The 56,097-nt window shown below is 72.9% G+C and carries 50 protein-coding genes (2 of these 50 only partly in view); 27 read left to right on the top strand and 23 right to left on the bottom strand.

Going from position 1 to position 56,097, the window contains the following annotated elements:
* The 10 genes from ABWI07_RS00715 to ABWI07_RS00670 form a co-directional block, all read left to right on the top strand.
* A protein-coding gene (locus ABWI07_RS00715) for a sensor histidine kinase (protein WP_353817252.1) crosses the window boundary here: on the top strand, positions 1–629 show its 3' portion. The gene continues 238 nt to the left of window position 1, outside the view; 629 of the gene's 867 nt are visible here — the last part of the coding sequence; its start codon lies beyond the left edge, outside the window; the stop codon is at positions 627–629.
* Complete coding sequence (locus ABWI07_RS00710; protein ID WP_149259291.1) at positions 626–1,273, top strand: response regulator transcription factor; 648 nt, start codon at positions 626–628, stop codon at positions 1,271–1,273. Before ABWI07_RS00715 ends, ABWI07_RS00710 begins: the two co-directional genes overlap by 4 nt.
* Before the next feature lie 102 nt (positions 1,274–1,375).
* Positions 1,376–2,248 (top strand): cytochrome P450, encoded by an 873-nt coding sequence (locus tag ABWI07_RS00705; RefSeq protein WP_149259290.1) that lies wholly within the window; start codon positions 1,376–1,378, stop codon positions 2,246–2,248.
* A gap of 31 nt (positions 2,249–2,279) precedes the next feature.
* Entirely contained in the window at positions 2,280–3,413 is a 1,134-nt protein-coding gene (locus tag ABWI07_RS00700; protein ID WP_149259289.1) for an alpha/beta hydrolase, read from the top strand.
* Positions 3,414–3,450: 37 nt separating this feature from the next.
* Positions 3,451–4,524 (top strand): alpha/beta hydrolase, encoded by a 1,074-nt coding sequence (locus tag ABWI07_RS00695; protein WP_149259288.1) that lies wholly within the window; start codon positions 3,451–3,453, stop codon positions 4,522–4,524.
* Positions 4,525–4,582: 58 nt separating this feature from the next.
* On the top strand, positions 4,583–5,857 hold the full coding sequence (locus ABWI07_RS00690; protein ID WP_353817251.1) for a sensor histidine kinase: 1,275 nt from the start codon (positions 4,583–4,585) through the stop codon (positions 5,855–5,857).
* Complete coding sequence (locus ABWI07_RS00685; protein ID WP_149259286.1) at positions 5,854–6,519, top strand: response regulator; 666 nt, start codon at positions 5,854–5,856, stop codon at positions 6,517–6,519. Before ABWI07_RS00690 ends, ABWI07_RS00685 begins: the two co-directional genes overlap by 4 nt.
* Positions 6,520–6,608: 89 nt before the next feature.
* Positions 6,609–7,214, top strand: coding sequence for a response regulator (locus ABWI07_RS00680; RefSeq protein ID WP_149259285.1), 606 nt, complete (start codon positions 6,609–6,611; stop codon positions 7,212–7,214).
* A 262-nt stretch (positions 7,215–7,476) separates the two neighbouring features.
* Positions 7,477–8,070 (top strand): DUF6230 family protein, encoded by a 594-nt coding sequence (locus ABWI07_RS00675; protein WP_149259284.1) that lies wholly within the window; start codon positions 7,477–7,479, stop codon positions 8,068–8,070.
* 4 nt (positions 8,071–8,074) lie between these two features.
* Entirely contained in the window at positions 8,075–9,316 is a 1,242-nt protein-coding gene (locus tag ABWI07_RS00670; protein WP_353817250.1) for a DUF6114 domain-containing protein, read from the top strand.
* Here ABWI07_RS00670 and ABWI07_RS00665 read toward each other — a convergent pair.
* From ABWI07_RS00665 to ABWI07_RS00655, 3 genes are read right to left on the bottom strand one after another with little or no spacing between them, the layout of a single operon-like run.
* On the bottom strand, positions 9,223–10,713 hold the full coding sequence (locus ABWI07_RS00665) for a serine/threonine-protein kinase (RefSeq protein ID WP_353817249.1): 1,491 nt from the start codon (positions 10,711–10,713) through the stop codon (positions 9,223–9,225). The genes ABWI07_RS00670 and ABWI07_RS00665 overlap by 94 nt on opposite strands.
* Positions 10,714–10,735: 22 nt before the next feature.
* Positions 10,736–12,454 carry a protein kinase domain-containing protein gene (locus ABWI07_RS00660; RefSeq protein ID WP_353817248.1) on the bottom strand — a complete coding sequence of 573 codons (1,719 nt, stop codon included), beginning with the start codon at positions 12,452–12,454 and terminating at the stop codon, positions 10,736–10,738.
* Positions 12,454–14,313 carry a protein kinase domain-containing protein gene (locus tag ABWI07_RS00655; RefSeq protein ID WP_353817247.1) on the bottom strand — a complete coding sequence of 620 codons (1,860 nt, stop codon included), beginning with the start codon at positions 14,311–14,313 and terminating at the stop codon, positions 12,454–12,456. Before ABWI07_RS00655 ends, ABWI07_RS00660 begins: the two co-directional genes overlap by 1 nt.
* A gap of 158 nt (positions 14,314–14,471) precedes the next feature.
* Here ABWI07_RS00655 and lysX point away from each other — a divergent pair, with 158 nt between their 5' ends.
* Complete coding sequence (gene lysX / locus ABWI07_RS00650) at positions 14,472–17,771, top strand: bifunctional lysylphosphatidylglycerol synthetase/lysine--tRNA ligase LysX (protein WP_353817246.1); 3,300 nt, start codon at positions 14,472–14,474, stop codon at positions 17,769–17,771.
* On the opposite strand, the gene ABWI07_RS00645 is transcribed toward lysX, so the two are convergent.
* Together ABWI07_RS00645 and ABWI07_RS00640 are read right to left on the bottom strand one after the other, a co-directional pair.
* The gene (locus ABWI07_RS00645; RefSeq protein WP_353817244.1) at positions 17,768–18,253 is read right to left on the bottom strand and encodes a hypothetical protein; all 486 of its coding nucleotides are present in this window, start codon (positions 18,251–18,253) and stop codon (positions 17,768–17,770) included. The genes lysX and ABWI07_RS00645 overlap by 4 nt on opposite strands.
* Positions 18,254–18,292: 39 nt before the next feature.
* The gene (locus ABWI07_RS00640; RefSeq protein WP_149259280.1) at positions 18,293–18,673 is read right to left on the bottom strand and encodes a hypothetical protein; all 381 of its coding nucleotides are present in this window, start codon (positions 18,671–18,673) and stop codon (positions 18,293–18,295) included.
* A gap of 157 nt (positions 18,674–18,830) precedes the next feature.
* Here ABWI07_RS00640 and ABWI07_RS00635 point away from each other — a divergent pair, with 157 nt between their 5' ends.
* Both ABWI07_RS00635 and ABWI07_RS00630 read left to right on the top strand, forming a co-directional pair.
* Positions 18,831–19,130: a helix-turn-helix domain-containing protein gene (locus ABWI07_RS00635; protein ID WP_353817243.1), complete on the top strand. Its 300-nt coding sequence runs from the start codon at positions 18,831–18,833 to the stop codon at positions 19,128–19,130.
* A gap of 62 nt (positions 19,131–19,192) precedes the next feature.
* Positions 19,193–20,635 (top strand): alpha/beta hydrolase, encoded by a 1,443-nt coding sequence (locus ABWI07_RS00630; RefSeq protein ID WP_353817242.1) that lies wholly within the window; start codon positions 19,193–19,195, stop codon positions 20,633–20,635.
* Here ABWI07_RS00630 and ABWI07_RS00625 read toward each other — a convergent pair.
* Both ABWI07_RS00625 and ABWI07_RS00620 read right to left on the bottom strand, forming a co-directional pair.
* A complete protein-coding gene (locus tag ABWI07_RS00625; RefSeq protein ID WP_353817241.1) occupies positions 20,628–21,746 on the bottom strand; it encodes a winged helix DNA-binding domain-containing protein in 1,119 nt (372 codons plus the stop codon). The two genes, ABWI07_RS00630 and ABWI07_RS00625, sit on opposite strands and share 8 nt — an antisense overlap.
* A 27-nt stretch (positions 21,747–21,773) precedes the next feature.
* Positions 21,774–22,442, bottom strand: a complete 669-nt coding sequence (locus tag ABWI07_RS00620; protein ID WP_353817240.1) for a hypothetical protein — start codon at positions 22,440–22,442, stop codon at positions 21,774–21,776.
* A 37-nt stretch (positions 22,443–22,479) separates the two neighbouring features.
* Here ABWI07_RS00620 and ABWI07_RS00615 point away from each other — a divergent pair, with 37 nt between their 5' ends.
* A complete protein-coding gene (locus ABWI07_RS00615) occupies positions 22,480–22,980 on the top strand; it encodes a CGNR zinc finger domain-containing protein (RefSeq protein WP_200841849.1) in 501 nt (166 codons plus the stop codon).
* A 3-nt stretch (positions 22,981–22,983) separates the two neighbouring features.
* On the opposite strand, the gene ABWI07_RS00610 is transcribed toward ABWI07_RS00615, so the two are convergent.
* From ABWI07_RS00610 to ABWI07_RS00595, 4 genes are all read right to left on the bottom strand, one after another.
* Positions 22,984–27,969 (bottom strand): hypothetical protein, encoded by a 4,986-nt coding sequence (locus ABWI07_RS00610; protein WP_353817239.1) that lies wholly within the window; start codon positions 27,967–27,969, stop codon positions 22,984–22,986.
* A gap of 89 nt (positions 27,970–28,058) precedes the next feature.
* Positions 28,059–28,262 carry a PspC domain-containing protein gene (locus ABWI07_RS00605; protein WP_149259274.1) on the bottom strand — a complete coding sequence of 68 codons (204 nt, stop codon included), beginning with the start codon at positions 28,260–28,262 and terminating at the stop codon, positions 28,059–28,061.
* A gap of 126 nt (positions 28,263–28,388) precedes the next feature.
* On the bottom strand, positions 28,389–29,195 hold the full coding sequence (locus tag ABWI07_RS00600; RefSeq protein ID WP_353817238.1) for an HAD family hydrolase: 807 nt from the start codon (positions 29,193–29,195) through the stop codon (positions 28,389–28,391).
* The gene (locus ABWI07_RS00595; protein WP_353817237.1) at positions 29,192–29,842 is read right to left on the bottom strand and encodes an MBL fold metallo-hydrolase; all 651 of its coding nucleotides are present in this window, start codon (positions 29,840–29,842) and stop codon (positions 29,192–29,194) included. The genes ABWI07_RS00600 and ABWI07_RS00595 overlap by 4 nt, the downstream gene beginning before the upstream one ends.
* Positions 29,843–29,969: 127 nt before the next feature.
* Here ABWI07_RS00595 and ABWI07_RS00590 point away from each other — a divergent pair, with 127 nt between their 5' ends.
* The 3 genes from ABWI07_RS00590 to ABWI07_RS00580 all read left to right on the top strand — a co-directional run bounded on the left by ABWI07_RS00590 (position 29,970) and on the right by ABWI07_RS00580 (position 32,467).
* Positions 29,970–31,034: a phosphotransferase family protein gene (locus ABWI07_RS00590; RefSeq protein ID WP_160160905.1), complete on the top strand. Its 1,065-nt coding sequence runs from the start codon at positions 29,970–29,972 to the stop codon at positions 31,032–31,034.
* Positions 31,031–32,137 carry an Rv3169 family protein gene (locus ABWI07_RS00585; protein WP_353817236.1) on the top strand — a complete coding sequence of 369 codons (1,107 nt, stop codon included), beginning with the start codon at positions 31,031–31,033 and terminating at the stop codon, positions 32,135–32,137. Before ABWI07_RS00590 ends, ABWI07_RS00585 begins: the two co-directional genes overlap by 4 nt.
* Before the next feature lie 114 nt (positions 32,138–32,251).
* Positions 32,252–32,467 (top strand): hypothetical protein, encoded by a 216-nt coding sequence (locus ABWI07_RS00580; protein ID WP_353817235.1) that lies wholly within the window; start codon positions 32,252–32,254, stop codon positions 32,465–32,467.
* A gap of 120 nt (positions 32,468–32,587) precedes the next feature.
* On the opposite strand, the gene ABWI07_RS00575 is transcribed toward ABWI07_RS00580, so the two are convergent.
* The 3 genes from ABWI07_RS00575 to ABWI07_RS00565 form a co-directional block, all read right to left on the bottom strand.
* Positions 32,588–32,887: a Fe-S cluster assembly protein HesB gene (locus ABWI07_RS00575; RefSeq protein WP_089310191.1), complete on the bottom strand. Its 300-nt coding sequence runs from the start codon at positions 32,885–32,887 to the stop codon at positions 32,588–32,590.
* Positions 32,888–32,976: 89 nt separating this feature from the next.
* On the bottom strand, positions 32,977–33,936 hold the full coding sequence (locus ABWI07_RS00570; protein ID WP_149259270.1) for an LLM class F420-dependent oxidoreductase: 960 nt from the start codon (positions 33,934–33,936) through the stop codon (positions 32,977–32,979).
* Between the two features lie 84 nt (positions 33,937–34,020).
* Positions 34,021–34,788 carry an SDR family oxidoreductase gene (locus ABWI07_RS00565; RefSeq protein WP_149259269.1) on the bottom strand — a complete coding sequence of 256 codons (768 nt, stop codon included), beginning with the start codon at positions 34,786–34,788 and terminating at the stop codon, positions 34,021–34,023.
* A gap of 249 nt (positions 34,789–35,037) precedes the next feature.
* On the opposite strand from ABWI07_RS00565, the gene ABWI07_RS00560 reads away from it, so the two are divergent.
* Together ABWI07_RS00560 and ABWI07_RS00555 are read left to right on the top strand one after the other, a co-directional pair.
* Complete coding sequence (locus tag ABWI07_RS00560) at positions 35,038–35,487, top strand: Zn-ribbon domain-containing OB-fold protein (RefSeq protein ID WP_353817234.1); 450 nt, start codon at positions 35,038–35,040, stop codon at positions 35,485–35,487.
* A 29-nt stretch (positions 35,488–35,516) separates the two neighbouring features.
* The gene (locus tag ABWI07_RS00555) at positions 35,517–36,674 is read left to right on the top strand and encodes a lipid-transfer protein (protein WP_502912776.1); all 1,158 of its coding nucleotides are present in this window, start codon (positions 35,517–35,519) and stop codon (positions 36,672–36,674) included.
* A gap of 3 nt (positions 36,675–36,677) precedes the next feature.
* Here ABWI07_RS00555 and ABWI07_RS00550 read toward each other — a convergent pair whose 3' ends face one another.
* Positions 36,678–38,297: a serine/threonine-protein kinase gene (locus ABWI07_RS00550; protein WP_353817232.1), complete on the bottom strand. Its 1,620-nt coding sequence runs from the start codon at positions 38,295–38,297 to the stop codon at positions 36,678–36,680.
* Between the two features lie 214 nt (positions 38,298–38,511).
* Positions 38,512–38,883, bottom strand: a complete 372-nt coding sequence (locus tag ABWI07_RS00545; RefSeq protein ID WP_353817231.1) for a DoxX family protein — start codon at positions 38,881–38,883, stop codon at positions 38,512–38,514.
* Between the two features lie 362 nt (positions 38,884–39,245).
* Here ABWI07_RS00545 and ABWI07_RS00540 point away from each other — a divergent pair, with 362 nt between their 5' ends.
* From ABWI07_RS00540 to ABWI07_RS00525, 4 genes are all read left to right on the top strand, one after another.
* On the top strand, positions 39,246–39,866 hold the full coding sequence (locus tag ABWI07_RS00540; RefSeq protein ID WP_353817230.1) for an ATP-binding cassette domain-containing protein: 621 nt from the start codon (positions 39,246–39,248) through the stop codon (positions 39,864–39,866).
* 18 nt (positions 39,867–39,884) lie between these two features.
* Positions 39,885–42,002 (top strand): YhgE/Pip family protein, encoded by a 2,118-nt coding sequence (locus tag ABWI07_RS00535; protein ID WP_353817229.1) that lies wholly within the window; start codon positions 39,885–39,887, stop codon positions 42,000–42,002.
* A 15-nt stretch (positions 42,003–42,017) separates the two neighbouring features.
* Positions 42,018–42,593: a TetR/AcrR family transcriptional regulator gene (locus ABWI07_RS00530; RefSeq protein WP_353817228.1), complete on the top strand. Its 576-nt coding sequence runs from the start codon at positions 42,018–42,020 to the stop codon at positions 42,591–42,593.
* Positions 42,594–42,730: 137 nt separating this feature from the next.
* A complete protein-coding gene (locus ABWI07_RS00525; protein WP_353817227.1) occupies positions 42,731–44,062 on the top strand; it encodes an erythromycin esterase family protein in 1,332 nt (443 codons plus the stop codon).
* Here the strand turns inward: ABWI07_RS00525 and ABWI07_RS00520 are convergent.
* Positions 44,046–44,570 (bottom strand): pyridoxamine 5'-phosphate oxidase family protein, encoded by a 525-nt coding sequence (locus ABWI07_RS00520; RefSeq protein WP_353817225.1) that lies wholly within the window; start codon positions 44,568–44,570, stop codon positions 44,046–44,048. The genes ABWI07_RS00525 and ABWI07_RS00520 overlap by 17 nt on opposite strands.
* A 347-nt stretch (positions 44,571–44,917) precedes the next feature.
* On the opposite strand from ABWI07_RS00520, the gene ABWI07_RS00515 reads away from it, so the two are divergent.
* Entirely contained in the window at positions 44,918–46,360 is a 1,443-nt protein-coding gene (locus ABWI07_RS00515) for an extracellular catalytic domain type 1 short-chain-length polyhydroxyalkanoate depolymerase (RefSeq protein WP_353817224.1), read from the top strand.
* A 149-nt stretch (positions 46,361–46,509) separates the two neighbouring features.
* On the opposite strand, the gene ABWI07_RS00510 is transcribed toward ABWI07_RS00515, so the two are convergent.
* From ABWI07_RS00510 to ABWI07_RS00500, 3 genes are all read right to left on the bottom strand, one after another.
* The gene (locus ABWI07_RS00510) at positions 46,510–47,229 is read right to left on the bottom strand and encodes a hypothetical protein (protein WP_353817223.1); all 720 of its coding nucleotides are present in this window, start codon (positions 47,227–47,229) and stop codon (positions 46,510–46,512) included.
* Between the two features lie 279 nt (positions 47,230–47,508).
* A complete protein-coding gene (locus ABWI07_RS00505; RefSeq protein ID WP_149259260.1) occupies positions 47,509–47,703 on the bottom strand; it encodes a DUF397 domain-containing protein in 195 nt (64 codons plus the stop codon).
* A complete protein-coding gene (locus tag ABWI07_RS00500; RefSeq protein ID WP_353817222.1) occupies positions 47,700–48,503 on the bottom strand; it encodes a Scr1 family TA system antitoxin-like transcriptional regulator in 804 nt (267 codons plus the stop codon). Before ABWI07_RS00500 ends, ABWI07_RS00505 begins: the two co-directional genes overlap by 4 nt.
* A 913-nt stretch (positions 48,504–49,416) precedes the next feature.
* On the opposite strand from ABWI07_RS00500, the gene ABWI07_RS00495 reads away from it, so the two are divergent.
* Positions 49,417–49,680, top strand: a complete 264-nt coding sequence (locus ABWI07_RS00495) for a hypothetical protein (RefSeq protein ID WP_160160903.1) — start codon at positions 49,417–49,419, stop codon at positions 49,678–49,680.
* 184 nt (positions 49,681–49,864) lie between these two features.
* On the opposite strand, the gene ABWI07_RS00490 is transcribed toward ABWI07_RS00495, so the two are convergent.
* Complete coding sequence (locus ABWI07_RS00490; RefSeq protein ID WP_353817221.1) at positions 49,865–51,268, bottom strand: HNH endonuclease signature motif containing protein; 1,404 nt, start codon at positions 51,266–51,268, stop codon at positions 49,865–49,867.
* 575 nt (positions 51,269–51,843) lie between these two features.
* Here ABWI07_RS00490 and ABWI07_RS00485 point away from each other — a divergent pair.
* Together ABWI07_RS00485 and ABWI07_RS00480 are read left to right on the top strand one after the other, a co-directional pair.
* Positions 51,844–54,075 (top strand): hypothetical protein, encoded by a 2,232-nt coding sequence (locus ABWI07_RS00485; protein WP_353817220.1) that lies wholly within the window; start codon positions 51,844–51,846, stop codon positions 54,073–54,075.
* A 34-nt stretch (positions 54,076–54,109) separates the two neighbouring features.
* Complete coding sequence (locus ABWI07_RS00480) at positions 54,110–54,829, top strand: hypothetical protein (protein WP_149259255.1); 720 nt, start codon at positions 54,110–54,112, stop codon at positions 54,827–54,829.
* Between the two features lie 36 nt (positions 54,830–54,865).
* Here ABWI07_RS00480 and ABWI07_RS00475 read toward each other — a convergent pair whose 3' ends face one another.
* The gene (locus tag ABWI07_RS00475; RefSeq protein ID WP_200841846.1) at positions 54,866–55,336 is read right to left on the bottom strand and encodes a MarR family winged helix-turn-helix transcriptional regulator; all 471 of its coding nucleotides are present in this window, start codon (positions 55,334–55,336) and stop codon (positions 54,866–54,868) included.
* Positions 55,337–55,595: 259 nt separating this feature from the next.
* A protein-coding gene (locus ABWI07_RS00470; protein ID WP_149259254.1) for an acyl-CoA synthetase crosses the window boundary here: on the bottom strand, positions 55,596–56,097 show its 3' portion. 1,067 nt of this gene lie beyond the right edge of the window; 502 of the gene's 1,569 nt are visible here — the last part of the coding sequence; its start codon lies off the right edge, out of view; the stop codon is at positions 55,596–55,598.

Below are 56,097 nucleotides of genomic sequence, written 5' to 3'. Positions count from 1 at the left end.
GCCGGGCCCGCATCGACCAGCTGCTCGGCGAGACGCGGTGGCTCGACCACCTGCTGCGCCGGCTCGACGAGGACGACGACGACCGCCCGGCGCCCAACCCGAAGCGGATCCGGGTGGACGACCTCACCGCCGACGTCGTCGCCGCGATGCGGCTCGTCACCCCGCACGAGGTACGCCTCACCGCCGGGGAGGCGTGGGCGCACATCGACCCGGTCGCCCTATGGCGTGCGGTCCGGAACATCATCGAGAACGCGTGCCGCGTCGCTGAGGGACGCGTGGACGTGCATGTGGAGACCGACCAGGGTTGGCTCGTCGTCCAGGTCGACGACGACGGCCCGGGGTTCGGTACGGACAAGGGGCCACATGCCGGGCGGGGCCCGGCCCGGCCCGGCCTGGCGTCGCTCGGCCTCGGCATCGTCCACGACCTCGTCTCCGGGTACGGCGGCAGGCTGGAGATCCGCACCTGCGAGATGGGCGGGGCGCGCGTCCGCATCCTGCTGCCGGCGGCGCCGCCCCCCGAGGACCGGCCGGCGGACGCCCTCGCCGACGCGCACGCCGAGACGCACGCCGACGAACTCGCCGACGCGCTCGCCGACGCGCTCGCCGACGATTGGCGGCCGCATCCATGAGAACGGTCGTCTGCGACGACCACGCGGTCTTCGCCGAGTCGCTCTCCCTGGTGCTGGCCAACGCCGGCCACAGCGTCGTGGCGGTGACCTACTCCCCCGCCGAGGCGCTGCCCGTGCTGCGGACCGCGCAGCCCGACCTCTGCCTGATCGACCTGCATTTCCCGTCCGGCACCGCGCTCGACTGGATGCCGCGGCTGCGCGGCTCGTCCCCGCGGACGAGGTTCGTCGTGCTGACCGGCTTCCTGGAGCGGCCGGTGCTGGAGGCGGGCATCGCGGCGGGCGTCCGCGGGTTCGCGCACAAGGGGCAGCAGGCCGGCGACATCCTCGCCGTGCTGCGCCGCATCGCGGACGGCGAGGTCGTCGTCGACCAGGGGATCCGCCAGGGCGACGCCCGCCGGCACGACCAGGCGCGGCGGTTCGCCCGGTTCCTCACGCCGCGGGAACGCGAGGTGCTGACGCGGCTGGCGCGGGGCGAGTCCACCCAGGCGCTCGCCAAGGCGATGGGGGTGACGCGCAGCACGGCGCGCAGCCACGTCCAGAGCGTCCTGAGCAAGCTCGGGGTGCACTCGCAGCGGGAGGCGGTGATCGAAGCCGCCCGGCACGGCCTCGTCAGCGTGGAGACCGGAGAGTGGCTCGCGGGATAGCGTGCACGCCGTTTCGGCGGGGTTTGCGGCGGGCACGGCCGAAACCGGCCCTTCAGCACGCGGCCGTAACGCGTTAGCGTCTGCCTGGTAGAGGAGGTACCCATGCCTCAACGGCGAGGCACGCTGCCCGTCTCCGACGCCGGGGTCCTCGACTGCGCGGACGCCTACGCGCGGGGTGTCCCCCACGACAGCCTCGAACGGCTCCGGACGCGGACGCCCGTGGTGTGGCTGGACGGGCGCACGGCCGGACGGCCGGGCGCCTGGGCCGTGCTGCGCCACCGCGACGTCCGGTACGCCCTCCTGCATCCCGAACTGTTCTCCCCCCAGGTGGACGGGGTCGTGCACGGCCCGCTGAGCGGGGAGGAGCCGCCGGGCGAGGCCGCGCTGATCGACATGGACCCGCCCACCACGGCGATGCTCGCGCGGATCCCGCCGCGGGAGCCGGTCGACTTCGTCCGCGAGGTCGCCCGCGACATCCCCGAGACGCTGCGCAACACCCTCGCCGGCGGCCTCCACGCGCTGCTGCGCCATCCCGCCGAGTACGTCCGGCTCCGGGAGGGGCGGCGGGACGAGCGGCTCATCGACAGCGCCGTCGAGGAGATGCTGCGCTGGTGGACGCCGGTGCTGCACGTCCGGCGCACCGTGCAGCGCGACACGGTCGTCGGCGACGTGCCACTGCTCGCGGGCGAGGAGGTCATGTTGTGGCTCGTGTCCGCGAACCACGACGACGAGGTGTTCGCCGAGCCGGGGCGCTTCGTCCCCGACCGGTTCCTGCGGGACGGCCCGTCCCATCTGTGCTTCGGGTTCGGGCACCGCGCCTGCCTGGGCGCGCGGCTCGCCCGGGTGCACCTGCGCGCGCTGCTCGTCGCGCTGCTCGAACGCCCCGGCCTGCCGCAGCCGGCGGGCGAGCCGGTGATGCTGCGGTCGAGCGCCCGGCACGGCTTCGCGCACCTGCCCGTCCGCTGGGCGCGCTGAACTTTTTCCGCCCCTCGGTCGTAGTAGATGCGTGGGACTCACGAGCGCGGGGACGCTGAGCCTGCTGTTTCTGCTGGCCGTCGGCTGCATGGCCGCGACCGTGCGCGCCTGGCCGCGCGCCGCTTCATCCGGGCCGCGGGCCGTGGGAGTCCGCACGCTGATGCTGGCGGGCTGCCAGTTAGTTCTCCTGCTCACGCTGCTCGCGGCCCTGAACGCGCACTACCTCTTCTACGGCTCCTGGACGGACCTGCTGAGCGCCGCGGGCGGAAGCGCGCAGCCGCACCGGTCGCCCGGGGGCAACGCGGCCGCCGCGACGCGGGCCGTGCGGACGGTGCAGTCGGGCCTCGACCCGGGGCCGCGCGCCGAGCACGTCCCGGCCAAGGACGGCCAGGTCGAGCGGCTCGACATCCGCGGCGTCCGGACGGGCCTCGCCTCGGAGGCGTACGTGTACCTGCCGCCGCAGTACTTCCAGCGCGCCTACGCCGCCCGCCGCTTCCCGGTCGTGCTCATGCTGGCCGGGTACCCGGCGGCGGACCGGCTCGCATGGATCCACCAGGGGCACGTCCCCGCCGACGTCGCGCGGGCACAGGCGCAGCGGCGGATCCAGCCGATGATCTACGTGATGATGCGGCCGACCGTGGTGCGCGGCTGGGACACCGAGTGCGCCGACGTGCCCGGCGGGCCGCAGGTCGAGACGTTCTTCGCGCAGGACGTCCCCGAGGCGGTCGCCGGGACCTACCGGGTGCCGCGGGACCGGAGCGGCTGGGGGCTCGCCGGCTACTCCACCGGCGGGTTCTGCGCCGCGAAGCTCGCGATGCTCCACTCCGACCGGTTCTTCGCCGCCGTCAGCATGGCCGGGCACTTCGACGCGCTGCTCGACCCCACGACCCGCGACCTGTACGGCGGGAGCCGGGCCGTCCGGCTGAGCGACGACCTGGTCTGGCGGCTGCGGCACCTGCCCGCGCCGCCGGTGTCGATCCTGGTCGCGTCGGCGGACGTCGGCGAGAAGACGTTCCCGTCGGCGCAGCGGTTCATGCGGGCCGCGCGCCCTCCGCTGGTCGTGGACAAGGTGCTGCTGCGCAGCGGCGGCCATAACTTCAAGACGTTCCGCAAGTACATCCCGCCGTCCATCAGGTGGCTGAGCGCGCGGCTGAGGGCCGAGTGACCCGGAACGGGAGCCGACATGGAACCGGTGAGCTGACATGGAACCGGTGAGCGCCGCCCTCATCGGGCCGGTGTGCCTGCTGGCGCTGGGCTGCGCGGTCGCGGCCGTCGTCCTGTGGCGGCGGCCGGCGGGGCCCGGCGTCCGGGCCGTGCTGGCGCGCTCGGGGCTCCTGCTGGCCACGCAGGCCGCGCTCACCGCGTCGGTCGTGCTGCTGGCCAACCGGTACTTCGTGTTCTACGCGACGTGGAACGATCTGCTCGGCAACGACCCCGCGAAGGTCCACGTCCAGCACGTCCAGCCGCAGCACGCGGCGGGACGCCTCGTCCAGCGCGCCGTGACCGATCTCGCGCCCAAGCGGGCGGGTCACAAGCAGGACCCCGCCGAGGACGGGCGGGTCGACCGCCTGACGATCCACGGCGTCCGGAGCGGCATCGAGGGCGAGGCGTACGTCTACCTCCCGCCGCAGTACTTCCAGAGGGCCGAGCCGCTGCCCGTCGTCGTCCTCATGGCGGAGGGCGCGCCCGCGGACTGGCTGCGGGACGCCGGCCTGCCATCGGCCGCCAGAGGGACGCAGCCGATGGTGTACGCGATGGTGCGGATCCGCGGCGCCGCCGACTGCATGGACGTGCCGGGGCGGCACGCCACGCTCGGCGGTACCTACCTCTCGCAGGACTTTCCGGAGGCCCTGGCCTCGCAGTACCGGGTGGCACGGGGCGGCGAGGGATGGGCCGTGGCCGGGACGGGGGCCGGCGGCTACTGCGCCGCCCGGCTCGCGATGCTGCGCTCCGACCGGTTCACCGCCGCCGCGAGCCTCGGCGGCCGGTTCGGCGCGCCGGACGGCGACCTCTACGGCGGAAGTGAGCGCTACCGGCTCGCCGGCGACCTTCTGTGGCGGCTCCAGAACGTCCCGCCGCCGCCGGTGTCGGTCCTGGTCGCGTCCGGCAGGGATGACGAGCAGGCCCGGCGGTTCGCCTCGCTGGCGCGCCCTCCGATGCGCGTCGGGACGTCCCTGGTGGACGGCTCCCCCGCGTCCGCGTCCCAGTGGCGCGACCACGTCCCGGGCGTCCTGGCATGGCTGGGCGCCCGGCTCCGGATACCTCCCGCGGAGTAGGGGCGCTGACTCCCCACGGCCGACGTGGCGCCGCAAGCGCATGTCTTAACGTGCAGGAATGAGCACTTCGCCGCCGCGTTGGCCGCGGCCCGCCGCGTGGCCGGTGTGGGTCGTCCCCCTCCTGCTCGCCTTCTTCCAGGTGTTCGGGTCGCTGGGCGCGCAGGACAACGGGCGTCCGGGGCGGTCGTCCGACGGCCCGCCCTGGAGGCACGGGGGCGACGACGTCGGTCAGACCGCGCTGGACCCGCTCGGCTTCGCGCTGCTCCTCGCCGGGCCCGTCCTGCTGCTGTTCCGGCGCCGGTACCCGGTGTTCACGGTGTGCTCCACCGCGGCGGTGACCGCCGTGTACTTCCTGCGCGCCTACACCTACGGCCCGGCGCCGCTGTCCCTGGTCGTCGCGATGATGGCCGCCGTCGTCGCCGGGCACCGGCTGCTGGTCTGGGCGGGGACGGGCATCGGCCTCGCGGCCTACCTCGGCCTGACCGCGCTGATCGGCGTCCCGGCCGCGGAGCGCGGGCAGGGCGGCCCGTTCCCGGTGGAGGAGCCGACGCTCGGCGGGTCGGCCTTCGTCGTCGGCTGGGCGCTGGTCGTGCTCGTCACCGCCGAGCTGATCCGGATGCGCGCGCAGCGCGCCGCCGAGACCGCCCGCACGCGCGCCGAGGAGGAGCGCCGCCAGGCCAGCGAGGAGCGGCTGCGCATGGCCCGCGAGCTGCACGACGTGCTCGCGCACAACATCTCGATGATCAACGTGCAGGCGGGCGTGGCGCTGCACCTGATGGACGAGAACCCCGAGCAGGCCCGGACGGCGCTCGCCGCCATCAAGGACGCCAGCAAGGAGGCGCTCACCGAGATGCGCGGGGTGATCGGCGCGCTACGGGCGCAGGGCGAGACCGCGCCGCGGGCCCCCACCGCCGGGCTGGAGCGGCTGGACGACCTGCTCGACCGCGCCCGGTCCGCGGGGCTGGCGGTCGAGGCCGAGACCACCGGCGAGCGCCGGCCGCTGCCCGCCGGCGCCGACCTGGCCGCGTACCGGATCGTCCAGGAGTCGCTGACGAACGTGACCCGGCACGCGGGGCCCGGCCCGGTGACGGCGCGGGTCCGCATCGCCTACGGTGATCACGAGATCGTGGTGGAGGTCGAGGACGACGGCCGGGGCGTGTCCCCGCTGGACGACCGTCCGGCCGGCAGCGGGATCCGCGGCATGCGCGAGCGGGCCGCCGCGCTCGGCGGCGCGTTCGACGCCGGTCCGCGGCCGGGCGGCGGGTTCGCCGTGCGGGCGCGGCTTCCGCTGGACGCCGAGGCGGACGCACGGGCCGGAGGGGACGCGCGATGATCAAGGTGCTGCTGGCCGACGACCAGGTGCTGGTGCGGGCCGGGTTCCGGGCGCTGCTGGACGCGCAGCCCGACATCGAGGTCGTCGGGGAGGCGAGCGACGGCGCGGAGGCGGTGGAGCGGGCCCGCCGGCTGCGCCCCGACGTCATCCTGATGGACATCCGCATGCCCGGCCTGGACGGCCTGGAGGCGACCCGGCGGATCGCCTCCGACGAGCGGATGGACGGCGTGCGGATCGTGATCCTCACCACGTTCGAGCTGGACGAGTACGTCTTCGAGGCGCTGCGCGGCGGCGCGAGCGGGTTCCTGGTGAAGGACACCGAGCCGGTGGAGCTGATCCACGCCGTCCGGGCCGTCGCGGACGGGGACGCGCTGCTGTCACCGAGCGTCACGCGGCGGCTGATCGCCGAGTTCGCCGCCCGGGCCAAGGAGCCCGCGCCCTCGCCGCGGCTGAACGCGCTGACCGAGCGGGAGCGGGAGGTGATGGCGCTGGTCGGCGAGGGGCTGTCGAACGAGGAGATCGCCGCGCGGCTGGTGGTGAGCCCCGCCACGGCGAAGACCCACGTCAGCCGCACGATGGTGAAGCTCGGGGCACGGGACCGGGCGCAGCTCGTCGTGTTCGCCTACGAGTCGGGACTGGTCAAACCGGGCTGGCTGCCCTAGAAATTTTACTCTGCGGCGATTCACTGTTGTCGCCCGCAGGACCATGACAGGGTGGACGGTACAGGCCGTCACCGACGCTAGGGAGTCCGGTGCCGCACGACGCGAGGATTCTGGCCGTCGACGACCGCGAGGAGAATCTCACCGCCCTCACGGCCGTGCTCGACGCGCTGCCGGTCGAGGTCGTGCCCGTCACCTCCGGCCAGGCCGCCTTGAAGGAACTGCTGAACGACGACTTCGCGCTGATCCTGCTCGATGTCGTGATGCCGGAGATGGACGGGTTCGAGACGGCCGAGCACATCAAGTCCCGGCCGCGCACCCGCGACGTCCCGATCATCTTCCTCACCGCGGGCGGCGGCACCGGCGAGCAGGCGTTCCGCGGTTACGCGGCGGGCGCCGTCGACTACCTCACCAAGCCGTTCGACCCGTGGCTGCTGCGCGCGAAGGTGTCGGTGTTCGTGGAACTGCACCGCCGCAACCAGCAGTTGCGGGAGCAGGCCCGGCTGCTGCGCCAGACGCTGGAGGAGGGCGAGGGCTCGGCGGCTGGGTACGACAGGCTTCTGGCGGCCCTCGACCAGCGGGTCTCCCGCATCGAGGCGGACGTCGCCCGGATGCGGTCCGGCGAGTCCGCCGACGACCTCGACGCCCATGTCGCCGATCTGCGCATGGCGCTCGACGCCCTGACCGCGGGCGCCTGAACCTCTCCTTCCCTTGCGGGGCGGCGCCTGCCGCGCCCATCAGCAGCTACTTACCGTAGCCGGTTTCCGCTTCACCTCCCTCCAGGCAGCCCGACCCGCCCGAACGTGATCTTGCAGGTCAGTCGACTCGAATCTTTTACCTTTCATATCGCTTGTCCGGTTTGTCGCAAGTAAGTACTTGGGGGTAACTTGCACTCTGCGTCACATCAGTGACCCGTGTCACCGAGGTCCGTCGAGGACCACGAACCCCCCGGGAGCCCCCATGTCCCCCTCATCCGACGCCGCGCTCGGCCGCGTCCGCTGGAAGCGGTTCGCCGCGATCGCCGCCCCCGCCGCGGTCGGCGCGGGCGCGCTCGTCTTCATGACCGCGCAGGGCGCGATCGCCTCCTCCTTCGCCGTCTCGGGCGGCAGCTTCAAGGTCAGCGCCGACTCGCTGAGCGGGCAGGGCTTCGTCCAGTACGGCGGGATCGACGCGAGCAAGGACGGCGCCAAGCACCCGGTGCAGGTCTCGGCCATCAGGTCCGCGCAGATCCGCGACATGTGCCAGTCGGTGAAGGTCGGCCCGTTCACGCTGCGGCTGACCGCGGGCACCGGCGCCAAGCCCGTCGAGGCGAGCGACCTCGTCCTGGACGTGGAGCAGCTCGACGCCGACGCCACGTTCTCCAACATCGAGATCGGCCGGGACGCGAGCACGCTGGACAAGGGCCCGGACGGCGCCCAGGGCGCGGCGGGCATGTTCGGGCAGCAGGCGTCCACGATCGAGCTGCGGAACGTCAGGCAGGTCGCGTGGGCGACCACCGCCGGGACCTTCAAGCTGAACGACCTCAGCATGAAGCTCGGCGCCGAGTGCTTCTGAGGCCATGACCTTTCCCGCCGAACCCCCTCGCCCCGCCGGATCCGCTCCCCGCACCGGGTCGGCCCACCTCACCGGGCCCGCCCGGCGCGCGCCGCGCGGGTTCCGCCGCTGGCGGCGGACACGCCCCTTCTGGGGAGGCGTGTTCGCCGTCCTCGGCGGCGTCGAGCTGATCGCCATCCCGCTGGCCCCGATGCCGCTCATCGTCCACCAGGGCATGGCCGGGGTGGCGAGCTGGCTCATCGGCGCGCTGCTCGTCACCGCGGGCGCGCTGCTGTGGTTCCAGCCCGCCCACCGCAGCTTCTACGGCGTCCTCGCCGTCCTGCTGTCGCTCGCGTCGTTCCTCACGTCCAACTTCGGCGGGTTCCTCGTGGGCCTGCTGCTGGGCGTGCTCGGCGGCGCCCTCGGCTTCGCCTGGTCGCCGTCCCCGGACGGGCCCCGGCGCCGCACCGCGTCCCGGGGCGGCGGTCCCGGGACGCACGCGGCGCCGCGCGGCGGGCGGCTGACGGCCCTCGCGGTCCCGGCCCTCCTGGGCGTCCACCTGCTGGCTCCGTCGCCCTCACCGGCGCCGTCGGACTCGTCCGCCCCAACCCCGGCCCCGGCCTTGGCCGCGGCCTCGACGACGCCGTCTCCCTCCCCCTCCACGCCGTCCTCCGCGCCGTCCTCCGCGCCGTCCTCCGCGCCGTCCTCTGCGCAGACCTCCGCGCCGATGACGCCTTCCGGGAGCCAGACGCCGTCACCGCAGCCGAGTACCAGCGGGACCCCCACGCCCACTGCCACACCCTCTGCCACGCCCACCGCGACGCCCAGCGCGACGCCCGCCCCGGCCAAGGACGCCGGGACCGGGCCGCGCCTCTACGCCGACACCGGGACGCTGCGCGCCGACTCGCTGACGATGTCGGGGCTCAGCTACGACGGCGTCGCGTCCCTCCCCTCGGCGGGCGGGACGGTGAAGGCGCTGAAGTTCAGCATGTCCAAGGCCGTCCTGAAGAACGTGGACCAGACGGCCGTGCACGGCGGCGCCACCGCGCGGACCCGGACCGGCGGCCTCACACTGAGCGGCGACGTCGTCATGTACACGACGAAGATGTCGGCCAAGCTGCTGGGCGTCCCGGTGACCTTCACCCCCGCGACGCCGCCGCCGCTGACCCCGCCCTACATGGTGCTGACGGACGTGGTCTCCGAGCAGCCCGCCGTCACCGCCGGCGGAGCGCAGATCAGCGGCCTCGCCGCCGGGGGCGCCGGCTGACCGGCGGTCCCGCCCAGCGCGCCGGTGCTCAGCTTGCCGCGCAGGATGAACGCGCCCAGCAGCACCGCGGCCACGACGAGGACGACCGCGACCGTGACGACCAGCACCGTCCTGCGGCGCTCGCCGCCGGGCCGGTCGTGGACGGGCGGCGGCGGTGGCTGCTGCCAGTTCGTGTACTGCTGCGGCTGCTCCCACGGCGGAGGCGTCTGCGGCGGAAGGCTCGGATGCGGCTGCCGCACCGCCGGGTGCTGGGACGGGGGCGGCGGCGCCCACTCCGTCTCCAGCATCGTCCGCGACTCCGGCTCCGGCCGGGGCGGGGACGGCGGCGTGGGCTGCGAGGCGTTCCGGTCGTGGAACGGGCCCGGGTCGCGGCGGTTCACCGGGCCGGGCTCGCCGCGGTCGCGGCGGGTCACCGGATCGAGGTCGGTGTCCTGCCCCGGGTCGCGGCGCGTGACCGGGTCGAGGTCCTCGGGGTCGAGGACGGTCTCCGACGCGCCCTCGGTCCGCCCGCCGGGCAGGTAGCGGGCGGAGGGCTCGTCCGCCACCGTCTCGTCCAGCCGCGTCGGCATCGGCGGCGGCGGCGCGGGCATGGCCGCCACCTGGGTGAGCAGCGGCATCGCCTGCGCCGCCGTCATCCGGTGGAACGGCTCGCGCACGAGCAGCCCCTCCAGCACCCGGGCGAGGGGCCCGGCGTTGCGCGCGGGCGGGACGGGCTCGATCAGCGCGGCCTGCAGCGACGACATGGCGTCGGACCGCTCGTAGGGGGAGCGCCCCTCCACGGCCGCGTACATGGTCGCGCCGAGCGCCCACAGGTCGGAGGCGGGCACCGCGCGCTCGCCCTGCACCCGCTCCGGCGCGATGTAGGCGGGCGACCCCATGACCAGGCCCGTCTGGGTGAGGGTCGAGTCGCCCTCCATCTGCGCGATGCCGAAGTCGGTGAGGACGGCCCGTCCGGTGTCGGTGACCAGCACGTTGCTGGGCTTGACGTCGCGGTGCAGGATGCCCTTCTGGTGGGCGTGCTGGAGCGCGCCGAGCATCTGGAGCCCGATGTCGGCGACCCTGCGGTGCTCCATGGGCCCGCGCTCGATGATGTCCTGGAGCGACGGGGCGAGGACCAGCTCCATCACGATCCAGGGCCGGTCCGCCTCCTCGACGACGTCGTGGACGGTCACCACCCCGGAGTGGTTCAGCCGCGCCGACGCGCGCGCCTCGCGGAACGTCCGCTCGTACAGGACGGCCCGCTCGGCGTCGCTCAGACCGGGCGGGAGGACGACCTCCTTCACCGCGACCTCGCGGCCCAGCATGGTGTCCAAGGCGCGCCACACGGTGCCCATGCCGCCGCGGCCGACCACCGAGTCGAGCCGGTAGCGGTTACCGAGCAGACGTGCCTGTGCCATTTCTAGAAGGTCCCCCCACTGGTCATCCCACCCCGGAGGGACGGAACGTGTCGAGCACATTGTTCACGAGTGCCTCGTTCCCGTTCCACTGGGAGGCGGGTAGCGCCACCACCACGGCGAAGGGCCGGCCGTTCACCATCACTCCGCGGTCCCTCGCGCGCGTGACGCCCGAGCGGGACCAGGTGAACTCGATGTCGGCCGCGGGCCGCCCGGCGGCGGTCGTGCGGGTGATCTCTCCGATCCGCTGGAAGTCCTTGAGCTTGCCGTCGGCGATCGCCTCCCGCTCCCAGGTCACCCAGTGCTCGTAGGGGTCGCCGGACCAGACCGTCCGGTCGACCTGCACGTAGGCGCTGGACGCGGGGTCGGTCCAGACGACGCTGTTGCCCTGCACCGAGCGCCGCCACCCGCGCGGGACCCCGATCGTGTAGCCGGGGCCGCTCGCGAGGACGAGCCCGTCCGGGAGCCGCCGCTCGCCCGAACCCTGCGTGGGCTTGGGGGTGTTCGACGGCGCGGTGGGCGTGGTCTGCCCGGTCTGCGTGCCCTGCGTGGGCTGCCCCGCGGCCTGCGGCGGCTGCGACGCGTCCGGGCCGCCGGCCGACGAGCCCCGCGGCCAGAAGGCGAACGCGGCGACCGCCAGGACCGCCGCCGCGGCGACGACGCCGGCGAGGACCGGCACGACCGGGGACCTCCTGCGCGCCTGCGCGGGCGGCTGCCCCGGCGTCCACTGCGTGCCGGTTCCCGGCGGGTAGTGCGTCGTCATCTCGGACGGCACGGGCACAGGAATGGACGCCTGCGCGGGCACGGGCGACTGCGCGGCCGGGGGCTGCGCGGCCGAGGGCGTCTGCGCGGGCGGGTACGCCGTCCAGGGGCCGCCTTCCGCCGCCGTCGCCTCGTTCGCGGCGATCTGCGCGGCGGCCATGTCCGCGGCGTGCCCGGAGGCGATCGCCTTCAGCGCCTCCTCGGCCCGGTCGCCCGGCAGCCGCCGCACGGGGTCGCGCTCCAGCAGGCCGGTGAGGACGGGCGCGAGCGGCCCCGCGTTCTTCGGCGGCGGGACGTCCTGCGTCATCACGGCGGCGAGGACGGCCATCGCGTCGCTGCGGTGGTGCGGCGCCTTGCCCTCCGTCGCCGCGTACAGGGTGGCGCCGAGCGCCCACAGGTCGGACGCGGGGATCGCCGGGTCGCCGTTCACCCGCTCCGGCGACATGTACGCGGGCGACCCCATGATCAGCCCGGTGCCGGTGAGGGTGGCGTCGCCCGCCAGCTGCGCGATGCCGAAGTCGGTGAGCACGGCCCGGTCGTCGCCGGTGACCAGCACGTTCGCCGGTTTGACGTCGCGGTGCAGGACGCCGATCGCGTGCGCCGCCCGCAGCGCGCCCGCGATCTGGGCGCCGATCGCCGCGACCCGTCCGGGCGGCAGCGGGCCGTCCTCGTCCACGATCTCCTGGAGGGAGCGGGCCCGCACCAGCTCCATGACGATCCACGGCCGGCCGTCCTCGTCCACGACGTCGTGTACGGTCACGACGCCCGGATGGTTCAGCCTGGCCGAGGCGCGGGCCTCGCGGAGCGTCCGGCGGTGCCGGTTCTCGCGCTCCTCGTCGCTGAGGCCCGAGGGCAGCACGACCTCCTTGACCGCGACCTCGCGGTCGAGGGTCTCGTCGCGGGCGCGCCACACGGTGCCCATGCCGCCGCGTCCCACGACGGATTCGAGCCGGTACCGGCCGGCCAGGAGACGCCCCTCCATCAGGCGTCCGCGGGCTTGAAGGACCGGTAGACCGGCTGGAGCTCGGAGTACACCTCGTCCCAGTCGGCGTCGGGGGCCCGGAGCAGGATCGCGTAGCCGTGGCCCTTCGTCACGAACCCGCGGTTGAGGATGTGCACCCGGCCTCCGTCGCCGTTGTAGGTGAACTCCCAGTCCGCGGACTTGTCGCCGTTGCCGGTGTCGGGCACCGGCGGGTGGTCGCCGGTCGCCGCGATCCTGAGCTTCTCGTAGCCGGGCCAGCCGGAGCCGCCCCGCTCCTGCCGCCGCCAGTCGTCGATCGCGCTGGGGCCCGGGTCGTCGGTCTGGTCGATCTGGATGTAGGTCTTGCGGCCGGGCGCGTAGAAGAAGTCGCCGCCGTTCTTGCGCTCGGGCCCCTTCCAGTCGCCGGGGACGGCGACGGAGTAGCCGCTGCGGTCCTTGTGCGTCCTGAACCCGGCGGGGACGGCCGGGCTCGGCTTCTTCGACTTGACCGGCGAGGAGGACGAGGCCTTCCCGGTGGCCGAGGGACCCGACGTGCTCTTCTTCTGCTTCTGCCCCTTGTCGTCGTCGCCGCCGTTGGCCAGCGCGATCCCCGCGATGACCAGGATCACCAGCAGCACCACCGCCGCGATGATCAGCACGTTGCGGTTGGACGCGAGCGCGGGACGTCCGGCGGACGGGTGGTGCGTGGTCGGCGGGAAGTGGGTGTCCGGTCCCGGCTCCGGCCTCTCGCTCGCCCGCGTGGCCTGCGCGGCGGGCTCGGTGCGGGGGCGGGGCCGCCACGAACTGACCCGGTCGGGGTCGGGCGCGGTCTCGGCCGGGTCGGCGGGCTCCGGGGCGCTCGGCTTGCCCTGCGCGTTCGGCACCCCCCTCGGGAGGTCGAAGCTGGTGAGCTGGTCGGGGCGGGCGCCGCCGTCCACCGGGCGGGGCGCCTCGCCGGGGGCCTCCGGGATGGTGGTCTGGGCGGCGGGCGCCTCCTCGACGGGGTACTCGACGGCCATCGTCCGCTGGGTGTCGACGGTCTCCTGCCGGACGATCTCGTCCAGCATCCGGCCGGCCTCGATCGCGTCCATCCGCCGCTCGGGGTTCTTGCGCAGCAGGCCCTCGATGACGGGGACGAGCCGGCCGCCCTTCTCCGGCGGGTCCGGCTCGTCGGAGATCACCGCGACCAGCGCGGCCATCGGCTCGGGACGCTCGAACGGCGACTTGCCGTGCAGCATCGCGTACAGCGTGACGCCCAGCGACCACAGGTCGGAGGCGGGCCCGGCGACGCGGCCGCGGGCCCGTTCGGGAGCGATGTAGGCGGGCGAGCCCATGACGAGCCCGGTCTGGGTGAGGGTCGCGTCGCCCGAGGCGGTCGCGATGCCGAAGTCGGTGAGCACGGCGCGCTCGCCCATCCGGCCCGTGCCGGTGATCAGCACGTTGCTCGGCTTGACGTCGCGGTGCAGCACCCCGGCCTCGTGCGCGGCGTGCAGCGCGGCGAGCATCTGCCGGGCGATCTCCGCGGCCCGGCGCGGCTCCAGCGGCCCCTCCTGCTTGATCACCTGGTCCAGGGAGCGGGCCTTGATCAGCTCCATGATGATCCAGGGGCGGTCGTCCTCCTCGACGACGTCGTAGACGGCGACGACGCCGGGGTGGCTGAGCCGCGCCGCGGTCCGGGCCTCACGGAACGTGCGCTTGTGGTGCACGGCGCGTTCCTCATCGGTGAGACCATGCGGGAGGATGACCTCCTTCACCGCAACGTCACGACCGAGGACCTCATCGTGCGCCTGCCAGACCGTCCCCATGCCGCCTCGGCCGACCTGGGTCACCAGGCGGTAGCGGCGGGCGAGCAACCGCTCACCGGTGGGTTCATTTGGCATATCCGCGACCATATCGACTTTTGCTGACAACCTTGGACCGAGAGTGCAAGCCACATCCCCTTACCCGTACGACGCCCGACATCACCCCGGGGTTCGCCGCCGGACGGGCGCACGGGGGCGGAGGCGTGATCGACGTGCGACCCGGTAGAAAGGGGACCATGACCGAGCAGGGCCCGCAGCGTGGCCTGCGGGGCGAGTGGAGCCGCCTGATCCAGGCCGCGCCGACGATCTTCTTCTGGTACACCCGACTCTCCGGGATCCTGTCGCTGCTCGCATGGGTCTCCTATGGTCTCATCCTTGAGATAGCCGATATCTGGGCGCTGCGATGGATCGGCTACCTCGGCTGGTTCCCCAGCGTCCCGATCGGCCTGTTGTGGATCCTGCTCTCGATGGGCGTCCGGCGGCGCAAGAAGGCCGCGTGGCGGATCCTCGTCCTGATCTTCTGCCTGCCCACCGCGCTCGGCGTCACCGCCGTCCTGACGACGCTGTTCAACCCGAACAAGCCCACCCCCGTCGGCCTCATCGTCACCGCCGCCGTGTACCTCGCGGTGCTCGGCCTGCTCATCGCCGCGCGCGGCCAGTTCACCACTCTGCCCGACCGGGCCAACCGGCGCCTCGCGACCCTCGTCTTCACCAGCCTGCTGATCGTGACCGGCGGGATCGGGACGTTCCTGGTCACGCTGACCGACCGCAACCCCCGCGGCGACTTCTGGACGCACCCCCTCTACGCGATCTCCCAGACCGTCCTCGGGCCGCGCGTCACCGGCAAGCCGATCGACGTGTCCGTGCCGTTCTGGGTGGACGTGATCCTGTGGGTGCTCGGCACCGGGCTGCTGATCGCCACGTTCTGGGCCCTGTTCAGGCCGGGGCGGCGCGACGCCGTCCTCAGCCCCCCGGAGGAGCTGGCGGCGCGCGCGCTGCTCGCCGAGTACGGCGACCAGGACTCCCTCGGCTACTTCGCGCTGCGCCGCGACAAGGACGTCATCGTCGCGCCCAACGGCAAGGCGGCCATCGCCTACCGGGTGGAGGGCGCGGTCTCGCTGGCCAGCGGCGACCCGCTCGGCGATCCCGAGTCGTGGGACCAGGCGATCGAGGCGTGGCTCGGCGAGTGCCGCGCGCACGCCTGGATCCCCGGCGCGGTCAGCGTCGGCGAGCGCGCCGCCCGCGTGTACAAGCGGCACGGCTTCGACGCGCTGGAGCTCGGCGACGAGGCCATCGTCGACCTCACCGACTTCAACCTCGACGGCCGCGAGATGCGGCAGGTCCGCCAGGCCGTCCGGCGCGTCGAGCGGGCCGGGTACACGGTGCGGATCCGCCGCCACTCGCAGATCCCCGGCTGGGAGATGGCCAAGCTCATCCGCAGCGCCGACGCCTGGCGCGGCGAGGAGACCGAGCGCGGCTTCTCGATGGCGCTCGGCCGGCTCGGCGACCCCACCGACGGGCGCTGCGTCATGGTCGAGGCGTTCGACGCGCACGGGGAGCTGCGCGGCCTGCTCAGCTTCGTCCCCTGGGGGCGGGCCGGCCTGTCGCTCGACCTGATGCGCCGCGACCGGCTCGCCGAGAACGGCCTCAACGAGTACATGGTCGCCAAGCTCGCCGAGAAGGCCGCCGCTGTCGGCGCGCAGCACCTGTCGCTGAACTTCGCGATGCTGCGCTCGGCGTTCGAGCGCGGCTCCCAGATCGGCGCGGGCCCGGTCGCCCGGCTCTACTACCGGCTCCTGTCGTTCGCGTCGAAGTTCTGGCAGCTGGAGTCGCTGTACCTGTCGAACGCCAAGTACATGCCCGACTGGCGGCCCCGCTTCATCTGCTACGAGCACGGGCGCCACATCGTCCGGCTGGGCCTCGCCTACGCCCGCGCCGAGGGCTTCCTGCCGAGCCTGAACCGCCCCAAGCTGGACCGCGCCGCCGCGATGGTCCCGTCCGGCGACCTCGTCGACAAGATCAAGCAGATCGAGGAGGCCGCGGAGGCGGCCCGCGCGCCGCAGCGCCGGCTGTCGGAGCAGGAACGGGTCCGGCACGCCAAGCTCGACCAGATCCGCGACGCCGGGATGGAGCCGTACGCGCTCGGCTGCGAGCGCACCGACGACGCCGCCGGCATCCGGGCGCGGCACCCCGGCCTCGCGCCCGACACCCGCACCGGCGACGCCGTCGCGATCGCCGGACGGGTCGTCCTCGCCCGCGAGCACGGCTGGCTGATCTTCGTCACGCTGCGGGACGAGACCGGCGACCTCCAGGTCATGCTGACCTCCGACGCGCTCGGCGAGGAGTCGCTGCGGCGCTGGAAGTCGCTCATCGACCTCGGCGACCAGGTCGGCGTGCGGGGCGAGGTCGTCACGTCGCGGCGCGGCGAGCTGTCGGTCCTCGCGTCCTCGTGGACGCTCGCCGCCAAGTGCCTGCGCCCGCTGCCGAACAAGAGCACCGGCCTGGCGGACCCGGAGGCCCGCGTCCGGCAGCGGTACGTCGACTTCATCGTCAACGACGAGTCGCGCCGGATGCTGCGGATGCGCGGCGACGCCGTCGCCGCCGTCCGGGACGGCCTGCGCGCCCGCGGGTACCTGGAGGTCGAGACGCCGATGCTCCAGCCCGTGCACGGCGGCGCCACGGCCCGCCCGTTCACGACCCGCATCAACGCCTACAACATGCAGCTCTACCTGCGGATCGCGCCCGAGCTGTACCTCAAGCGCCTCCTCGTCGGCGGCGTCGGCCGCGTCTTCGAGCTGAACCGCAGCTTCCGCAACGAGGGCGTCTCGCCGCGGCACAACCCCGAGTTCACGATGCTGGAGGCCTACGAGCCCTACGGCGACTACGACACGATGGCCGAGCTGACCCGCTCCCTCGTCGTGGACGCGGCCCGCGCCGCCCTCGGCACCACGGTCGTCGTCCGGGACGGCGTCGAGCACGACCTCGCCGAGCCGTGGCAGGAGATCACCGTCTACGAGTCGGTCTCCAAGGCCCTCGGCGAGGAGATCACCCCGGGCACCGCGCCGGACCGGGTCCGGTCGCTCGCCGAGCGGCTGGGGCTGAACGTCGACCCGCAGTGGGGGCAGGGCAAGGTCGTCCAGGAGCTCTTCGAGGCGCTCGTCGAGGAGCACCTGACGGCGCCGACGTTCGTCCGCGACTACCCGGCCGAGACGTCCCCGCTGACCCGCCCGCACCGCGACGACCCGCGCCTGGCCGAGAAGTGGGACCTCATCATCTTCGGCCTCGAACTCGGCACCGCCTACTCCGAGCTGATCGACCCGATCCTGCAGCGGCAGCGGCTGACCGAGCAGTCGCTGCAGGCCGCGGGCGGCGACCCCGAGGCCATGGAGCTGGACGAGGACTTCCTGCGCGCCCTGGAGTACGCGATGCCGCCCGCCGGGGGCATGGGCATGGGCATCGACCGGCTGCTGATCACGCTGACGGGCCGCAGCATCCGCGAGACGATCCCGTTCCCCCTGGTGCGCCCCGGCTCCTAGAGACTCCGCGGGACGGGTCGGAACCCCTGCTCCGCCAACCACGCACGAGCCGCTCCCCTCCGGGCGTCCTCCCCTTCCGGCAGGACGCCCGGCGGGACGGGCAGCCCGTCCGCCTCGCCGGCCGGGAGCACGTCCCCGCGCTCGGGATCGAGGACCTGGAACCCGTCGTCCATCGCCGCCGCCACCGCCCCGAGATCGACGGGCAGCGGAGCCAGGCCGGTCGGCGCCCCCTCCCCGAGAGCGGCGGCGAGTTCGTCCGCCAGCTCGGCGTCGCCCGGCAGACCGCGCTTGTTCAGCTCGTCGAGGCAGGCGAGGGCGAGCGACCGCACGTCACTCCCATGGGCCAGTGCCGCGACGAGCACGTCCCCGGCGTACTGGAGCACGGGACTCAGCGAACGCCCCCGGAGCAGGCCGGCATCCCCGATGCCCAGGTGCGCGGCCGCCCGCAACCGCGCCAGCCCCGCCTCGTCCCACTCCGTCACGCACACATTTGTACAGACATCCACTGACAGCCGCCCAATTCACCGGCCGCGCTTGTCCTCCACGTGCACGACCATGAGTTCGCGCCCGTCCTGATCACGCTTGGAACGGCCGAGAAGGCCCACGGCGAGATCGGTCGCGTCGTCGCAGACCTCCTCGGGAGCGACATAGGTGAGGATGTCGTTGTGGTGGCCGTACACGGCCCAGCCCGGCGCCTGGTCGAGATCGATCGTCCCGAAGTCACCGGCCGGAGTGCCCCCGTGGACGGGCCCGTACTCGCGCAGCAGCTCCACCGCCTGCGCGCTCAGGTCGTCGCCGGGCTCCATCAGAATGACGCAAGTGCCGTTCTCGAACAGCACCCACGACTTCTCGTCGCCCCGAACGACGTCCCGCCAAACCTGGACCAGTTCCTCGGTCACCATGGGCGCGATTGTGCCGGTCACCCCCGACATTCGCACTCCGATCACGCCCCGCCCCCGTCCCTGCCACCCTGGTACTCCGACCCCGGCCGGTGAACGATGACAAAACCGCAGATCGCGGCGATGGCCGGACTCTGTGGAGCACCGAGAGGAGCGGGTGATGGCCGGGCATACCAAGTGGCGGGCCTCCAGCGTGAAGCGGCTGCGGGAGGAGGCCGCGGGCGATCCCGACTACGAGCAGGCGGGTCTCGACCTGCGGCTCGGTGACATGGTGCGCGAACGCCGCCTTGAACTCGGGCTCACGCAGGCGGTCGTGGCCGAGCGCGCCGGTATCACTCAGCCCGCGCTCTCCCTGCTGGAGGGCGGTGGCGGTGTCCCCACCCTGGCGATGCTGGACCGGATCGCCAGGGCGATGCACACCACCTTCACGATCACCGTGGGAGAGGACGCCGCGGCCTGACTCCGATGCGGATCGCGGCGGTGGTGGTGGGGGTTGTCTGCGCCCTTGTCGGGGGGGTGGGGGTGCTGGGGGCGGATCGCGGGGTCGAGCGGCGGGGGGTGGTGGTCGAGGGGGTGCCGGTCGAGGTCGTGCGGGGTGCCGGGGCGGCCGGACGGATGCCGGGCGTCGTGGTGGCGCACGGGCTCGGCGCCGGCGGGCGGCTCATGCGCGGGTTCGCGGACACGCTGGCGCGGCGCGGGTACGCGGTGGCGCTGGTCGATCTCGCGGGGCACGGGGCCAGTACGCGGCGGCTGCCCGGGAACGGGGACGGGCCCGCCGCCGAGGCGCGGCTCGACCGGGATCTGGACGTCGCCGTCCGGCATCTGCGGGCCATGCCGTTTGTGGACGGCGAGCGCATCGGCCTCGTGGGGCACTCGCTGGGGGCCGCCGCGGTCATCCGGTACGGCGCGGCGCATCCGTCGGTCGGGGCGACGGTCGCGATCTCGCAGGGAGAGATGCCGGTGCCGGCCTCGGCCCGGAACGTGCTGCTGCTCGCCGGTGGCTTGGAGTTCCCCGCATACCGGGACGGCGCCGTCCGGGCGCTGCGGGCCGTCTACCCCGAGGGGCGGCCAGGCAGGACATACGGCGACCCGCGGGACGGGACGGCGCGGCGGGCCGTCATCGTCGGGGGCGTCGAGCACGCCGGGGTGCTGTTCAGCCCGCGCACCCATCGCGAGACCGGCGCCTGGCTCGACGCGGCGTTCGGGCATCGCTCGCCTCCGGTCGCGGACGTGCGCGCCGTCCAGCGGGCGGGGTCGGCGATGCTGCTGCATCTCGCGGCGGTGCTGAGCTTCGGGGCGATCGCCGCGGCGCTGCTCGGGCGGCCGTACGGCCACCGCGAGGCGCGCCGCCGCGTCTCGGTGAGGTTCGCGCTGGTGGCGGCGGCGGTCGCCGTCGCGGCGGCGGTGCCCGTGATGGGGGTGTTCCGGTTGCCGCTCGCGATGGCCTGGCCGCTCGCCGGCTTCTTCGGCGTCGCCGGCGTGGTGGCGCTCGTCTGCGCGCGGGACGCGGCTTTCCTCGGCGGGCGGCCCAAGGTGCGGACGATCGCGGCGGCGGCCGTGCTCGTCGCATTGACGGTGGTGTCGTTCGCCGTCCCGGCCCAGCTGGGGTGGGCGCACGCGGTGCCGGTGGGGCCGCGAGTATGGGCGCTCGTCCCGATCACCGTGGGGACCGGCCTGTACTGCCTCGGTGTCGAGGCGCTTTGCGCCGGGCATGAGCGGCTGACCGCGATCGGCGTGCACGCGTGGTCGGCGACGGCCGCGCTGGCCGCCCTCTGCGCAGCCGCCCTCGTCGGGGCCGTCTCACCGTTCGTGCTGCTGGTGTCGCCTTTGATCGCCGGTCTCCTGGCCTGGCAGGGCGTCCAGGCGGCGGCGCTGCGCGCGGTGCGCGCCCCTGCGTGGGTGACCGCGATCGTCGGCGGCGTGCTGCTTGCCTGGCCGCTCGCGGTCACCATGCCGATCACCTGAGGGCCGGCGGGCTCATCCCGTCCCAGGGCGCGATGCGCAGGGCGTGGTCGACGTCGGTGGCGGCGAAGGCCAGGAGGCGGGCCGCCTCGTCGCGGGCCGGTCCTTCGTCTTCGAGGGGGGCGAACAGGTCGACGGTCAGTTCGGCACGGGCCGCCTTCCGGTCGTGCTTGAGCGTCCAGACGCCGTGGACGCGTCCGTCGACCAGGAGGGTCGGCCTGGTGATGGCTCCCACGCACACGGCTTTGCGCTGCTCGTCCGTCATCATGCGGCGGCGGTCGGCGTAGGCCAGGATCAGGTTGTCGAAGGCCGGGAGGAAGCGGACGGGCGCGGGGGCGCCGACGTCCGGGAGGGACATCTCTGGAAGGTCGAACAGCTCCGCGCCCTCCTCGTCCCTGTAGGTCCGGAGGGAAGGGCGGAGCTCCTCGAAGGCGGCGTCCATGCGGCGCATCCCGGACCACATCTGGAAGTCCTTGACGGAGGCCGGGCCGAAGGCGGCCAGGTAGCGGCGGATCAGCCGGTCCGGCGACTCCTCGGCGAGCGGCCGGCCGATCCACTCCTCCGCCAGGGCGAACGGGGTCGCGCCGCCGGTGTCCCACGTCCCGCTGGGCGGCGGATGGACGACCGAGACCAGCGTCTGCGCCGACCAGCCGAGCACCTGCGGGTCGCGGCCCGGCCAGATCTCGGCCAGGGCGCGGCCGAGCTGCGGGCGGGTGAGGGTCCGCCCCTTCAGCAGCCTGCGGGCCTCGGCGGCGAGGCTCTCCAGGTCCCAGTCCCTGGAGACGCTGCCGAACGCCGCCTGGCGGCCGCGCAGGAGGCTCTCCTGGACGAGGGGACGCACCCACACGTAGTCGGCGGCCGACGCCATGTGCTGCGTCCCCCGCAGGATCGAACTGCGCACGGCGGACCGGTCGTAGAGGAGGCTCGTGAGGTCGTCGCGGCGGAAGCCCTCCAGCCTCGTCCAGAGCCCGATGTACGGCATGTTGGTCTCCTGCGCCTGGATGGCGACGAGCCTTTCGACCGCCTCCAGGGCGGGCATGGCCGAGCGTTCAAGGAGCAGCTGCCGCTCCAGCGCCGCCCGGTTCAGCGTCCGGCGGTCCAGTATCCGCGTCATGCCCCGATTTTAACAGAACGGAATGCTCTATTCCATAAGCCAGCGCAGTCCGAGCTCGCGAGCCGTCGCCCGAGAGATCTCCCGCAGGTCGCGGGCCTCCGGGCCGTCGGGGAGGCGGTCGGCGAGCGTGACCGCCGCGGCCGCCGTCTGCGGCCGGGCGCCGAGTGCGGCGCGCAGGAGGTACGACCTGCGCAGGCTGTCGAGGCCCGACGCGTCACCGCTCTCCAGGGCCTGGCCGCCCAGGTGCCTGATCGCGTAGGACTCCAGCAGCGGATCGTCGTCCGCGCCGGCGAGGGCCCGGCGGTAGTGCTCGGCGGCCGCCACGGGGTCCTTGTCCAGGAGCTCTGCGACGACGCCCAGCCAGAAGGCCGCCCACGGGGCCAGCTCCCGGTCGGACGCGGCCGTCGTGAACCCGGCGCGGGCGCGTTCGGCGTCGTCGGGGCGGGTGTCGACCCCGAAGAGCGTCCGGGTGTAGGCGAGTTGGCCGTCCAGGAACGCGGCCCGGGCGGGTTCGGACTCGCGCAGCGCCGCGACCGCGTCCTCGGCCTCCGCGGCGCCTTCGAGCCGCCACCAGAAGGCGTCGGTGAGGATCTCCGCGCGCAGGGCCGCGTCCTCGGGCTCCAGGACGTCCAGCGCGAGGTCCCAGCGGCCGGCCCGCTGGAGGGCCCGCGCGGTGTAGGTAGTGTTCTTCATCATGCCCCCTACTGTTGGGGACGGGAAGGTAGGTGGTCAAGTGCGTTACGTTGCCTACATCGGCAATCTGACCCGCCTGGCGGTCGAACTGGTCAACGGCGACGAGCCGACCGCGCTGAGGCGGGAGTTCTTCCACCAGCACCACGTGGCGGAGCCGGACGACCTGGGAGCCCTGCTGCCCGCCCTGCGGGACGCGATCGCGGCGGTCGCGGACGGCGGCCCGTCCCTCCCCGTGAACCTCCTCCTCGACCGCTACCCGCCCGCGATGCGCGTCGCCGAGCACGACGGCGACGGCCCGCACCTGCACTTCGCCCGCGACGGGGAGGACGGCGTCCAGTGGCTCGGCCGGAGCTGCGCCGCCGCCCTCGCCCACGTCCTGTGCGGGGACCCGGACGTGACCGTCGGCCGCTGCCGCGCCGACGGCTGCGCCCGCTTCTACGTGGACGAGTCCCGCAACCGCAGCCGCCGCTTCTGCTCCAACGCGTGCGCGAGCCGGACGACCGTCGCCGCCCACCGCGCCCGCCGCCGCGCGGGCCGCTGACCGCTACCGGGTGCTCTCCCGGTACACCTCCACCGCGTACCGGAGCCGCGCCCCGACGAGCAGCGCCTCGTCCTCCGGGCACCCGAGGAGGCGGGTGACCAGCTCGACGATCTGCTCGTCCGTGAGATCCGGCTCGCGCTCGGCGATATGCCCGACGATCTCGACCAGCTCGGGACGCTTGTAGGTCGCGATCGACCGCCCGCGCCGCACCTTCGCCTGCCCGCCCGAACCCGGCCGCGACGCCGCCCCGGACTGCGGGGAGGCCGCAGGCTGAGGCGGACCTTCCGCCCGCGGCGGGGCCTGCCCCGAACGCTGCGGCTGCGGAGCCTGCCCCTCCAGCCGAGGCCGCGCATGCCGCGGCGGCTGTGCCCGCTGCGGCCCCGGAGGCCGCGGCCCCTCCACCCGCGCCGGCGACTGCGCCTGCGGCGAGGGCCCCTGCTGCGACGGCGCCCCTGCCCCCGGGCCAGGCGGCCCCTGCTGCGGACGCAGTTGCCGCGACGGCTCAGTCCGCGACGGCTCCTCCGCCCCGGCCCGGGGCTGCGCCTGCCGCGATTGCTGTCCCGGCCGCTCCGTACGCGACGTCTCCTCCGCTCCCGGGCGAGGCTGCCCCTCCTGCGGACGCAGTTGCCGCGGCGGCTCAGTTCGCGAGGGCTCTTCCGCCCCAAGGGGAGGCTGCGCCCGCCGCGGACGCTGCTGCCGCGGCGGCTCCGTACGCGACTGCTCTTCCGCCCCCGGGCCGGGCTGCGCCTGCTGCGGGCGCTGGTCTTGTGGGCGCTCTCTCCGCGACGGTTCCTCCGTCCGCGGACGGGGCTGAGCCTGCTGCGGCGGCTGCCCCTGCTGCGGGGGCTGTGCTTGTTGCGGGGGCTGTGCTTGTTGCGGGGGCTGTGCTTGTTGCGGGGGCGCCGGTCGCGGACCGGGCCGGCCCCAGATCGCGGGGATCTCCGATCGGCCGGGAGGCGGTGCGGGTTCCTGCTCCGGGGCGCGCGGGCTGGGGCCCGGTGCTTCGGTGCCCGGCTCCGGAGCAACCTGGTCACGCCTCGTCGCGTCCAGCCGCCGGGGCGGAAGGCTGCCACCGCGCCCGCCCGGTCGCGACGGCGACGCGCCCTGCCCCTGCTGCTCGGCCTCTTGCGATTCGCGCCACGCCGCGTCCAACCGCCGAGGCGGAACATGCTGCCCCGGCGCCCCCGCACCAGGACGCACAGGCGGCCGACCCCGCACGTCCCGCCGTTCCTCCGCCACCGCACGCGGGTCCTGGGTACGCGCAACTTCCTCCTCGCGCGGAGGCCGGCCGGACACGGGACCCGGCGGGCGCGCAGGCGGGCGACCTCCCTGGGCCTGGCCTTCGTCCTCCAGCCGTTCCACCACTCGCGGGTCCTGGATGCGCGCGTCCTCCTCTTCGCGCGGAGGCTGGCCCGAGACGGGACCCGGCGGGCGCACTGGCGGCCTACCGTGCACGTCGCGGCGGTCCTCCGCCACTGTGCGCGGGTCCTGGGGGCGCGCGTCTTCCTCATTGCGCGGTGGCTGGCTGGAGACGGGACGCGGCGGGCGCGCGGGTGGGCGACCTCCCTTGTCCTGGCGTTCGTCCTCCAGGCGTTCCAGCGCGCGCGGGTCTTGAGGGCGTGCGTCCTCCCGGTGCGGGGGCCGGCCCGGGGGACGTCCAGGTGGGAGACCTCTCGCGTCTTGGCGTCTCTCCTCCGGCAGCGCGGGGGGCCTTCCGGGGGGAGGGGCTGGGGGACTTGCGGGCGGGCGCGGGTCCCTGTCCTGTTCCTCTGGTCGTTCCAGCGGGCGGGGGTCGCGGGGTCTCGTTTCCGCTTGCTTGCCGGAGATCGGGGCCTGAGGGGTCGTGGGTGGGGCGGCGCTGGTGGGCGGTCGGGGGCGCAGGTCTTGTTGCGTCGCGTCCGGCCGTTCCTCGCGCGCGGGCGGGCCCATGACGGGAGCCTGCGGGCGCGCTCCCACGTCCTGCGGGCCCGGGGGCTGGATCGGGATGTCCCGTTGGGTCACGTCCGGCCGCTCGGACAGCGGCCGCGCGTCCGGCGGGGGCGGGGTGCGGGGAGCGGTGAGGGCGGCGAAGAGCGGTGTCGTGGGGGTGATCGCGTCGTGGAGGTGGGACGGGAGGCGGGGGCTCGGCGGCGGGCCTTCGGGGGGCGGGAGGTCGGGGCCGGACGGGCCCACGAGGATGGTGCGGGGCGCGTGCCAGAGGACGTAGAGGGCCTCGGCGCCCGCCTCGTGTTCGCCGTCCACGATGACGACGTCGAAGGCGTCGGGGGCGGGCGGGAGGACGTCCGGTATGCGCCACAGGGGGAGGATCCAGGCGGGCACGATGTCGGGCCCCGGGCGGGCGAGGGCGGACGCGGCGGCACGGGCCGCGGTGAGGTCGGCGCGGGCCTCGCGGAGGGCGTCCTCGGCCTCGGCCAGTGCTTCGCGGAGGCGCTCCTCGGCGGCGGGGCCGGTGGACGCGGCGCGGCGGCGGGCCCACGTCCAGGCCTCGTCCCAGCGGCGGGTGCGGTCGTGCCAGACCTCGTCGCCGTCGGTCGCGATCATGAGGTTGGCGAGGTCGGGGTGGACGGCCCGGACGCGGGCGACCAGTTCCTCGCAGCGGATCTGCCGGGAGCGCTCGTGCCGGCCCTCGGCGAGCGCACTCAGGGCGCGGCCGTAGGCGGCGGCGTCGCGGGCGTCGACGGCGGCGAGCGCGGCGCGCAGTTCGGGGGGATCATCGTCGTCGACGGGGCCGATCGAGTCGCGGAGGGCGTCGAGGTCGGCGGTGGCGCGGCCGACGCCGACCCCTTCGAGGGCGTTGCGGAGCGCGGCCGCGTAGTCGTGCCACTGGACCGGATGGACGAGCGGGACGCGGAAGCCGGAGCGTTCGAGGAGCCGCCGCGTCGAGTCGAGGGCGGTCATCGCGTCGCGGACGCGGGCGAGCCGGGAGTGCGCGCGGACGAAGCGGGCGACGCGCTCGGCGGGCGGCAGGTCGGCGGGGAAGGAGATCCCCGCGGCCTCCCACACGTACTGGAGCTCCCGGCAGGTGATCCGCACCATGAGGTCGGTGTGGACGATGTCGAGCAGTTCGGGCGTGGTCGGCGCCGCGCCGTCCACCTTCACCGTGGCGAGGAGGGGCTCGGCCTGGCGCTGGGCCCCGGACCGCAGCGGTCCGCGCTTGAGCGCGCCGCCGTCGGCCAGGTACGCGCGCAGGTCCTGGGCGGCGGCGGCGAGGCCGCGCAGGTCCGCGTCGGGGGGCAGGTCGACGCGGTGGCCGCTCAGCTCGGCGAGGGCGCGCTCGGCCCACTGGGCGCGGGACGTCATCTCCACGACGCGGGCCCAGATGAGCGGGCGCCGCTCGGCGAGCGCGTCGCCGAGGGCGCGGACGGCGAGGTCGGAGGGGTTCCACCCGCCCGGGTGCCCCTCCAGGCCGAGGTCGCGCAGCGCGGCGGCGACGACGGAGGCGTCCCCGTCGAGGCGGGCGAGGAGGGTGACGTCGCTGTCGCGCAGGCGCTGCGACAGCTCCGTCTTCGACCGTTCGGCGCGCTCGGCCGCGGCGGCCTCCGCCTCGATCAGGGTGCGGACGTAGGCGGCGCTCGGCAGCGCACCCGGGTCGACGTCGCGCTGCGCGGTGCGGGCCTTGCGCTCGGCGCTCTCCTCCGTGAGGAGGACGACCAGCTCGGCGGCCTCGGACCGGGAGATCGGCGGGCCCGGCGGCAGGTCGGGCCGGACCGGCATCCACGAGAGCTCGGGTTCCTCGCCGCGCAGGTCCGGCGGCGGCTCGGCCGGTTCGCCGCCGCGCAGGCGCTCGGTCAGCTCGGCGACCCGCAGGGCGGCGGCGTCCTCCCGCTCGGTGAGCGCCTCGACGCCGAGGGCCTGTGGCGCCCCTGGGGCCGGCGACGCGCCAGGCCCTTGCGACGCGCCAGAGCCCTGCGACGCGCCAGGCCCTTGCGACGCGCCAGGCCCCTGCGACGTGCCAGGCCCCTGCGATGTGCCGCGGGCGCGGATCGCGTCCGCCACGCGCGCCGCCATGGCCGGGTCGGTGGCGGTGAGGGCCGCGAGGCCGGGCGGGAGCGCGCTGCGCAGGGCGGCGGACGCGGCCGGGCCGGACGTGGCGACGAGCACCCGGCGGCCCCGCGCGAGCAGCCCGGCCAGCAGGTCGGGGACGGTCTCCGGCGCACGCTCCGGGATGTGCATGACCTGCGGTTTCAGCGACGGCGAGACGAACCGCGCGACCCCCTGCGGGACGCCGCGCGGCAGCAGGCTCAGCAGCCGGGCGTGGTGGTCGGCGACGGCCTCGCGGCCCGCCGGGCGGACGACGAGCGCGGGCGCGAGCCGGAGGCGCGGGACGGGCGAGGCGGCGTCGGCGTCGGGCGCCCAGTCCTCGCGGTAGTCGGCGGGGCTCGTCAGCGCGACCTGGCACCATTTGCGCAGGACGTCGCCGACGGAGGCGTTCAGCCCGAAGCCCTGCCCGGCCTGGACGGCGTCGGCGATCCAGTCGGCGGGACGGAAGCCGGGGTGCCCCGACAGCAGCTCCCGGTCGCGCAGGGTCGTGTGCCCGGCGAGGACGACATCGACGCGCTCGGTCCGCTCGTCCAGGACGATCCGGACGGGCGTGCTCAGCAGGTGGTCGTGGACGGCCGGCCGCCAGGACAGCAGCCCCGTCGCGAGGACCGCCTCCTCGCCGGACAGCTCGCGCAGCACCCGGTACCAGTTGCGCAGGGCGAGCCAGCCGTCGAACTCCTCCAGCACGACCGGCGGCGTCAGCGGGATGACCGGGACGCTGAACAGCACCTCGCCCGGCCCCGCGTCGGTCTCGACGTAGACGTCGCCGGGCAGTTCGGCCAGCCAGTGGACGTGGTCGTGGTCGGCGAGGTCGCGGGACGGGCGCCGCCGGGCCCGCGCCAGGTCGCGCAGGTACCCGAGCAGGCGCGCCGCGTGGTCTGCCTCCCGCGCGGCGGCTTCGTCCGCGGCCCGGCCCGGCCGGCCGGGGCCCGGAGCCTCGTCAGGCACCGCGGCTCCTCCCCTTCCCACGGGAATGGTGGTGCCCCGATCTAACACCTCCGGGCGGGCCCCGGTCGAGCAGAATCGTTGATCTTGAGCTAGCGGACGCCCGCCATGTGGCGGTCCTCGTTCGGCATCATGACCCAGAGGACCAGGTAGACGACGAACTGGGGACCGGGCAGCAGGCACGAGAGCAGGAACAGGATCCGGACGGTCCAGGGGGTCATGCCGAACCGGCGCGCGAGACCGGCGCAGACACCCGCGATGACGCGGTCGCGACGCGGACGATAGAGGCCGTTCATGGGTTCTTCTCTCCCCGATTCGTCGAGCTGTGAACGCGGCCGCGCTTTTCGGCGGCCACGTTTCTCACGCTACGAACCGGACTACCGGCCTCACATCGCCCGTTCGACCTGTTCCGGGCTGCTACCTCAGGAGTACGGGACGTCCCCTAGGGGCCGGCGGCCGGCGTTGTGCTCGGCGACGAGGCTCGGCAGGCCGGCCAGGTCGTCCAGCACGAACAGGCATTCGCGAAGCGCTTCCTCGTCCTTCTGGATGTGCCCCCAAGGGCCGCGCCGCAGGTACGCCGCCCGCATCCCGAACTCAAGGGCCGGACGGACGTCGTTGTCGATGCGGTCCCCCACGTACAGGACGCGGTCGGGCAGCGCGTCCGCGAGCTGGGCGCAGCGCTCGAAGAACTCCTGGGACGGCTTGCTGACGCCCCACACGTCCGAGATGCCGACCACGTCCGCGTCCAGGCCCAGCTCCGCCATCTGCTCGGCCGCCTGGACCGGCTGGTTGCCCGCGATCCCGACGAAGAGCCCCTGGTCGCGGAGGGCGGACAGGCAAGCCCGCGCGTCCGGGTACAGGTCGTCCGGACCGAAGCCGTTCGGGACGCCCGCCTCGTCCCGGCGCCGCTGCTCCTCCCCCAGGTCGAACCCGGGGCGGAAGTACTCGAACAGGTCCATGTGGTCGCCGCCGGTCGCGAGCAGCGCGCCGAGCTTGGTGAGGAAGGTGTGCCTGGGCACGCCGAGCCAGTCGGCCCAGCGCCCGTAGATCTCACCCTCGTTGATGAGGGTCTCGCCGATGTCGAAGAACACGGCCTGGATGGCGCGGGGCGCGGGGATGCGCTCGCCGTCGCCCGGCGGCTCCTCCGCCTGCGGCAGGACGTCCGCTCCGCGCTCGAAACCGCCGGTGGACGGAGGGGTGGCCGGGGGGAGGTGGGGGGAAGCGTTCACTTGGCGGCCAGATCCACGGTGGTGCCGGGGGCGAGGCGGCGGAACTCCTTGCCGAGCTCGTCGCCGGCGCTGGTGAGGACGCGTTCCATGACCGTCAGGCCGATGTCGTTGAGGAGCCCGTCGTGGATGGCGAAGGCGCGCCCCGGGCGGACGGCCCGCGTGTACTCGTACAGGTCGAGCGCGCGCATCCACGGCGCGTTGCCGGGCAGGCACAGCGTCGGGACGGGCTCGGACGGGACGGTCAGCGCGTCGCCCGGATGGAAGACCTCGCCGTCCACGAGGAACCCGACGTTCGGGATGGGCGGCAGGTCGGGGTGCATGAGCTCGTGGTCCTCGCCGTAGACGTGCACGTCGAATCCGGCGATCGTGACGGCGTCGCCGTGGCCGACCTGGTGGACGCGCCCGCCGAGGTCGGCGAGGTTCTCGGCCACCACGCGGGACGTCCACACCTCCAGCTCGGGACGGTCGGCCATCGCGGCGCGCAGCGCGTCGGCGTCGAAGTGGTCGAAGTGCTCGTGGGTGATGAGGACGGCGTCGGCGGCGGCCAGCGCGTCCCCGGCCTCGCTGAACGAGCCGGGGTCGATGAGGATCGTGCGGTCGTCCTCGGTGAGCTGCACGCACGCGTGTCCGAGCTTGGTGAGACGCATCCGCCGATTTTTTCACGGCCGTTCTCCCGGCCCATTGACCACCCCCCGGACCGTTGATAGAACACGTTTCAGTTTTGCGCGGTCCGGGCGCGGCCCCGGCCGGCAGGCACGGCAAGGAGGCGGTGCGATGCCCGTTCCCGACCAGCGCGATCCCGAGCTCACCCGGCGGACCCTCGCCCGGTGGTTGGACGGCCATCTGCCCGGCGTCCGCATCCCGCACGTGGACACGCCCCAGACCAGCGGGTTCTCCAACGAGACCCTGCTCTTCGAGGCCGAGTGGGACGGCGGCGGCGCGCCGAGACGCGAGCCGTTCGTCGCGCGGGTCGCCCCGGAGAAGTACCAGATCTTCCCCGAGCCGCGGTTCGAGGAGCAGTACCGGCTGATGCGGATCCTGGACGAGCGGACCTCCATCCCGGTGCCGCCGATCCGGTGGTACGAGCCGTCCCCGGACGTGCTCGGCGCCCCGTTCTTCGTGATGGGCCGCGTCGACGGCCGCGTCCCGACCGACATGCCGCCGTACCACATGGACGGGTGGGTGACCGAGGTCCCGCCGGACGAGCGGGCCGCGATGTGGTGGTCCACCCTGGAGGTCATGGCGCGGCTGCACCGGCTGGACGTCGGGGAGCTGGGCCTCGGCTTCCTCGACCAGCCGGACTGGGGCGCGCCCGGCCTCGACCAGCGCCTCAACTACTACGAGCACTACCTGGGCTGGGCCTACCAGGGGCCCCAGGAGACGGCGCTGAAGGCCCTGGCGTGGCTGAAGGCGAACCGCCCCGACGAGCCGGACGCCCCCGTCGCGCTGTGGGGCGACGCCCGCATCGGCAACGTGATCTTCCAGGAGGGCGCGCCGGCGGCGGTGCTGGACTGGGAGGGCGCCGTGCTCGGCGCCCCCGAGGAGGACCTCGCCTGGTTCATGTTCCTGGACCGGCACCACTCCGAGGGCGTCGGCGCGGAGCGGCTGGAGGGCTTCCCGTCCTACGCCGAGACCGTCGCCCGGTACGAGGAGCTGCTCGGACGCCCGATGCGGCACATGGCGTACTACGAGATCCTGTCCGGCTTCAAGTTCTCGGTGATCATGGCGCGGATCGGGCAGGCGATGATCGACTTCGGCTGGATCGAGGAGTCGGCCGACTTCCCCTACAACAACAACTGCACGCAGCTGCTGGCCCGCATCCTGGGAGGGGACCGGTGACGCTCTCGCCGCTCGACGACTACCCGATCCACCAGGCGCCGGAGGTGATGCGGCACGTCACGACCTCCGACCGCAACTTCTACGACCGGTACTACTTCAACGTCCACCCGTGCTCGGACGAGCTGATGCTGATCATCGGGATCGGGCAGTACCCGAACCTCGGCGTGATGGACGCGTTCGCGGTCGTCCGGCGCGGGCCGGCGCACAAGGTCGTCCGAGCGTCCCGCGAACTCGGGAACGACCGGATGGACACCACGGTCGGGCCGTTCCGGGTCGAGGTCGTCGAGGGGCTGAAGCGGCTCAGGGTCGTCCTGGAGGAGACCGGGCACGGCCTCTCGTTCGACCTCACGTGGGAGGGCGCGATCCCCGCCACGCTGGAGCCGCCGCACTACCTGCGCTGGCAGGAGCGTGTCATCTTCGATTCCCGCCGCCTCGCGCAGACCGGCCGTTGGACGGGCGCCATCAAGGTGGACGGCGAGACCATCGAGGTCACGCCCGACCACTGGTGGGGCTCGCGCGACCGCTCCTGGGGCATCCGCCCGGTGGGCGAGTCGGAGCCGCCCGGCATCCAGGCCAAGAACGCGGGGACGTTCTACTGGCTGTACGCGCCGATGCAGTTCGAGGACCACTCGATCCTCTGCATCGTGCAGGAGGACGAGAAGGGGCGCCGCCTGCTGGAGGAGGCCACCCGCGTGTGGCCCGACGGCGACCGCGAGCCCGAGTACCTGGGCCGTCCCGAATACCTCCCGGAGTACGCGGAGGGCACCCGCGAAGTGGTCACGGCCGCGATCCGGTTCGCGCCGCCCGGCGGGAAGCCCTTCGCGGTGAGGGCGACGCCGATCCTGCCCGTCCACATGATGGTCGGCACCGGCTACGGGCTGGAGCCCGACTGGAAGCACGGCATGTACCAGGGGCCCGACCTGAAGGTGCAGGGCGTCGCCTACGACACCCGCGAACCGGACGACGCGGCCCGCATGTGGGGCATGGTCGACGCGGTCGGCCGGTACGAGTACCTGGACGGCGCGCAGCCCGCCGACGCCGCCACCGGCTACGGCCTCTTCGAGTACTGGGCCCTGGGCCCGCACCCGTCGTTCGGCGACTGAGCGGCGCGTTCGGCGGAGCGAAGTCGGGCGGCCGCTCCGGGCCGAGCGAGGGCCGGGAACCGCACGGCGCCCGCGCGCGGCGAGTGGAGCGGTCTATCTGCAACACTGGCGCTCGTGACGACCCCGCCTTCGCCCGACCCCCCGGACGCGGGACGCCCGATCCGGCGAAGACCGGATCGGCAGGCACGCGACCGCTTCTCGACCTGGCGCGACCGTGCCTGGCACGATCAGCCGCGCGGCCTGGCCTGCGCGGTGATCGCGGCCTTCGCGGTCCTCACCGCGGCCGCATTCGTCTTCGCCGTGGTCGCCGTCGTCTCAGCCATGCGCTGACCGGACGGCGCCGCCCGAACGCCGCCGCACCGGACGGCGCCGCATGAGACGGCGTCGATCCCGGAACGGGCCGGCGCGCGGGACCGGGGCGGCCGGAGGCGCGCCCCGGTCCCGGCTGCGTCAGGTCGGGGTTCCCTCGGACCCCTCGGCGATGGTGAAGGCCACGTCGCCCTGCGGGTCGACCTGGGCGTCGAGGGTCTTGTCGTCGAGCATCTCGGCGACCGTGGGTTCCAGGTACACCTTGGCGCCCTCCTCCTCCACGACCTGGTCGCCGGCTTCGGGGGCCGGGGCCACCGAGAGCCGCAGCGCGTCCGAGCCGTCGAGCCCGGACTCGATGCGGATACCGGTCTCGGGCGGAAGCTCCGGATTGGCGGTCACCGTACGGATGACCTGGACGGCACCGCTGGTCAGCGTGAGCACGATCAGCTCCTCACGTCGTTTTCATGCAGGATTTGCCCCACCCTCCCCGATCCCCATGGCCGTAAACATCGGGACGTGATCGCGTGATCTCAGTCCGCACTCGGGGCGAGCGCCCGCACCGCCTCCGCCTGGGAGAGGCCCCCGCCAGGGACGACGGCCAGCACCGGCGTGGTGAGGCCGTTGTCGACGTACTCGCGGACGCGGGCGCGGCACGCCTCCGGGGAGCCGTGCACGATCAGGTCGTCCACCACCTCGTCCGGGATGACCTCCAGCGCCTTCTTGCGGTCGCCGGCCGCCCACGCCTCGTTCATGGGGCGCAGCGCCTCGCCGCGGCCGAGCCACTCGTGGAACGCCCGGTAGACGGGGACCGTCATGTAGGCGGCGATCATCCAGCGGCCGATCGCGCGGGCCTCCTCGGCGTCGGCGGTCGGGCAGACGAACAGCCGCGCGATCAGCTCGGGCTCGTCGCCGAGCGCGCCGCGGACCGTCCGGACGTCCTTCGGCGCGAGCCAGTTGGTGATCGCGCCGTCGGCCTCGCGGGCGGCGAGCCGCAGCATGCCGGGACGCAGCGCCGCGAGGACGATCGGCGGCGGCGCCGCGGGCGCGCTCTCCAGCTTGAAGCCCTTCACGGCGAAGGTCTCGTACTCCTCCTTGACCTTCTCCCCCGCGAGCGCCTTGCGGAGGAAGCGCAGCGTGTCGCGGGTGCGCTTGTAGGGCTCGTCGAACGGGATGCCGTTCCAGCGCTCCACGATCGTGTCGGACGAGGTGCCGATGCCGAGCACGAACCGTCCGGGCGCGAGGTCGGCGAGAGTGGCGGCCTGCTGCGCCAGCAGGGCGGGGCCCCGCGTGTAGACCGGGACGATCGCCGGCCCGAGGCGCAGCCCGGGATCCCACTGCGAGGCGAGCGCCAGCGGGGTGAACGCGTCGGCGCCGTTCGTCTCGGCCGACCAGGCGTCGGTGTAGCCGAGCTCGGACAGCCCCGAAACGATCTCACGGTGCTCGGCCAGCGGGAGGCCGGTCAGCGGAATGGTCAGTCCCCAGCGTGACATGCGCGTATCCCTTTTCCTGGGCGGTGTTCCTGGACGGGTGGTGCCTGGGCGTCTTTCCGGGTGTCGTTACCGGGCGAGGGCGGATCAGGCGATCGAGGGCCGGATGGTGGCACCGCCGTCCACGACGAGCGTCTGCCCGGTCATCCAGGACGAGGCGTCGCCCGCGAGGAACACCGCCGCGTTCGCGATGTCCTCGGGCTCGCCGATGCGGCCGAGCGGCATGTACTTGCTGATCTCGGCCTCGTTGTTCTCCCACAGGGCGCGGGCGAGGTGCGTCTTGACCAGGCCGGGCGCGATGCAGTTCACGCGGACCTTCGGGGCCAGCTCCATCGCGAACTGCCGGCTGAGGTGGATCACGGCGGCCTTGGTGGCGTTGTAGTAGCCGATGCCGTGCTCGGTGACCATGCCGCCGACCGACGCGATGTTGATGATGGCGCCGCCGCGCTCGGCGAGCGAGGCGCGCAGGGCGAGCTGCGTCCACTGCACGATCGCGAACTGGTTGACCTGGACGGTCTTGGCCGCGGCGGCGGGCTCGATGTCGGCCATCGGGCCGAAGTAGGGGTTCGTGCCGGCGTTGTTGACGAGGATGTCGAGGGCGCCGAACTCGGCGACGGCCGCGTCGACGCATGCGGCGGCCTGCTCGGCGTCGCCCACGTGCGCGGCCTTGGGGAGGACGCCCACGCCGGGGTGGGCCGCGCGGATCTCCTTCGCGACCTCGTCCAGCGCCTCCTGCTTGCGGGAGGAGAGGACGACGTTCGCGCCCTCGGCGGCGAGCGCGGTGGCGATCGCCTTCCCGATCCCCCGGGACGCCCCGGTGACCAGCGCGGTCTTCCCTTCGAGTCCAGTCCGCATCCGCATGCTCCCTTACCTGTCCGCACCCTGTTACGTGTCCGCTTACGTGTCCGCGGCTCACCCGTCCGCACCTGCCGGGCGGCATGAGCAGAATCCGACTCGGTTCACTGTAGCGAAGTGACTGACGAGTCAGTTAGGTGGGTGGGCGGCGGATCGGGGCGCCCGGTCCGTCCCGCTCACCGGACATGCCGCGGTTCGGGCGCCTGCCCGGTTGTTACGCTGCGCCCCGTCGGAGACGAGGAGGACCGCGTGACCACGACCAAGGAACGCCGTCCGGCGATCGAGGGCTGGTTCACCACGGGGGACGGCGACGTCCGCCTGCTGGGTAGCCGCTGCGGCGCCTGCGGAACGCCGTACTTCCCGCGCAACGAGCTGGCGTGCCGCAACCCGGGCTGCACCGGCCCGAAGGACGGCTCCGAGCTGGAGCCGTACGCGCTGTCGGCGCGCGGGCGCATCTGGTCGTACGCGGACTCCCAGTACAAACCGCCGCCCCCGTACGTCTCCCCCGACCCGTTCGTCCCGTACGCGGTGGCGGCCGTCGAACTGGAAGCCGAGCGCATGGTCGTCCTCGGCCAGGTCGCCCCCGGCCACACCGTCGACGACCTCGAGGTCGGCATGGAGGTCGAACTCACCGAGGGCGTCCTCTACGAGGACGACGATGCCGAGTACACCGTCTGGATGTGGAGGCCGGTCAAGTGACGCGCGACATCGCCGTGCTGGGTGCGGGCATGCATCCGTGGGGCAAGTGGGGCCGCAACTTCGTCGAGTACGGGCTGGCGGCGGCGCGGGCCGCGCTCGCGGATGCCGGGCTCGCGTGGACGGACGTCCAGTACGTGGCGGGCGCGGACACCATCCGCAACGGGTACCCGGGGTTCATCGCGGGTGCGACGTTCGCGCAGGCGCTCGGCTGGTCGGGCGCGCGGGTCTCCAGCTGCTACGCCGCATGCGCGTCCGGGGCGCAGGCCATCAACACGGCGCGCGCGCAGATCCTCGCGGGCCTGTGCGACGTCGCGCTGGTCGTGGGCGCCGACGCCGCGCCGAAGGGCTTCTTCAAGCCCGTCGGCGGCGACCGCCCCGACGACCCCGACTGGCTCCGCTTCCGCCTCCTGGGCGCGACCAACCCCATCTACTTCGCCCTGTACGCGCGCCGGCGGATGGCCATGTACGGCGCGACGCTGGACGACTTCGCCGCCGTCAAGGTGAAGAACGCCCGCCACGGGCTCGCGAACCCGAACGCCCGGTACCGCAAGGAAGTGACCGTGGAGGACGTGCGCGAGTCCGCCGTGGTCGCCGACCCGCTGCGGCTCCTGGACATCTGCGCCACCAGCGACGGCGGCGCGGCGCTCGTCCTGACGTCCATGGACTTCGCGAGGAAGCACGGGATCGCCGACCCGGTGCGCATCCCGGCGCTGTCGACGGTGACGCCGACGTTCCCGAAGACCGTCCTTGACCTGCCCGACTTCGCGACGGACTCGGCGATGACCGTCCCGGAGCCCGAGCGCCCGTTCCGGTCCGCCGTCGCGCACGCCGCCTACGAGGAGGCCGGCCTCGGCCCCGAGGACCTGTCGCTCGCCGAGGTCTACGACCTGTCCACCGCCCTGGAGCTCGACTGGTACGAGGACATCGGCCTGTGCGAGAAGGGCGGCGCCGAGGAGCTGCTCCGGTCGGGCGCCACGGCGCTCGGCGGCCGCATCCCGGTCAACCCGAGCGGCGGGCTCGCGTCCTTCGGCGAGGCGATCCCGGCCCAGGCGATCGCGCAGGTCTGCGAGCTGACCTGGCAGCTGCGCGGCCAGGCCGAGGGCCGCCAGGTCGAGGACGCGCGGGCCGGCATCGCCGTGAACCAGGGCCTCTTCGGCCACGGCTCCGCCGTCATCGCCGTCCGCTGACGCCTATTTCACGGTGAAGCCGTCGCAGCCCATGTAGTAGGCGTCGCCGTTCGGGTGGACGTGCATCCACACGACCGTCCAGACACCGGACCGCAGCTCCGGGACCGTCCCCGCGCCCGAGCCGTCCCATGCGAAGTCGGCGGGGAAGGTGAGGTCCAGCCCGCTGGAGCCGGACGGGTACAGGTGCGGTTTGCTCTGCATCCATCCGGGCCCCGCGCTTCCGTACGGGCCCGGCGGGCGGAGCTGGGCCGCCAGGTAGTACCCGGACGGCGAATCCCACTTGAACCGCATGCCGACCTTGACGGTCTTGCCCGAGTACGGCTGGCGCGGCGCCGAGACCTGCAGCTGACCGGAGAGGGCCTCGTCCTCGGTGCGGACGGCGGGCAGGCAGGTGCCCTCCTTCACCGAGTACGCGACGCTCCGGAAGTCGCTGGTGGGCTGCTTCACGAGGATCACGTCCGGCGGGCGGCCGCCCGGGCCGGGGGTCCGCCCGGCCTGCGACCCGCCCTGAGCCGCGGGTGAGTTCCCGCCCGTACCCTGGCCGCCTTGCGCGTCGCCCCCGCCCTTGCCGCCCGACTCGTCGCCGTTGAGGGCGAACCGCGCGAGGAGGGCGCCCGTCAGGACGACGGCGGCCACCCCGGCGCCCGCCGCGATGACGGCCGCCCGCGACCGTCCGCGCGCGATGCCCGGGACGGTCCTCGTGCGGTCCGCCGGGACGAGACCCGACGCGACGGCGTCGGGCACGCTGGCGGGCATCGGCTGAGGGGCGCCCACGATGGCCCGGTAGGCGGGGTCGGCGGCCAGGGGTCCGGCGGCAGGCCCGGCGAGGGCGGCGGTCCGCAGCAGCCGCTCCAGCGTGATCCGGGCCTCGGGCTCCTTCTCGGCGCACTGCCGGACGAGGTCGGCGACGCGCGGGTCGGCCCCCTCCAGGTCGATGTCGCCGCTGAGCGTGCGGTGGATGATCGCCTCGATGCGCCCGCCCCCGAACGGCGGGCGTCCCGTGGCGGCGTAGGCGATCGTGCCGGCGAGCGAGAACACGTCGGACGCGGGCAGGGGCTGCTGCTCGCGGACGACCTCGGGCGCGACGTAGCCGGGGGTGCCGTTCCATGCGCCGGTCTGGGTGATCTGCGTCTGGTCCTCGCCGCGCGCGATGCCGAAGTCGATGAGCCGCGGCCCGTCCGGGGCGAGGATCACGTTGCCCGGCTTGAGGTCGCGGTGCTGGACGCCGTACCGGTGGATCTCCAGCAGCCCCTGCGCCAGTTCGGCGAGCAGCCGCAGGCAGGTGTCGGGCGGCAGCGGGCCGTGCTCGGCGACGGCCTGCCGGAGCGTCGGCCCGGGCACGTACTCCGTGGCCAGCCAGTACGGCGGCGCGTCCAGCCCGGCGCCGACCATCGCCGCGGCGAACCGGCCGCGCACCCGCTCGACGGTCGCGACCTCGCGGCGGAAGCGGGCGAGCGCCGTCGGGCCCTCGAAGTCCTCCCGGATCACCTTGAGCGCGATGTGCCGGCCGCTGCCGGTCAGCCCCAGGTAGACCTGCCCCATGCCGCCGGCGCCCAGCCGCCCCAGCAGCGGATACCCGCCGATCTCGGCAGGATCCTCCGGACGGAGTGCTTCTGCGCTCAACTGCGTTTCCTCCTCCTTCGGGCCTGGCGGCCCTCCATCGTCGAGAAACGCGGCGATCGCTGGCATCGCTCCGTCTCGCCTTGGCGGCTCGCTGCGCGATCAGGTTCTCGCTTCGCTCGAACCTGCCTTCGGACGCGATCGCAGGCATGACGCCGTTGCGGGGTCACTGCGGTGGTTGATCTTAAGGCACCGGTCGCGCCGCGGGGGCGGGATCTCAGTCGGCGGTGCGGGCCACTTGGAGGGCCCAGGCTATGAGGGGGGCCTGGAGCGGGAGGCGGCCGTAGGCGGCGGCGCGGAAGGGCAGCGGGCGGCGGCGCCAGTCGCGGGCCATCTTCACGTTCGCCGGGAAGACCGCCGCCATCAGGCCCGCCGTCGCGAGCGCGCCCGCCTTGCGGGTGCGCGGGTGGGCGACGGCCGCGGCGCAGGCCAGCTCGGCGGCGCCGCTGAGGTAGGTCCAGGTCCGCGCGCCGCCGGGGAGCCGCTCGGGGACGAGCGCGTCGAACGGCCTCGGAGCGACCATGTGCAGGGTGCCCATCCCGGCCATGAGCGTGGCCAGCCGGCGGTGCGCACGTGACGAGTCGGTCATTCCCGCAGTCTCTCAGATCAGACATCCCGTCCAATAGTGACCTCGCAGACTCCCTGGTCAGATGCGGTTCTTGTGACTCAAATCACGTCCCCTGTTCCGTGTGACGCCGGACGTGAGGGCACGTGTCTGATGTCACCGCTTCGGATGGATTCGCGACGTTCAAGTGGAGCTAAATTTGTACTGACCGGTCAGTGCAAATTCAACCTCCGCGGAGGGTCGCGATGACGTCCGAGCACGAGACTCCAGGGGCGGCCGCTGCGGCCGGGGGGACCGCGGCGGCCGTCTCTGGACCCCGCCCGATCGGCTCAGGGGCTGGCGGGGGCCGCCCCGGAGCCGGTCCCGCGCCCGCACGCGGATCATCCGTGCGGGCGCGGGGCCTCGGCGTCAGGGGCGCGCGGGGCTGGGTCTTCCGCGACGTGGAGCTGGACGTCCCGGCCGGCGCGCTCGTCGCCGTCAGCGGCATCGCCGGCACCGGCCGCACCGCGCTGCTGCTCACCTGCGCCGGGCGCATGCGGCCGGCCGAGGGCGCCGTCGCGGTGGGCGGGCTCACCGGGCTCCGGCAGATCCAGCGGGTCGCGGCCCTAGGGATCGTGCCGGGGGTGACCGAACTCGATCCGACGCTGACCGTCCGCGAGCACGTCAACGAGGCGCTGGCGCTGCGCGAAGGCGTCTTCGGCCGGTTCCGCGGCCGTGAGGCCCGCAGGCGGCGCACCCTCGAACGCGTCGGCCTGGACGTCGACCCCGGGACGCTCGCGGAGGAACTCGCCCCCGAGGAGGCCCAGCTCCTGGGCGCCGCCCTGGCGCTCGCCGGAGACCCCGGGCTGCTCCTGTTGGACGACGTGGACGAGGGCCTGCCCGCCGACCGGCAGCGCGACCTGTGGCAGCGCCTCGCCGCGATCGCCGCCGGCGGCGTCACCGTGATCGCGTCCTGCCACGACGCCGCGCCCGCCGAGGGCCTCGCCACGCACACCCTCCCGCTCTAGCCGAGGAGAAACCCCCCGATGAGACTTCCCGCGTTGACCCCGGGCGGCCTCGAGCTGCGCCGGTTCCAGCGCAACCGGCTGACCCGCGTCGCGATGGCCGGGCTCGTGCTGCTGCCGCTGCTGTACGCCGGGCTCTACCTCTGGTCGTTCTGGGACCCGTACGCGCGGCTCCAGCACGTCCCGGTCGCGCTGGTCGCCCAGGACAAGCCCGCCAAGGCGGACGGGAAGACCGTCCACGCGGGTGCCGACCTGGCGGACGAACTGAAGAAGCGCAAGGTCTTCGACTGGCGCACCGTCTCGGCGGCGGAAGCCGAGAAGGGCGTCCGGTCGGGGAAGTACTACATGTCGTTGACGATCCCCGCCGACTTCAGCGCCCGGATCGCGTCGCCGTCCGGGGACGGGACGCCCACCCCGGCGGGGCTGCGGCTCCAGATGAACGACGCGAACAACTACGTGGTCGGGACGCTCGCCCAGGCCGCGTTCAAGGAGATCAGCGCCGCCGCCGGCAGCGAGGCCGTGCACGGCTACTTCGACCAGATCTTCCTGTCGTTCGGAAAGCTGCACGGCGAACTCGGCAAGGCGGCCCAGGGCGCGGACAAGCTGGCGGAGGGCTCCGGCCAGGCGCACGACGGCGCGGGCAAGCTCGCCGAAGGCGCGGGCAAGGCCGAGGCGGGCGCGGGCAGGCTGAAGGGCGGCATCGACGAGGCCCGCTCCGGCAGCGGCAAGCTGACCTCCGGACTGGAGGAGCTCCGCACCGGGACGGGCCAGGTCGCCGCCGGGATGCAGCAGCTCACCACGACCGTCGACCGCGCGAGCGACACCCTCGTCCCGCTGCTCAGGGACAACGCCCCCGAGATCCGCCAGGCCGCGCTCGCCGTCGCGCGGGGAGCGGACGCCCTCGCCGACGGCGCCGGACGGCTGCCCGCCCAGACGGCCGCCGCCGTCCAGCGCGCGGAGAAGGCCCAGGCCGAGCTGAACGCCTACCTGGCCGCGCACCCGGAGGTCCCCCCGGACGTCAGGCGGGACCTCACCCGGGCCGCCGCGCAGGTCGTCACCGTCGCGAAGCAGGTGGACGGCTACATCAGCGACCACACCGGCGACCTGCGCAAGGTCGCCGCCGACGCCCGGACGGTCGAGCGCGCCGCCCGCAAGATCGCCAAGGACGCGCCCACCCTCGCCGCCAAGGTCGAGCAGGCCCGCCGCGACGTGGACCGCCTCAACGCCGGAACCCAGCAGGTCAACGCGGGCGTGGGCCGGCTGCTCTCCGGCTCGTCCCGGCTCACCAGCGGCCTAGGCGTCCTGTCGGGCGGGGCGGGCCAGCTCCAAGGCGGCCTTGGGCAGCTGTCCGGCGGTGCGGTGACGCTGGAGACGGCCCTGGCGCAGATCTCCAACGGCAACGAGCAACTGGCGAACGGCCTGAACGAGGGCGTCTCCCAGATCCCCGACTACAACGACAAGGAGCGCGCCGCCCGCGACGACATGATGAGCAACCCGGTGCGACTCGCCAGCGCCACCGAGAACGAGGTGCCGAACTACGGGACCGGGTTCGCCCCCTTCTTCGTCCCCCTCTCCCTGTGGGTCGGCGGCATGATCATCTACATGCTGCTGCGCCCGCTGAACCCCCGGGCCCTCGCGGGCACCGCGCCCGGACGGCGGGTCGCCGTCGCGGGCTGGCTGCCCGCCGCGGCGCTCGGCGCGGCGCAGGCCTGCGTCGTCCTCGCCGTCCTGCGCTTCGCGCTCGGCCTGCGCGCCGAGCACTGGCCGGGCCTCGTCGCGTTCCTGGTGCTCGCCTCGGCCGCGTTCCTCGCGGTGATCCAGTGGGTGAACGCCCGCTTCGGCCCCGTCGGCCGGATCATCGCCCTGGCGCTGCTGATGCTCCAGCTCACCTCGGCGGCCGGCACGTACCCGATCGAGACGAGCCCGGAGTTCTTCCAGGCCGTCCGCCCGTACCTGCCGATGCCGTGGGTCGTGGACGCCGTCCGGCACCTGATCAGCGGCGGCGACCTGACTTCGGTGTGGCAGGGTTGTGCGGTGCTGGTCGCCTTCCTGGCCGGCGGGCTCGCGCTCACCGCCCTGGCCGTCCGGCACAACCGGGTCTGGACGATGAAGCGCCTGCACCCGGCGCTGAAACTCTGATCGGAGGCAGGGGACGTGGCCCGCATCGCGACCCGGGAGAAGCTGTTCACCGCGGCGATCGAACTCATCGCCGAGAGCGGGCTCGCCGCGACGACCGTCGACCAGATCGCCGAGCGCGCCGGCGTGGCCAAGGGCACCGTCTACTACAACTTCGGCAGCAAGGCCGCCCTGTTCTCGGCGCTGCTGGAGTACGGCGTCGACCGGCTCGCCACCGCGCTGCGCGACGCGGCGTCCGGCCGCCCCCCGCTGGAGGCGCTGGAGGCCGTCGTCGCCGCCGAGCTGGCCTACATCGGCGAGCACGAGTCGTTCGCCCGGCTCCTGATCGCCGAGACGTGGCGGGCCGGCGGCGACTGGCAGCACGCCGCCCGCCTCATCCGCGAACGCGCCATCGGCGTCGTGGCCGACGTCCTGCGCGACGCGGTCGCCGCCGGTGACCTGCGCCCCGACCTGGACACCGGCACGGCCGCCTCCGCCGTCTTCGGCATGGTCCTGACCGTCACCCTGGACTGGCGCGCCCTCCAGCCCGGCCGCCCCCTGACCGACGTCCAGGCGACCCTGACGGCTCTCCTCCGAGGCCGCCTCTCCGCCTGACCATCGCGAATTCTCCTAGCCGCGCCGCAGCCTGGACGAAGGCCGAACTACGCCGCCGGGCGTACTCGACGTGCCGCCCCTGGTGGGACGTGCCCCGCAGAACCGGCGAGCCACGATGACGGCCGAAAGGAGAAACGATGAACCACCTTGGACGGAACGTACAGGCGGCATTGCTTCTGGCGGCCGCCACCGGCATCGGGACCGTGTTCGCGGGCGCCCCCGCCGCGAGCGCCGAGCCCCGCACGGAGCCGGTGACCGCGTGGGCCGGCCACAACGCCGCGGCCCTGCGCACCCTCGACCCCGCGGCGCCCCTGGACGACCAGGCGCCGCTGCTGCGCTCGATCGGCGGCGCGACCGTCGTCGGCCTCGGCGAGTCGGTGCACGGCACCCGCGAGGAGACGCGGCTCAAGCACCGCACGCTCCGCCTCCTGGTCGAGCGGCTCGGCTTCCGGTCCGTGGCGTGGGAGGAGGACTGGACGACGGGCGTCCAGATCGACCGGTACATCCGGACGGGCGAAGGGGACCTGGACGCGCTGATGCAGCGGATGCTCCCCCAGTACCAGACCCGCGAGGTCGCCGATGTGCTGCGCTGGCTCCGCGACTTCAACGCGGGCCGAGCCGACAAGGTGCGTTTCGTCGGTGTGGAGTACTTCCTCACCGGCCTGCCGGCCTACGACGCCGTCCGGGCCCATGTCACCGCGACCGCGCCGGACCGCCTCCCCGAACTTCGGCGGCACCTGCGCTTCCTCCGGCCCCGGACTTCGGACGTGTGGGAGTACGTCATGAAGTACAGAGAGGTGGAGGACAAGCGGCCGTACGTCCGCCACGCCCGCGCGATGTACGACCTGGTCGAAGGGCTGCCGCATCGGCCGGGAGACCGAGCGCACGCCCTGGCCGTGCACAACGCCCGGCAGATCCTCTCGTTCTACGAGCACTACAACCTGCCGGAGCCCGACCAGCACGCCTACAGGGACGCCCACGCGGCGCGGAACCTGAAATGGTGGCGCGGGTTCAGCGGCGACAAGATCGCGTACTGGGCGGCCTCCCCGCACACCGCCGACGCGCCCCGGATGCGCATCGTCGGGCCGCCCGAACCGGACATGCGCTTCGCCGCCGCAGGTTCGTACCTGCGCCGCTGGTACGGCCCGCGCTACCGGTCGATCGGCTTCACCTTCGACCACGGGACGGTGAGCCTCGGCGGCGGTCGGACCGCGCCCATGCCGCGCCCCGCCCCGAACTGGTTCGAGCGCCCCTTCGGAGGCGTCCGCACCGCGCAGTTCACCATCGACCTGCGCACACCGGCTCCCCCGCCGGTGCGCAGATGGCTGGACGCCCCCGTCCAGACCCGGGGCCTGCCCCACACCGGCCCCGGGTCCTACATGGACGGCGGCACGCTGCGGCAGTGGTTCGACGTGATCGTCCACCGCCAGGAGGTCACTCCCGCCACACCGATCACGACGTCTTCGTGAGCTTGGCGAAGTCGGGCGCGTAGACGGCCATCCAGTGCGGGTGCAGCCGGTAGTAGACGATGTCGTTGTCCCAGTCGAAGGCGTCCTCACCGTAGAAGCCCTTGAAGTAGGCGAGCAGGTCCGGCCAGTCCGCGGCGGGCTCGCCGCCGGGAGGGTTGAGGATCTCCACCGTTCCGTGGGTGAACACGCCCAGGTCCTCCCCGCGCATGTGCGCCGCGCTGACGGCGGGGCGGGCGGCCATATGGCGGGCCTTGGCCGCGTCGCGCGCCGTGCCGAAGTGCCACTTCCCGTGCAGGAAGTGCCCGTCCACGCCACTGATCCGCGGCTCTCCCTTGGCGGTCACCGTGGACAGCGCGAGGGTGCACATGCCGGTGAGGACCTGGCAGAGCTGCTCCGCGGTCAGCGACCTCTCCTCATTGATGATCGACCGCAGATGCGAGGTGGAGCGGGAGAGGGAGTCGTCCAGAAGGGCCTGGAGCTCTGTGAGTTCTTCTTGGGTTTCACGCATGGCAGGTCCTTGTCGATAGGCCCGGCCCACGTCCTCCCGCGCCGACCGGTGCCCCCATGCTTCCCCGAAATCCTGACAGCCCACGTCATGTTTCGCGCCGCTCCACGATCGAGGGGAACCTGACCCGACGGGCCGGCGGTCACTGGGGACTTCCCCACTCCTGCCCTGGAGCCGGCCGAGAACCTGGACTTCGGTCGGGGGTCGGCAGGGCCGGTACGGGAGGTGCACACACTCGGTGGGGGCCGGGTTGTGTGGAGGACTTCCATTTCCCGTCATCGGTGCCGCGTTTATGTTCCGGAACGTCGGCATGTGACCGGCGTCACTCCCACCCCCTGGAGGTCGCGCCCATGAGAAGACCCCTGCTCCCCTGGTCGGCCATCACCCTGCTCGCCCTGCTCAGCGCTCTGGTGGTGGCGTTCCCGAGCCCCGCTCGCGCCGCAAGTCTCACGCAGGTCACCGGATTCGGCTCCAACCCCGGCAACCTGTCCATGTACGCCTACCGTCCGGACGGCCTGCCGTCCGGGGCGCCGCTCGTGGTGGCGATGCACGGCTGCACCCAGAATGCCCGCGACTACTTCGACCATTCCGGCTGGTCCAAGTACGCCGACCTGTGGAAATTCGCACTCGTGCTTCCCGAGCAGAAGAGCGCCAACAACTACAACTCCTGTTTCAACTGGTTCCAGACCGGTGACACCGCGCGGGGGCAGGGCGAAGCGCTGTCGATCAAGCAGATGGTCGACTACGCCGTCGCCCAGTACGGCAGCGCCCCGAGCCGGGTCTACGTGACCGGCCTGTCCGCCGGGGGCGCGATGACCGCCGTCATGCTCGCCGCCTACCCGGACACCTTCGCCGGGGGCGCGGTGATGAGCGGGATCGCCTACGGCTGCGGCACCGACCTGACGAGCGGCACCCTGTGCCTCACCTCCCAGAAGGGCTACAGCCCGCAGCAGTGGGGGGACAAGGTCCGCGCCGCCTACCCCGGCTACTCCGGCTCCTACCCCCGCGTGTCGATCTGGCAGGGCACGAGCGACACGACCGTGTACCCCTTCAACGCGGACCAGCTCCGCGACCAGTGGACCAACGTGTGGGGCGTCTCCCAGACCGCGAGCCGGACATCGAGCCTGCCGGGCGGCACCACCCTGAAGGAGTACGACGACTCCACCGGCAAGCCGGCCGTCCGGCTGTACACGATCAGCGGGATGGCGCACGGCCTGCCCGTGGACCCGGGCTCGGGGGCCGACCAGTGCGGCACGACCGGGCAGTACTACCTGGACACGATCTGCTCCACCTACCGCATCGCCGAGACCTGGGGCCTGGACGGCGGCCAGGAACCTCCCACCGGCCTGCCCGCACCGACCGGGCTCACCGTGAGCGGCACCACCGACACGACCGTCTCCCTCTCGTGGAACGCCGTCAGCGGCGCGTCTGGATACAACGTCTACCGTGACGGCACCAAGGTGACCGCGTCGCCGGTGACCGGAACGACCCACACCGACACCGGCCTGACCGCAGGGACGGGCTACTCGTACGCGGTGGCCGCCGTGGACTCCGGCGGCGCCGAGGGCGGACGGTCGGCCACCGTCTCCGCGACCACGACCGGAGGCTCGTCCGGCCAGTGCGTGCGGGCGAGCAACTACGCGCACACCGTCGCCGGCCGCGCCTACGTCCAGGTCGGACTGACCTACGCCCGGGGATCGGGCCAGGCCATGGGCCTCTGGAACGTCCTCACCTACCACTCGCTTCGCGAGACCGGTCCCGACTACTGGGTCCTCGCCGACGGAGAGTGCTGACCGAACGCCCTCACCGGACGGGTCCGAGCCGGACGGCCCGGACCCGTCCACGACGGTCTCCCACCGCACCCGAGGCCCCGGGCGGCACCGAACCCCCGCCCCACCGGAACGTGACCGCCCACCCCGGTCCAGCGCTCGGCCCGCCGCGTCTACTTCACGGACGTCGCGTTGCGGGTCGCGATGGAGAAGGCGTTCATCGCGACTTCGAACTCCCGCATGCTCTGGTCGTCCGGAGCGAAGGCAAGAGTGGCATAGTCCCACTGGGCGTTCTTACGGCGCACTTTGGTGGGCGTCCACACCTCCAGCGGCTCCACGGAATTGACCACCTCGTTCGCCGCTATCTGCAGGGGGGCGTCGTTGAGCGTCCTGACCTTCGCCGCCGCGGCGTAGAACGCGGCGTACTCTGGAAGATCTCCATAAACGAGCGCTGACCTGCCAGCCTGCCGACGGGACGTTTCCTGGAGGAGCCTCAGGAGGTCTGCGTACTTCCTTGTCATTTCATCCGAAAGGCCATGCGTCCCGCGCGGATCACCGTAGTCGCCCCCGTGAGAGATGACGGTCTTCATGCTTTTCTTCTTGATCAGGCCCACGACCTTGGCATGGTATTTGATGGCCGCACCTGAGAACTCCCGAGACGTCTCGTCGATCCGCTTTCTCTCCTCGCTGGAGAGCTGACTGCGGTTCTGCCGGTCGTTCTGCGTGAGCGTGACGTAGGTGGTGACCGCGAGAGACCCGATCGAAACGACCGCGGACATGATCGCTATGAGCATGGCCTCGCTGAGCCCGCGCCGCGGCCCTTGACCGCGCGACTCGCCGGCACCGTCCGACTGATCTTCGTTCGACGGATTCGAATCGGGGAAAAGGCCCATGAGCGGTCTTTACCACTTCGGTACCGCCATCACACGGGGAGGCCCTGGTTTCCCGTGGTTACCCTGGCCGAACGTTTCCGATCCCGGTTGTCGATCCACGGCGACCAAGCCGACACGGCGAAGGATCTCACGGACCACATGGACTGATGCGTCCCTCCGCACGAGCAACCGACGCTCCGGCGCGGCGGCCCCGCCACGCCGGAGCAATCTTGCATCGACCGCGAACACGGTGCCCCTGAAGCGAGACGGCTCGCGCCTACCTACAATGCACGCCGGGCCTTAAAGGTCGAACTCGCCCGCCTTGATCCGCCCGACGAGCCCACCGAGAGCGTCACGGCCCACCCGCAAGGCGGGCCCGGAGGGGTCCCTGCTGTCCCGAATGCCGACGGAGCCGTCCAGAGAGGCCAGCTCGACGCACTGGCCGCCCTCACCGCCGCTGTAACTGCTCTTACGCCACGTGGCCTGCTTGCTCATGCACCCTCCACCAACGATCGGATCAGAGCCTCGGAGTCCACTGCCGTCAGGGCGGATTCCCTGATCGTTTCGAACCCTACCCCTAGCTCGGTCACTTGTAGGCCCGCCTCCAGAAGGCGGCCTCGGCCTCCCACGGATTCCTCGTAGCCGAGGTCGGGCTCTTTGTCGAAGGACAGCACAGTGAAACTGCTCTCCGGAAAGACTTGCGCGTTGGTCGGGATGACGTAGATCGAGATATTCGGCTCTTGGATCAGCTTGAGCAGTCGAGAGAGTTGCTGCCTGGTGGTTTCCAGGTCCCCCGCCACCTTCCGAAGAACTCCTTCTTCTAAGAGCACGACGACATTCGGCGGAAGCTCCTGTAGGAGGATCTCCTGTCGGCCCATTCGAGTGGCAACCAACTCCTCCACCTTGTCGGGCCGCCTCCCAGCTTTCACCACTGCTCTGGCGTAGTCCTCGGTTTGGAGCAGCCCGGGGATGTAGTTCTGGTTGTACATCCGGATCCGGGATGCTCGGGCCTCCTCCTCGACGTACTCCCAGAAGCCGGGCGGGAGGCCGGCCTCCTCGGCGATGCGCGGAAGCATCGCCTCGAAGAACTTCGGGATCTCGAACAGCGCGTCCATGGCGACCGAGAGCTTGGTGTTGGGACGGCGCTTCTTGGTCTCCACGAGGCCGACGAACTTGCCGGTGTACCCGACCTTCACACCGAGAGCCTCTTGCGAGAGACCCGCCCCCTCCCTCAGCCGCTTCATGTGGAAGAGGTAGAAGTCGAGGGCGGAGACCATGGGGTCGATATCGGACATACGCGAACCTCTCTGGCCACCTACACCACTTTGTAGGTGCACGGGGGGATCTGTAGGCGCGGTTCCATATCCGAGCGTAACTCGATGCTTGAGGATGTGCATCGAAAGAGGTGGAGACGCAAAGAAATTGGAAGCGCGATGCCCCCGCACATTTCCCCGAATAGTCGCAGTTCAGACATCCCGCACATCAGCCATGAGGACCCGCTCCCGTGCCCTCCGCGGCCCGAAGGGCGATGGGCCTGCCCCTACCTCTCCGAGCGAACCGGAAAGCCGACCGTCTTCACCCGAAGGCCGCTGGGGCAGGCCGAGGTCGAGTTCGGCCTTCAATCGTGCCTGGTAGCCGACTCATTAGAGCGGCTGAAGGTGCTCATGGAACGTGAGGACGAGAAGTACAGGGACTACCTCGTCCAAGCCAGACCATCCAGGGATACGGAGTAGGCGAGTTCCTCCCCGTCATCGCCTGGCGGTACTCGTCACAGGAAAGGCAGGTGATCCATCAAGCTCAACCCGCTTTGAGACGCGAAGCATGGGGAGGGCCCGGAATCTGACCCCTGGTCCGGGCCCCTCTCCCGAGCGCTTTACCTTTACACAGGAAGACGCGGACCATAAGAGCTTGCACACCCAGTGGCAGAGCACGCCCATTCCTGCGATGCAGTCGCGCGCCGACAACCACGCCGGCAACGCCACGCCACCCACAGCGCACCGCTCCCCCCGCACGCCAGAGGTACCGCCACAAGCAACAACGTCCACCGGCACCGCACCCACAGCGCCAGTGCCCGCTCCACCCCCAGCACCGGCACCCGCACCGCCAGCGGCCCCCGCACTGGCAGCCGCATCGCCAGCAGCCGCACCGCGCTGGCAGCCGCGCCGCCGACCGCAGCGCCAAGCGACCTGCGAGTACGGCGGCGCCGCCATGTCGCTGCTCGTGGTGCGGCCCGTCTTTCACAGGGTGACCGCGCTCGTCGATATCGTGCTGCGCCGCCCGTCCGAGGAGCACGCCGCCGCCGAGGAGGCGCGCTGGCGGACGCAGGTGCAGGCGATGGCCACCGAAGAGCGGACCAGGCGGGACCGCAAGATGCACGACTCACCGACCGCGACGCTCTCCGGCCTCGTCCTGTCGGCGAACAGCATGCCCGCCTGGGGCCGCAGAGGCCCCTCACCGCCGGCGGCCCGGTAGCCGCAACGGACCTCGCCCCCGGGCGCAGCGAACGACACACAGCCCAACGTGGAGCCGCTGAGCGCAGGAAGCCGGTCGTGAGAAATCAACCGCCCTGCCGGCACCTTCTCCGATCCCCGGGAAATCGAACCGACCGGACCAGGATCGGCGCGCCCTCAGGCCTCTACCGAAATAGTTGCCCACGTTAGGCGGCCCGACCGAAGGTGGTAAATGCCCCGGTTGGTCGCGGGCCGACGGTTCCCATCTCCGCGCTCCCCAGGTCCGCGCTCCCCATCTCCGCGCTCCCCAGGTCGACGGTCCGCGGCTCGACTCGTTGCGGCTCGACTCGTTGCGGCTCGACTCGTTGCGGCTCGACTCGTTGCGGCTCGGCTGTTCGTGGGTTGGTGGTGGGTGGGTGGGTTGTTGGTGTGCCGGGTGGGTGGAGTCGGTAGGTGTAGCGGCCGGTGGCGGGGTCGTGGGTGGTGTGGATGTGTTGGGGGTGGGTGTGTTTGTAGCGGTTGTGCCATCCGCAGCACAGGGCGAGTTGGTCGATGTCGGTGGGGCTGTCGCCCAGGGCCCATCCGTTGACGTGGTCGACCTCGCACAGCGTCCCGGGCACCTCGCAGCCCCGCACCGCGCAGGTCGAGTACAGGCTCTCCAGAACTTGGCGTTGGGCGGCGGTGGCGAAGCGGACCTTGTGCCCCAGATACAGCGGCGCGTTCCCGTTCCCCAGCAGGAGGGGTGAGACTCCGGCGGCCAGGGCGATGCGGCGGGCTTGGGGCGCGGGGATCGGTGTCCCGTCGGTGAGGCGGGCGGGTGCGTGGCCGCCGGTGAGGGTGTCCAGGTCGCATATGACGGTGACCTTGGTGGCCTTGTGCCCGCCCGACAGCACGCTGCTCAGTGCGGCGGCGGTGCGCTCGGGCAGGTCGCGGTGGTCGTCGGGCCCGGCCGGCTTGGCCAGCGGGCCCAGCGTGCCGTCCCAGACGGCGGCGTCCTCGGCGTTCAGCCAGCCCTTGATGTAGCGGCCGCCGTCCAGCGAGCGGGTGGAGTCGATCCAGGACCGCTCGTACCCGCGCTGCACCTCCTCGGGCGGCCGCTCGCGCCCGTCGCGCTCGGCGATCACCTCCCGGATACGCCGCCCGAACGCCGCCACCTTCCCCGCCGAGAACCCCTGCCCCACCATCTCCAGCAGCAGAGTCTCGGCCTTCGCGCAGTCGTCGTCATCCAAGCGGGTGACGGCGTCGGCCACGGTGGAGGCGTATCCGTAGGACAACTCGCCCGCGGCAAGCAGCGCGGTCACCTCGGGAAGCCGGTGGAGCTGGCGGGCCAGGGTGACGCGCTCCTTGGCGCGGGCATCGCGCATGCCCAGCCGCGACCGCAGCCACGCCTGGGTGGAGGGGAACCCCCAGCGGCGCGTCTCACTCGCCGCGTCCACGCGGGCGACGAACCCGGCCAACGCGGCCTCATGGGCGTCCGACGCCGCCGCTAACGTCTCGGCGAGTTCCATGCATGCGGCAGGTGATTCGGGCGCGGGACGGGTAGCGAGTTCGGCGGCGATCGCGGCGGCGGCGTTCACCAGTTCCTGGGTGGACGCCGCACCGAGATCCATATCCGTGACCGAACACATACACAGAGTATATCGAACAAATAATCGAATCGAGTCCCGTCGAGGGGCTCAATACTGTCGCCACCCGGATAGGCGGAGACCGACGAAGCGGGCATCTGACCCGCGAGGCCGAGGGCCCTGCGGCCCGTACGAGGTGGGGGCCAACGAGCATCTGCGCCCTGACCAGGGCACCGGCAAGGCCGCCGACGCCGTCTCCGGGATGCTCCGCACTGTCGTCCTGAACCAAGGCACCGACCCGGCCGCCTCTTCACTGACGTCCCGACAACCCGGACGGCCGTCCTCCACGACCACATCACCCCTGACCACGGGTTTCTCGGTCGGACGTACGGAGGGTCAGATCAAATAGACATCTGCGTCTGTAGACACATGTTGTGGCGGCCGCCGGTGGAAGAGTGGCCCTTGGTCGTTGGGCGCCCGTCGCCGGGATGTGGACGGCCGCCAGGCACGCGTGTGGTTCCGGACGCTTCTCGGGTGGTGAGACCGGGTTGGACGAGAGTGCGAACGATCGCGGACGGGGTTCAGGCGGTCCGAGGTACCAGGTCAGCATCGAGGGCGACGTGGACGGCCCGGTGGTGGTGGGCGACTACGCCCTGGTCGTCGACGCGAGGTACGGCTCGACGGTCCGGATGGTCACCGAGCGGGAGCGCCCCGCGCCAATCCGGCGCGAGGCGATACGGCTGCTGCCGCGGCGGCGGCCGGTGCCGCTGGGGCGATCCGCCGAAGTTGCGGCCCTGTGCCGGGCGGTCGGGGACGGGGGGCTGATCCAGGTCTACGGTCCGCCGGGCATCGGCACGAGCACCCTGATCCGGCACGTGGCGTCGGAGACGGAGGGAGCCGGGGTGGTCTACCTCGACGCCCGGTACCGCGAGACCGACGACCTCGCCCAAGAGATCTTCGAGGCGTGCTACGAGACCGGTGGCTACGTGCCGTCCGCCGCGGAACTGCGCCGCCTGATGGCCGGTGTCGCGGTGACCGTCTACCTCGACAACGCCGACCTCACACGTGACCAGATCATCGCTCTGGCCGACAGCGCCCCAGACGCGACACTCGTCTTCACCGGTCACCAGAGGGTCCTGCTGGGGGACGACGGTTTCGCGCTGGAGCTCGGTGGACTCGCTCGAACCACGGGCATGGAACTGCTCGCGCGAGAACTGGGCACGCTGCCTCCCAGTGAGGAGGCAACGGCCGTCGCCCTGTGCGACGTCGCGGGAGGCCGGCCGTTACCCCTGCTGCGCGCCGCCGCGCTTGCCCGGGCCGCGGAGGACGCCGATATCCGGCTGCCTCGCCCAGGACACGTGGCCGAGCTGATCCCCCTGGTCCTCGGCCGGTTGGACGAGCCGGCGACCAACGCGCTGCATCTGCTGGCGACGTTCGGCGCCGCCGTGGACGCCTCCGACGTCCGCGGGCTCACCGGCAGAGCGGACGCGGCCGAACTGTGCGACCGGTTGGTCCGCCTCGGGCTCGCCACCGCCGAGGAGGGCGGCTACCGGTGCCTCCCCGACGTCTTCCCGCTGATCGTTCAGCTGCGGCCCGCGCCCTTCCCCGCGGATCAGATCTGGCACTACTACGCCACGTGGCTGAACCGGCCCGGCACCACACCCGACCAGGTGGCCGTCCGCAGCAGGGTCCTGGAACGCGCGGTGGAGCTGACGCTGTCGGCCGGTCGACCGGACGCCGCCGTACGGCTGGCCCGGGCGGCGGAGCCGTTGCTGGCGCGCTCGCGGCGGCTCGACGCGTGGGCCCGGATGCTGGGCCTCGGCTACAAGGCGGCGGAGGCTGCAGGAGACGAGGGCGCCAAGGCGTACTTCCTGCACGAGGAGGGGGTCCGCAGCCTGCTCCGCGGGCGCCGGGTCGTCGCGGCCATGCTGATCGGCGCGGCCTTCCAGCTATGGCGGGTCCTCGGCAATGAGCACGGGACGGCCGCCGCCCAGCACGTCGCCCCGTTCCTGCCATCGCCTTCCACCCCGCCTCCGGTCGCCCCCGGGGCGACGCCCGACTCCCTCGCAGGGCAGAACTCCCTGGCCGGGCACAATGCCCCTGCCGGGCACAACTCCCCGGCAGGGCACGATCCCGTAGCAGCGCATCACTCCATGACTGCACACAGCTCTTTGGCAGGGCATGGCTCCAGTGCGATGCCAGGGGCCGCGCCATCACCCGCCTCGCATATGGCGAGCCTGGCGCCCGGCCCGCCACCGCCCGCTCCCGTTCCAACCCTGCCGAGCCTTCCCGCCGGCGCGGCGGCGACCAATGCAAGTGCCGCCGGTGCCATGCCCCATACCGCGGCGGGAGTTGCGACCCACGGGTCTGCGGCCGCCGGGACGGCGGTGTCGGGTGCCGCCGGAGGCCTGGCGTCAACGGTCGTCGGTGCGGGCCTGGCCGCAAAGACCGCCGCCCTCGTCGGCCTCGTGGTGGCACTGGTCATCGGCGCGGCGGTCGTGAACGTCGCCTCCCAAGTGATCACGCGGCAGGGCGGTCCGTCGGAGCCGACCGGGCTCGCGGGAAACTGGAACACCGGCCAAGGACCGGTAACGGTCGCCGCCACCGGCGGGGACTCATACCTCATCAAATCCCGGTGTGACGGAGATCTGAACATCACCGGCAGCGGCGGTTCCTACCACGCCCAGGTACCAGTGCACGACAGACGATGCACTGGCTCTGTGCTGGGGACGGCGACGCTCACGATAGTCGTCACCCCGGACGGCTCTACGGCAAACGTCACAGCGACTTCCCAAGTCCCCAGCTTCGAATGCTTTATTTGCGGGCGATGGACACGCATGCCCTCGAACTAGTCACGAAAGCGACCCGATCAGTGCGGAGGTTTCCATGGCGAGGTCCGATGGCGGGCATTCCTTGAAGATCGGCGGAAGCGTGGCCGGCCCGGTGGTCGTCGGCGACCACGCCATCGTCGACGTGCGGCAAGCCGGTGGAGGCGGCACCGAGCGCAGCGCGCCTGCGGCTCCGGCCGCCCAGCCGCCGGCGCACCGGCCGCTCCTGGTGGTCGACATCGAGCGTTCGGCAGGTCGCGGCGCCGCCGCGCAGGAGGCCATCAGGAAGGCGCTCCTGTCCCTGCTCCGCGCGTCGTTCAACGAGAGCGGGATCGACTGGGAGCGGTGCCGGGTCGATGACCTGGGCGACGGTTTCAGGGTCGCGGCCCCCGGCGACACTCCGAAGAGCCGGATGGTGTATCCGCTGCTCCAGGACCTCGCGAACCGCCTCCGCGCCCACAACGTCCAATCCCGGCCGCTGACGCAGATCCGGCTCAGGGTGGCCCTCCATGCCGGAGATGTCGCCATAGATGACATGGGTACGGCCACCGGCCGTCCGCTGGAGATCCTCGCCCGGCTGCTCGACGCCGCACCGCTTCGCACGGCCCTCGCGCAGGCACCGGAGTCCGTCCCGGCGGCGGCTCTGCTGTCCCGCCACTTCTACGAGGAGACCGTGCCGAACGGCTACCCCGGCATCGATCCGGCGGCCTTCCAGCGCGTCGACTTCACCACCAAGGAGTATTCAGCCGACGCGTGGCTCCATATCCCACGGGCCTAGAAAAGGCGCCGTGGCACACCGACTGCTTCTGGCTCGTCAGGGGAGTTTGCGGATTTCCTCTATTACGGCCGGCATCGTCTCGTTGTTGTGGCGGATCCAGTCGAGGAGGAGGGCGATCTGCTCGTCGGTGTAGGTGTCCAGGCGGTCGCGGAAGGCGCGGCCTATGGGTTCGAAGTAGCGGGCGAACTGGGCGACGTTCTCCTCGACCAGTTCGACGATCACGCGGCGGCGGTCGTCGGGGTCGCGGGTGCGGCGGACGTAGCCGGCGCGCTCCAGGCGGTCGATGACGGCGGTGATCGCGCCGCCGGTCGTGATGCCCATGAGCTGCGCGAGCTGGCCGGGGGTCTGGGGGCCGTCCAGCGTCAGCGCGTTGACGCACTGCGCGTCGGTGACGTTCATGCCCGCCTTGCTCGCGGTGGCATGGTGCAGCAGCACCGTGAACATCGTGCTGCGCTGCATCGCCATCTGCAGCTCGCCCGCCATCCGGTCGCGTTCCGGGGTCGACACGCCTGAGACCTCTCTCCCTTTTTCTCTCATATAGAGACACTCATTTCAAGAGCGACTCTCTGAGGGAGATTCTACCGACCCCGCCCGGGAGGGGACCAGGCGGGACGGCGACGGCGTGTGGCGCAGCCGACACGCGTCAATGATCCCACCACACCCGGACGGCCCCTACGCTGGTCTTTGTTAGGACCACTAACAGAGGTCCGCTCCTGGCCCCGGATCCCACGAAGGTTCGGGGCCGACCTCTGTCCGGCGCCCGCCGCTACCTGGCCTCCTCCGCGACCTGCTTCGCCCAGCGGTAGTCGGCCTTGCCGGCCGGGGATCGCTTCATCTCCGCGACGAACGCGTAGACGCGCGGCACCTTGTAGCCCGACAGCTCCCTGCGGCAGTGCTCGTCCAGCTCCGCATCGGACGGACGTTCCCCGGAGGGCTGGATCACCGCCGCGACGCGGTTCCCCCAGCGCTCGTCCGGGATGCCCGTCACGACCGCGTCGTAGACGCCCGGGTGGCCCTTGAGGACGGCCTCGACCTCCTCCGGGAACACCTTCTCGCCGCCGGTGTTGATGGCCTGCGAGCCGCGGCCGTACACGGCGATCGAGCCGTCCTCCTCCACGGTCGCGATGTCGCCGGTGAGGAGCCAGCGCTTGCCGTCCACCACGGGGAACGTCCTGGCGGTCTTCTCCGGGTCGTTGTAGTAGCCCTGCGCGATGTAGCCGGTGCGGGCGACCTGGCCGATCACACCGGAGCCCGGCTTGACGGGCTGG

Source organism: Actinomadura sp. NPDC000600 (assembly GCF_040492135.1).
Lineage (GTDB): Bacteria > Actinomycetota > Actinomycetes > Streptosporangiales > Streptosporangiaceae > Spirillospora.
Note: the sequence above shows the minus strand (reverse complement) of the source record. Positions and strands in the feature narration are given on the sequence as shown.

What these genes read in the sequence shown, in the direction of transcription:
- ABWI07_RS00665 (WP_353817249.1), bottom strand. Translation starts at nt 10,713, where the DNA reads ATGGCACAGGCACGTCTGCTCGGTAACCGCTACCGGCTCGACTCGGTG.
- ABWI07_RS00655 (WP_353817247.1), bottom strand. Translation starts at nt 14,313, where the DNA reads ATGCCAAATGAACCCACCGGTGAGCGGTTGCTCGCCCGCCGCTACCGC.
- ABWI07_RS00535 (WP_353817229.1), top strand. Translation starts at nt 39,885, where the DNA reads ATGAGACTTCCCGCGTTGACCCCGGGCGGCCTCGAGCTGCGCCGGTTC.
- ABWI07_RS00670 (WP_353817250.1), top strand. Translation starts at nt 8,075, where the DNA reads ATGACCTTTCCCGCCGAACCCCCTCGCCCCGCCGGATCCGCTCCCCGC.
- ABWI07_RS00685 (WP_149259286.1), top strand. Translation starts at nt 5,854, where the DNA reads ATGATCAAGGTGCTGCTGGCCGACGACCAGGTGCTGGTGCGGGCCGGG.
- ABWI07_RS00520 (WP_353817225.1), bottom strand. Translation starts at nt 44,570, where the DNA reads ATGCGTGAAACCCAAGAAGAACTCACAGAGCTCCAGGCCCTTCTGGAC.
- ABWI07_RS00510 (WP_353817223.1), bottom strand. Translation starts at nt 47,229, where the DNA reads ATGGGCCTTTTCCCCGATTCGAATCCGTCGAACGAAGATCAGTCGGAC.
- ABWI07_RS00695 (WP_149259288.1), top strand. Translation starts at nt 3,451, where the DNA reads ATGGAACCGGTGAGCGCCGCCCTCATCGGGCCGGTGTGCCTGCTGGCG.
- ABWI07_RS00660 (WP_353817248.1), bottom strand. Translation starts at nt 12,454, where the DNA reads ATGGAGGGGCGTCTCCTGGCCGGCCGGTACCGGCTCGAATCCGTCGTG.
- ABWI07_RS00705 (WP_149259290.1), top strand. Translation starts at nt 1,376, where the DNA reads ATGCCTCAACGGCGAGGCACGCTGCCCGTCTCCGACGCCGGGGTCCTC.
- ABWI07_RS00545 (WP_353817231.1), bottom strand. Translation starts at nt 38,883, where the DNA reads ATGACCGACTCGTCACGTGCGCACCGCCGGCTGGCCACGCTCATGGCC.
- ABWI07_RS00490 (WP_353817221.1), bottom strand. Translation starts at nt 51,268, where the DNA reads ATGGATCTCGGTGCGGCGTCCACCCAGGAACTGGTGAACGCCGCCGCC.
- ABWI07_RS00640 (WP_149259280.1), bottom strand. Translation starts at nt 18,673, where the DNA reads ATGGTGACCGAGGAACTGGTCCAGGTTTGGCGGGACGTCGTTCGGGGC.
- ABWI07_RS00495 (WP_160160903.1), top strand. Translation starts at nt 49,417, where the DNA reads ATGTCGCTGCTCGTGGTGCGGCCCGTCTTTCACAGGGTGACCGCGCTC.
- ABWI07_RS00675 (WP_149259284.1), top strand. Translation starts at nt 7,477, where the DNA reads ATGTCCCCCTCATCCGACGCCGCGCTCGGCCGCGTCCGCTGGAAGCGG.
- ABWI07_RS00595 (WP_353817237.1), bottom strand. Translation starts at nt 29,842, where the DNA reads ATGCGTCTCACCAAGCTCGGACACGCGTGCGTGCAGCTCACCGAGGAC.
- ABWI07_RS00690 (WP_353817251.1), top strand. Translation starts at nt 4,583, where the DNA reads ATGAGCACTTCGCCGCCGCGTTGGCCGCGGCCCGCCGCGTGGCCGGTG.
- ABWI07_RS00590 (WP_160160905.1), top strand. Translation starts at nt 29,970, where the DNA reads ATGCCCGTTCCCGACCAGCGCGATCCCGAGCTCACCCGGCGGACCCTC.
- lysX (WP_353817246.1), top strand. Translation starts at nt 14,472, where the DNA reads ATGACCGAGCAGGGCCCGCAGCGTGGCCTGCGGGGCGAGTGGAGCCGC.
- ABWI07_RS00555 (WP_502912776.1), top strand. Translation starts at nt 35,517, where the DNA reads ATGCATCCGTGGGGCAAGTGGGGCCGCAACTTCGTCGAGTACGGGCTG.
- ABWI07_RS00565 (WP_149259269.1), bottom strand. Translation starts at nt 34,788, where the DNA reads ATGCGGACTGGACTCGAAGGGAAGACCGCGCTGGTCACCGGGGCGTCC.
- ABWI07_RS00710 (WP_149259291.1), top strand. Translation starts at nt 626, where the DNA reads ATGAGAACGGTCGTCTGCGACGACCACGCGGTCTTCGCCGAGTCGCTC.
- ABWI07_RS00635 (WP_353817243.1), top strand. Translation starts at nt 18,831, where the DNA reads ATGGCCGGGCATACCAAGTGGCGGGCCTCCAGCGTGAAGCGGCTGCGG.
- ABWI07_RS00620 (WP_353817240.1), bottom strand. Translation starts at nt 22,442, where the DNA reads ATGATGAAGAACACTACCTACACCGCGCGGGCCCTCCAGCGGGCCGGC.
- ABWI07_RS00505 (WP_149259260.1), bottom strand. Translation starts at nt 47,703, where the DNA reads ATGAGCAAGCAGGCCACGTGGCGTAAGAGCAGTTACAGCGGCGGTGAG.
- ABWI07_RS00525 (WP_353817227.1), top strand. Translation starts at nt 42,731, where the DNA reads ATGAACCACCTTGGACGGAACGTACAGGCGGCATTGCTTCTGGCGGCC.
- ABWI07_RS00500 (WP_353817222.1), bottom strand. Translation starts at nt 48,503, where the DNA reads ATGTCCGATATCGACCCCATGGTCTCCGCCCTCGACTTCTACCTCTTC.
- ABWI07_RS00480 (WP_149259255.1), top strand. Translation starts at nt 54,110, where the DNA reads ATGGCGAGGTCCGATGGCGGGCATTCCTTGAAGATCGGCGGAAGCGTG.
- ABWI07_RS00605 (WP_149259274.1), bottom strand. Translation starts at nt 28,262, where the DNA reads ATGAACGGCCTCTATCGTCCGCGTCGCGACCGCGTCATCGCGGGTGTC.
- ABWI07_RS00570 (WP_149259270.1), bottom strand. Translation starts at nt 33,936, where the DNA reads ATGTCACGCTGGGGACTGACCATTCCGCTGACCGGCCTCCCGCTGGCC.
- ABWI07_RS00625 (WP_353817241.1), bottom strand. Translation starts at nt 21,746, where the DNA reads ATGACGCGGATACTGGACCGCCGGACGCTGAACCGGGCGGCGCTGGAG.
- ABWI07_RS00515 (WP_353817224.1), top strand. Translation starts at nt 44,918, where the DNA reads ATGAGAAGACCCCTGCTCCCCTGGTCGGCCATCACCCTGCTCGCCCTG.